The 57,124-nt window shown below is 73.1% G+C and carries 48 protein-coding genes and 1 pseudogene (1 of these 49 cut by a window edge); 24 read left to right on the forward strand and 25 right to left on the reverse strand.

The annotated features are described in order from the left end of the window. Positions 1-266, forward strand: a pseudogene (locus tag ACIA5A_RS21810) (hypothetical protein); the annotation flags it as partial. A gap of 46 nt (positions 267-312) precedes the next feature. On the opposite strand, the gene ACIA5A_RS21815 reads toward ACIA5A_RS21810, so the two are convergent. Next, the gene (locus ACIA5A_RS21815; protein ID WP_396765208.1) at positions 313-906 is read right to left on the reverse strand and encodes a class I SAM-dependent methyltransferase; all 594 of its coding nucleotides are present in this window, start codon (positions 904-906) and stop codon (positions 313-315) included. 129 nt (positions 907-1,035) lie between these two features. Between ACIA5A_RS21815 and ACIA5A_RS21820 the strand changes: the two genes are divergently transcribed. From ACIA5A_RS21820 to ACIA5A_RS21830, 3 genes are all read left to right on the forward strand, one after another. After that, a complete protein-coding gene (locus ACIA5A_RS21820; protein WP_396765211.1) occupies positions 1,036-2,211 on the forward strand; it encodes a sensor histidine kinase in 1,176 nt (391 codons plus the stop codon). Then, positions 2,208-2,900, forward strand: coding sequence for a response regulator (locus ACIA5A_RS21825; protein WP_396765213.1), 693 nt, complete (start codon positions 2,208-2,210; stop codon positions 2,898-2,900). Before ACIA5A_RS21820 ends, ACIA5A_RS21825 begins: the two co-directional genes overlap by 4 nt. An 80-nt stretch (positions 2,901-2,980) precedes the next feature. Further along, positions 2,981-3,709, forward strand: a complete 729-nt coding sequence (locus ACIA5A_RS21830; protein ID WP_396765216.1) for a DedA family protein — start codon at positions 2,981-2,983, stop codon at positions 3,707-3,709. A 57-nt stretch (positions 3,710-3,766) separates the two neighbouring features. On the opposite strand, the gene ACIA5A_RS21835 is transcribed toward ACIA5A_RS21830, so the two are convergent. Together ACIA5A_RS21835 and ACIA5A_RS21840 are read right to left on the reverse strand one after the other, a co-directional pair. Continuing rightward, positions 3,767-4,165, reverse strand: a complete 399-nt coding sequence (locus tag ACIA5A_RS21835) for a VOC family protein (RefSeq protein ID WP_396765489.1) — start codon at positions 4,163-4,165, stop codon at positions 3,767-3,769. After that, positions 4,162-4,734 (reverse strand): cob(I)yrinic acid a,c-diamide adenosyltransferase, encoded by a 573-nt coding sequence (locus ACIA5A_RS21840; protein ID WP_091069145.1) that lies wholly within the window; start codon positions 4,732-4,734, stop codon positions 4,162-4,164. Before ACIA5A_RS21840 ends, ACIA5A_RS21835 begins: the two co-directional genes overlap by 4 nt. On the opposite strand from ACIA5A_RS21840, the gene murA reads away from it, so the two are divergent. Continuing rightward, positions 4,733-6,163 (forward strand): UDP-N-acetylglucosamine 1-carboxyvinyltransferase, encoded by a 1,431-nt coding sequence (gene murA, locus ACIA5A_RS21845; RefSeq protein WP_396765220.1) that lies wholly within the window; start codon positions 4,733-4,735, stop codon positions 6,161-6,163. The genes ACIA5A_RS21840 and murA overlap by 2 nt on opposite strands. A 66-nt stretch (positions 6,164-6,229) precedes the next feature. Beyond that, positions 6,230-7,078, forward strand: a complete 849-nt coding sequence (locus ACIA5A_RS21850; RefSeq protein ID WP_396765223.1) for a 3-hydroxyacyl-CoA dehydrogenase family protein — start codon at positions 6,230-6,232, stop codon at positions 7,076-7,078. A 28-nt stretch (positions 7,079-7,106) separates the two neighbouring features. Here the strand turns inward: ACIA5A_RS21850 and ACIA5A_RS21855 are convergent, their stop codons facing one another. The 3 genes from ACIA5A_RS21855 to ACIA5A_RS21865 form a co-directional block, all read right to left on the reverse strand. Then, positions 7,107-7,916, reverse strand: coding sequence for an alpha/beta hydrolase (locus ACIA5A_RS21855; RefSeq protein WP_396765226.1), 810 nt, complete (start codon positions 7,914-7,916; stop codon positions 7,107-7,109). Between the two features lie 79 nt (positions 7,917-7,995). After that, positions 7,996-8,841, reverse strand: a complete 846-nt coding sequence (locus ACIA5A_RS21860) for an ABC transporter permease (protein WP_396765229.1) — start codon at positions 8,839-8,841, stop codon at positions 7,996-7,998. Further along, positions 8,838-9,686 carry an ABC transporter ATP-binding protein gene (locus ACIA5A_RS21865; RefSeq protein ID WP_396765232.1) on the reverse strand — a complete coding sequence of 283 codons (849 nt, stop codon included), beginning with the start codon at positions 9,684-9,686 and terminating at the stop codon, positions 8,838-8,840. Before ACIA5A_RS21865 ends, ACIA5A_RS21860 begins: the two co-directional genes overlap by 4 nt. Positions 9,687-9,837: 151 nt before the next feature. Between ACIA5A_RS21865 and ACIA5A_RS21870 the strand changes: the two genes are divergently transcribed. Together ACIA5A_RS21870 and ACIA5A_RS21875 are read left to right on the forward strand one after the other, a co-directional pair. After that, a complete protein-coding gene (locus ACIA5A_RS21870; protein ID WP_396765235.1) occupies positions 9,838-11,832 on the forward strand; it encodes a protein meaA in 1,995 nt (664 codons plus the stop codon). Positions 11,833-11,951: 119 nt separating this feature from the next. Continuing rightward, complete coding sequence (locus ACIA5A_RS21875; RefSeq protein WP_396765237.1) at positions 11,952-12,248, forward strand: DUF1540 domain-containing protein; 297 nt, start codon at positions 11,952-11,954, stop codon at positions 12,246-12,248. Between the two features lie 15 nt (positions 12,249-12,263). Here the strand turns inward: ACIA5A_RS21875 and ACIA5A_RS21880 are convergent, their stop codons facing one another. Continuing rightward, on the reverse strand, positions 12,264-12,881 hold the full coding sequence (locus ACIA5A_RS21880; RefSeq protein ID WP_396765240.1) for a DUF4126 domain-containing protein: 618 nt from the start codon (positions 12,879-12,881) through the stop codon (positions 12,264-12,266). 71 nt (positions 12,882-12,952) lie between these two features. Here ACIA5A_RS21880 and nucS point away from each other — a divergent pair, with 71 nt between their 5' ends. Then, entirely contained in the window at positions 12,953-13,612 is a 660-nt protein-coding gene (nucS, locus tag ACIA5A_RS21885) for an endonuclease NucS (RefSeq protein ID WP_396765243.1), read from the forward strand. Here nucS and ACIA5A_RS21890 read toward each other — a convergent pair. Further along, complete coding sequence (locus ACIA5A_RS21890) at positions 13,609-15,111, reverse strand: aldehyde dehydrogenase family protein (protein ID WP_396765245.1); 1,503 nt, start codon at positions 15,109-15,111, stop codon at positions 13,609-13,611. The genes nucS and ACIA5A_RS21890 overlap by 4 nt on opposite strands. A 241-nt stretch (positions 15,112-15,352) precedes the next feature. Between ACIA5A_RS21890 and ACIA5A_RS21895 the strand changes: the two genes are divergently transcribed. The 7 genes from ACIA5A_RS21895 (at position 15,353) to ACIA5A_RS21925 (ending at position 21,762) form a co-directional block, all read left to right on the forward strand. After that, positions 15,353-15,799, forward strand: coding sequence for an FHA domain-containing protein (locus ACIA5A_RS21895; protein WP_396765248.1), 447 nt, complete (start codon positions 15,353-15,355; stop codon positions 15,797-15,799). Between the two features lie 93 nt (positions 15,800-15,892). Next, the gene (locus ACIA5A_RS21900) at positions 15,893-16,957 is read left to right on the forward strand and encodes an alpha/beta fold hydrolase (protein WP_396765251.1); all 1,065 of its coding nucleotides are present in this window, start codon (positions 15,893-15,895) and stop codon (positions 16,955-16,957) included. Positions 16,958-17,080: 123 nt separating this feature from the next. Continuing rightward, positions 17,081-18,871: a 3-hydroxyacyl-CoA dehydrogenase family protein gene (locus tag ACIA5A_RS21905; protein ID WP_396765254.1), complete on the forward strand. Its 1,791-nt coding sequence runs from the start codon at positions 17,081-17,083 to the stop codon at positions 18,869-18,871. A gap of 40 nt (positions 18,872-18,911) precedes the next feature. Continuing rightward, positions 18,912-19,406, forward strand: a complete 495-nt coding sequence (locus ACIA5A_RS21910) for a SigE family RNA polymerase sigma factor (RefSeq protein WP_396765257.1) — start codon at positions 18,912-18,914, stop codon at positions 19,404-19,406. Next, a complete protein-coding gene (locus tag ACIA5A_RS21915) occupies positions 19,403-20,467 on the forward strand; it encodes a hypothetical protein (protein WP_396765260.1) in 1,065 nt (354 codons plus the stop codon). Before ACIA5A_RS21910 ends, ACIA5A_RS21915 begins: the two co-directional genes overlap by 4 nt. A gap of 92 nt (positions 20,468-20,559) precedes the next feature. Next, complete coding sequence (locus ACIA5A_RS21920; protein WP_396765263.1) at positions 20,560-20,886, forward strand: hypothetical protein; 327 nt, start codon at positions 20,560-20,562, stop codon at positions 20,884-20,886. 66 nt (positions 20,887-20,952) lie between these two features. After that, positions 20,953-21,762, forward strand: coding sequence for an alpha/beta hydrolase (locus tag ACIA5A_RS21925; RefSeq protein ID WP_396765266.1), 810 nt, complete (start codon positions 20,953-20,955; stop codon positions 21,760-21,762). A gap of 4 nt (positions 21,763-21,766) precedes the next feature. Here the strand turns inward: ACIA5A_RS21925 and ACIA5A_RS21930 are convergent, their stop codons facing one another. The 5 genes from ACIA5A_RS21930 to mce all read right to left on the reverse strand — a co-directional run bounded on the left by ACIA5A_RS21930 (position 21,767) and on the right by mce (position 29,447). Then, positions 21,767-22,867 carry an AI-2E family transporter gene (locus ACIA5A_RS21930; protein WP_396765492.1) on the reverse strand — a complete coding sequence of 367 codons (1,101 nt, stop codon included), beginning with the start codon at positions 22,865-22,867 and terminating at the stop codon, positions 21,767-21,769. A gap of 744 nt (positions 22,868-23,611) precedes the next feature. Next, positions 23,612-25,645 carry a hypothetical protein gene (locus tag ACIA5A_RS21935; protein WP_396765269.1) on the reverse strand — a complete coding sequence of 678 codons (2,034 nt, stop codon included), beginning with the start codon at positions 25,643-25,645 and terminating at the stop codon, positions 23,612-23,614. Between the two features lie 170 nt (positions 25,646-25,815). After that, the gene (locus ACIA5A_RS21940) at positions 25,816-27,066 is read right to left on the reverse strand and encodes a DivIVA domain-containing protein (RefSeq protein ID WP_396765272.1); all 1,251 of its coding nucleotides are present in this window, start codon (positions 27,064-27,066) and stop codon (positions 25,816-25,818) included. 263 nt (positions 27,067-27,329) lie between these two features. Further along, the gene (gene ccrA, locus ACIA5A_RS21945; protein WP_396765275.1) at positions 27,330-28,685 is read right to left on the reverse strand and encodes a crotonyl-CoA carboxylase/reductase; all 1,356 of its coding nucleotides are present in this window, start codon (positions 28,683-28,685) and stop codon (positions 27,330-27,332) included. Between the two features lie 297 nt (positions 28,686-28,982). After that, positions 28,983-29,447 (reverse strand): methylmalonyl-CoA epimerase, encoded by a 465-nt coding sequence (gene mce, locus ACIA5A_RS21950; protein WP_396765277.1) that lies wholly within the window; start codon positions 29,445-29,447, stop codon positions 28,983-28,985. A 62-nt stretch (positions 29,448-29,509) separates the two neighbouring features. On the opposite strand from mce, the gene ACIA5A_RS21955 reads away from it, so the two are divergent. The 6 genes from ACIA5A_RS21955 (at position 29,510) to ACIA5A_RS21980 (ending at position 36,307) form a co-directional block, all read left to right on the forward strand. Next, positions 29,510-30,709 carry an acetyl-CoA C-acetyltransferase gene (locus ACIA5A_RS21955; protein WP_396765281.1) on the forward strand — a complete coding sequence of 400 codons (1,200 nt, stop codon included), beginning with the start codon at positions 29,510-29,512 and terminating at the stop codon, positions 30,707-30,709. Further along, on the forward strand, positions 30,706-31,698 hold the full coding sequence (gene meaB / locus ACIA5A_RS21960; protein WP_396765284.1) for a methylmalonyl Co-A mutase-associated GTPase MeaB: 993 nt from the start codon (positions 30,706-30,708) through the stop codon (positions 31,696-31,698). Before ACIA5A_RS21955 ends, meaB begins: the two co-directional genes overlap by 4 nt. Positions 31,699-31,763: 65 nt before the next feature. Beyond that, positions 31,764-32,177, forward strand: a complete 414-nt coding sequence (locus ACIA5A_RS21965; protein WP_396765287.1) for an Asp23/Gls24 family envelope stress response protein — start codon at positions 31,764-31,766, stop codon at positions 32,175-32,177. Between the two features lie 93 nt (positions 32,178-32,270). After that, positions 32,271-33,959 (forward strand): methylmalonyl-CoA mutase, encoded by a 1,689-nt coding sequence (locus ACIA5A_RS21970; protein ID WP_396765289.1) that lies wholly within the window; start codon positions 32,271-32,273, stop codon positions 33,957-33,959. Positions 33,960-34,097: 138 nt separating this feature from the next. Beyond that, entirely contained in the window at positions 34,098-35,015 is a 918-nt protein-coding gene (locus ACIA5A_RS21975) for a tetratricopeptide repeat protein (protein ID WP_396765292.1), read from the forward strand. 65 nt (positions 35,016-35,080) lie between these two features. Further along, positions 35,081-36,307, forward strand: a complete 1,227-nt coding sequence (locus ACIA5A_RS21980) for an arginase family protein (RefSeq protein ID WP_396765295.1) — start codon at positions 35,081-35,083, stop codon at positions 36,305-36,307. 30 nt (positions 36,308-36,337) lie between these two features. On the opposite strand, the gene ACIA5A_RS21985 is transcribed toward ACIA5A_RS21980, so the two are convergent. The 6 genes from ACIA5A_RS21985 to ACIA5A_RS22010 all read right to left on the reverse strand — a co-directional run bounded on the left by ACIA5A_RS21985 (position 36,338) and on the right by ACIA5A_RS22010 (position 43,927). Continuing rightward, a complete protein-coding gene (locus tag ACIA5A_RS21985; RefSeq protein WP_396765297.1) occupies positions 36,338-37,108 on the reverse strand; it encodes a 2OG-Fe(II) oxygenase in 771 nt (256 codons plus the stop codon). A 2-nt stretch (positions 37,109-37,110) separates the two neighbouring features. Beyond that, the gene (locus tag ACIA5A_RS21990) at positions 37,111-37,896 is read right to left on the reverse strand and encodes a PhzF family phenazine biosynthesis protein (RefSeq protein ID WP_396765300.1); all 786 of its coding nucleotides are present in this window, start codon (positions 37,894-37,896) and stop codon (positions 37,111-37,113) included. Beyond that, on the reverse strand, positions 37,893-38,096 hold the full coding sequence (locus ACIA5A_RS21995) for a hypothetical protein (protein ID WP_396765303.1): 204 nt from the start codon (positions 38,094-38,096) through the stop codon (positions 37,893-37,895). Before ACIA5A_RS21995 ends, ACIA5A_RS21990 begins: the two co-directional genes overlap by 4 nt. Positions 38,097-38,254: 158 nt before the next feature. Continuing rightward, on the reverse strand, positions 38,255-41,224 hold the full coding sequence (locus ACIA5A_RS22000) for an alpha/beta fold hydrolase (RefSeq protein ID WP_396765305.1): 2,970 nt from the start codon (positions 41,222-41,224) through the stop codon (positions 38,255-38,257). Then, positions 41,221-41,637, reverse strand: a complete 417-nt coding sequence (locus ACIA5A_RS22005; protein WP_396765308.1) for a hypothetical protein — start codon at positions 41,635-41,637, stop codon at positions 41,221-41,223. The genes ACIA5A_RS22000 and ACIA5A_RS22005 overlap by 4 nt, the downstream gene beginning before the upstream one ends. A 328-nt stretch (positions 41,638-41,965) precedes the next feature. Further along, positions 41,966-43,927: a penicillin-binding transpeptidase domain-containing protein gene (locus ACIA5A_RS22010; protein ID WP_396765311.1), complete on the reverse strand. Its 1,962-nt coding sequence runs from the start codon at positions 43,925-43,927 to the stop codon at positions 41,966-41,968. A 288-nt stretch (positions 43,928-44,215) separates the two neighbouring features. Here ACIA5A_RS22010 and ACIA5A_RS22015 point away from each other — a divergent pair, with 288 nt between their 5' ends. Further along, complete coding sequence (locus ACIA5A_RS22015; protein ID WP_396765314.1) at positions 44,216-49,276, forward strand: NAD-glutamate dehydrogenase; 5,061 nt, start codon at positions 44,216-44,218, stop codon at positions 49,274-49,276. A gap of 55 nt (positions 49,277-49,331) precedes the next feature. On the opposite strand, the gene ACIA5A_RS22020 is transcribed toward ACIA5A_RS22015, so the two are convergent. Next, positions 49,332-50,210 (reverse strand): class F sortase, encoded by an 879-nt coding sequence (locus tag ACIA5A_RS22020; RefSeq protein WP_396765317.1) that lies wholly within the window; start codon positions 50,208-50,210, stop codon positions 49,332-49,334. Beyond that, entirely contained in the window at positions 50,197-51,288 is a 1,092-nt protein-coding gene (locus ACIA5A_RS22025; RefSeq protein WP_396765320.1) for a hypothetical protein, read from the reverse strand. The genes ACIA5A_RS22020 and ACIA5A_RS22025 overlap by 14 nt, the downstream gene beginning before the upstream one ends. Before the next feature lie 509 nt (positions 51,289-51,797). Between ACIA5A_RS22025 and ACIA5A_RS22030 the strand changes: the two genes are divergently transcribed. Next, a complete protein-coding gene (locus ACIA5A_RS22030; RefSeq protein ID WP_396765322.1) occupies positions 51,798-53,600 on the forward strand; it encodes a glycoside hydrolase family 6 protein in 1,803 nt (600 codons plus the stop codon). A gap of 108 nt (positions 53,601-53,708) precedes the next feature. Here ACIA5A_RS22030 and ACIA5A_RS22035 read toward each other — a convergent pair whose 3' ends face one another. The 4 genes from ACIA5A_RS22035 to ACIA5A_RS22050 all read right to left on the reverse strand — a co-directional run. Further along, complete coding sequence (locus ACIA5A_RS22035; protein WP_396765325.1) at positions 53,709-54,086, reverse strand: hypothetical protein; 378 nt, start codon at positions 54,084-54,086, stop codon at positions 53,709-53,711. A 66-nt stretch (positions 54,087-54,152) separates the two neighbouring features. After that, positions 54,153-54,473, reverse strand: coding sequence for a hypothetical protein (locus ACIA5A_RS22040; protein ID WP_181569988.1), 321 nt, complete (start codon positions 54,471-54,473; stop codon positions 54,153-54,155). A 16-nt stretch (positions 54,474-54,489) separates the two neighbouring features. Further along, positions 54,490-56,145, reverse strand: a complete 1,656-nt coding sequence (locus tag ACIA5A_RS22045; RefSeq protein ID WP_396765328.1) for a sodium:solute symporter family protein — start codon at positions 56,143-56,145, stop codon at positions 54,490-54,492. A 139-nt stretch (positions 56,146-56,284) separates the two neighbouring features. Continuing rightward, on the reverse strand, positions 56,285-57,124 hold the 3' portion of the coding sequence (locus ACIA5A_RS22050) for a hypothetical protein (protein WP_396765331.1). Its footprint extends 282 nt past the window's final position; the window shows 840 of its 1,122 coding nt (coding positions 283-1,122); its start codon lies off the right edge, out of view — the gene reads right to left on this strand; the stop codon is at positions 56,285-56,287.

Consider the following 57,124-nt stretch of genomic DNA (forward strand, 5'->3'; position numbering starts at 1 on the left):
ACCTCGGCCACCTCGGCGACCGCAACGACCACGACTCGCTGGGCCTGTTCCAGCAGCGCCCCTCCTCCGGCTGGGGCACCCCCGAGCAGATCACCGACCCCGAGCACTCCACCCTCGCCTTCCTCAAGGGCCTCAAGCAGGTCGACGGCTGGCAGGACATGCCGCTGACCAAGGCCGCGCAGACCGTGCAGGTGTCCGCCTACCCGGACGCGTACGCCCAGTGGGAGAAGCAGGCCACCGACCTCGTCGGCCAGCACTGGAAGTAAGACACACGCGCTGAAGGCCGGCACCCCGAACACGGGGTGCCGGCCTTCAGCGGCTCACCGGCCGGCGGCAGTGGTAGACCAGGGCCGGTGGCAGGTTGGCCCAGACCGTCCGCCCGATCGTCACCTCCTCGAACGACCCGGTCAGCAGTCGCCGGAAGCGGCGGGCGGGCCGGGTCGTCGACGCGTGCCGGTACGCGAATGTGGTGAACGCCCCGCCCGGCCGGAGCGACTTCAGCACCGCGTCGAGGACGTCGATCTGCCGCCTGCCGCCGAACGCCGCCCAGGGCAGTCCGCTCACCACGACGTCGGCGGCCGGCAGGTGCCGGTCGGCGAGCACCCGGTCGAGGGCCGCGGCGTCGGCGCGTACCACGTCCACGGTCGGGTGCCGGCGGGCCAGCGTGGCGGCGAAGCTCGGGTTGAGTTCGACCGCCAGGTGCTGCCCACGTCCGGCCAGCCGGTGCTGGATGGCCCGGGTGAAGACGCCGGTCCCGGGGCCGAGTTCCACCACCAGCGGGTGCCCGGTACGGGGCACGGCGGCGGTGATGTCCCGGGCGAGGACTGTGCCGCTGGGCAGCACCGCGCCGGTCGTGAACGGGTATCGGGCGAACTGGCCGAGGAAGGCGGGAGCGTCGCTGATCACGCCGATCGACGCTAGGCGGGCCGGGACCTGTCGGATCTCGTGCGGCGGGCCGGTGCACCAACCAGTCGGAGGAGGGGGGCCGGCCGGTGGAAGGGCCGGCTGGCCCGGTCCGCTCCGTATGGTTGCCGCATGGGGGGCGGGCGGTGGATCCGGTGGCCCGAGCTGCTGCTCGGGCTCGGCACGGCCGCACTGGGGTTGATCAGCACGCGTACCGCCGTCCCCGCCGTCCCGCACCCGGCGCGGGTGATCGTCTTCGCGGTGCTCGCCGGACTGGCCCTCGTCGGAGTCCGCCGCTGGCCGTGGCCGGTGCTGCTCGTCACGTCGACGCTGACGCTCGCCGCCGACGCGGCGGGCGTGACCGCCGGGGACATTGCCCAGATCGCCGCCGCCGTCGCGCTGGGCTACGTCGCCTACCACTCGGGCTGGCCGGGCACGGCCGTCGGGTACGTGCTCTTCCTGGCGGTGACGCTGGCCAACGTGGTCGACCCGAGAGACCCGGAGATGCTCCGTGGCGGTCTCGGCGTGCTCCGGCTGGTGACGCTGGCCGGGTTCGCCGCCGCGCCGGTGGCCTTCGGCCGCTATCTCGGCGGGGTACGCCAGGCGGCGGCCGCGGCCGAGGAGCGGGCCCGGGAGGCGGAGGAGCGGCGGGCGGCGGAGGCGCGGATGGTGCGGCTGACCGAGCGGACCGCCATCGCCCGGGACCTGCACGACATCGTCGCCCACCACGTCGCGGCGATCGCCCTGCGCGCCGGCGCGGCCCGGTACGCGGTGCAGCACACCGGGCGCCCGGAGGAGGCGGTGCTGGCGCTCGGCGAGCTGCGGGACACCGCCGGGCAGGTGCTGGACGAGTTGCGGGACCTGCTGGAGGTGCTCCGCGACCCGGACGCGGTGGAGCCGGCGGAGTCGCAGGTCGATCCGGCGCAGGTGATCCGGGACGCGGCCCGCCGGGTCCGGGAGGCCGGGCTGGCGGTGCAGGTGCGGATGCCGGAGACGTTGCATCGGGTTCCGCTGGTGGTCGGGACCACGGCGGCCCGGGTGGTGCAGGAGGCGTTGACCAACAGCCTGAAGCACGCCGGACCGGGCACGGTCGTCTCGGTCGACGTCGAGGTGGCCGGCGGCGGGCTGCTGATTGAGGTCCTGGACAGCGGCCCGGCCCGCCCGCGTACCCGGCTGCCCGCCTCCGGGCACGGCCTGCGGGGGATGCGTGAGCGGGTCGGCCTGCTCGGTGGGACGCTCGTCGCGGGCGGTACCGACGGAGGTGGCTGGCGGGTCCGGGTCCGGCTGCCGATCAGGGAGAACGAATGATCAGGGTGTTGGTGGTCGACGACCAGGCGCTCGTCCGTGCCGGGGTGGCCCTGGTGCTGAGGACGGCGGGTGGCTTCGAGGTGGTGGGCGAGGCGGGCGACGGCCACGAGGCGGTCCGGCTCGCCGAGCGGCTACGGCCGGACGTGATCCTGATGGACCTGCGGATGCCCCGGTTGGACGGCATCGAGGCGACCCGGCGCATCCTGCGGCAGCAACCGGCGGCCCGGGTGCTGGTGCTGACCACGTTCGCCGACGACGCGAACGTCTACGGGGCGCTCGGCGCCGGCGCCCAGGGCTACCTGGTGAAGGACGGCGCCCCCGAGGAGTTGGTGGACGCGGTGCGGCGGGCGGCCCGGGGCGAGCCGCTGCTCGCGCCGCCGGTGCTCGCGCGCGTGCTGCGCCGAGCGCTCACCGCGCACGACCGGGACCGGGCGACCGACCCGGCCGCCGCGGGCCTCGGCCTGCTCAGCCCTCGGGAGCGGGAGGTGCTGGCGCTTGTCGGCGCGGGGCTGTCGAACGCCGAGATCGGCGCCCGGCTGCACCTCGGGGTGACCACCGTGAAGACGCACGTCTCGGCCGCGATGGAGAAGCTGGAGCTGCGCAACCGGGTGCAGGCCGCGGTGGTGGCCCACCGGCTCGGGCTGGTCGACGACGGGTTCAACCCGGTGCCGGATCCGGGGGGACCCTAGGGCGTCGGGCGGCCACTCGGAGGACCCGGCCGGGCCACGGGCAGGACGTCACCGACCGCCCTGGGCGCGACGCTTGGAGCATGACCTTCCTGGACTCCGTGGTGGACCGGCTCGACGCGCTGCCGCCGGGCCTCGTGCTGCTGGTCGCGGCGGCGGTGCTCGCCGGCGAGGTGGGCCTGCTGGTGGGCCTGGTGCTGCCGGCCGCGACCACCATGCTGACGGTCGGGCTGCTGGCCCGGGCTGGCCGCGTCGACCTGGGCGCCGCGCTCGCGGTGACGACCGCCGCGGCGTTCGTCGGCGACCAGCTCGGCTATCTGGAGGGACGGCTGCTCGGTCCTCGGCTCCGGCGCGGCGCGCTGGGCCGGTGGGTGGGGGAGCGGCGTTGGCGGCAGGCCGAGGAACTGGTCGCCGCCCGGGGCGGGACCGCGGTGCTGCTCGGGCGCTGGACCGCGTTCGCCCGCACGCTGGTGCCCCGGGTGGCCGGCGCGGCCGGACTTCCGTACCCCAGGTTCGCGCTCGTCAACGGCGCGGCGGTGGCCGTCTGGGTGCCCGGCACGGTACTGCTGGGCTGGGCGGCCGGTGGCCTGCCGCCCGGTCTGCCGGCCGCCGCCGGGGTGGCGGTGGTGGCGGCGGTCGCCCTCGTGGCCGGGTTCCGCCGCCTCCGGGTACGCCGACGGCGTGCCGTTCGCCGGGCCTGCGCGGGTCCGGTCCCGGCCCGCCGACGGCCGGTCCGCCGTCGGGTCGGTGCGCGGCGCCCGGGGGAGGGCCGGACCGCCCCCGTCCGGCGCGGCGCGGCCGACCGCTGCTGACCGGTCGAACTGCTTCGGACGCTCGGCCGGCCCGGCCCGGCCGCAGGCGATCACCTGTCAGCCGGTCGAGGCGACCAGCTCGACCTCGTACCCCTGGGTGTCGGTGAGGTAGGCGGCGTAGCTGTCCGGGCCGCCGGCGTGCGGGTGCCGGTCGCCGAAGAGCAGCGCCCAGCCGTGCGCCGGGGCGGCGGCGGCCAGCCGGTCGACGGCGGCCGGCGGCCCGACGTGGAAGGCCAGGTGGTTGAGGCCGGGCGCGCACCGGTCGTGGGTCCGGCCGGTGAGCGCCGGCGACTCCTCCAGCACCAGGTAGGTGGGTCCGTGCCGCCAGGAGACGCCGGCCGGCCAGTCCTGGTACGGCGTCCAGCCCAGCTCGCCGAGAAGCCAGCCCCAACTACGTCTGGCCGCCGCCAGGTCGGGTACCCACACCTCCACGTGGTGCAGGCCGCCGACGGTCAGCGCTTACCGCCCGGCACCCATAGCACATCGCCGCCCGGATTGGCCGTTCTTGACAGGATGAAGAGCAGGTCGGAGAGACGGTTGAGATACTTCGCCGGGAGGGTGCTGGTCCGATCGGGGTCGTGGGTGACCAGCGCCCATGCCGCACGCTCGGCGCGCCGGGCGGTCGTCCGTGCCACGTGCAGCAGTGCCGCGCCCGCGGTGCCGCCGGGGAGGATGAAGGAGTCGAGCTTGCTCAGGCGCGCGTTGAACTCGTCGCACCAGCCCTCGAGGCGCTCGACGTACTCCTCGGTGACCCGCAGCGGCGGATATTTCGGGTCCGGCTCCACAGGCGTCGCCAGGTCCGCGCCGACGTCGAACATGTCGTTCTGCACGGATTCCAGCACGGTCCGCAGCTCGTCGGGGAGCTGCCCGAGGGCGAGCGCCACGCCGATCGAGGCGTTGCACTCGTCCACGTCCGCGTACGCGGCGATCCGCGGATCGGTCTTCGGCACCTGCTCGTTGTTGCTCAGCCTGGTCATGCCGGCGTCGCCGGCCTTGGTGTAGATGCGCGTGAGGTGGACGGCCATGACGCACAGCCTACGGATACCGGACCTGACCATCCCGGTGCGGCCGGACCGGCCGACCGCGGTGGGGCCGGGCGATGCCGGCGACCCGGCGCTCAGCGACGTCGACGTCATCCGGGTGAGCGGGAACGCCCGGCTGGCCGGCACGGTGCACGTGGTGGGCGCGAAGAACTCGGCGCTGAAGCTGATGGCCGCCGCGCTGCTCGCACCCGGCCGCAGCGTGATCACCAACGTGCCCCGGATCACCGACATCGCGATCATGGGAGAGGTGCTGCGGCGGCTCGGGTGCGGCGTACGCTTCGGGCCCGACGACCCGGTCGACCCGATGGTCGCCGGCGGCGGCCGGGAGCGGTCCCGCTCGGTCGTCGTCGACGTGCCGGAGCGGCCCGGCGCGGAGGCCGACTACGACCTGGTCCGCCGGCTGCGCGCGTCGATCTGCGTGCTCGGCCCGCTGCTGGCCCGCCGGGGCCACGTCCGGGTGGCGCACCCCGGCGGGGACGCCATCGGCTCGCGGGGCCTGGACATGCACATCGCCGGGCTGGCCCGGATGGGCGCGGAGATCTCCGGCGAGCACGGCTTCGTCATCGCCGAGGCCCCGGACGGGCTGCACGGCGCGGACATCGTGCTGGACTTCCCGAGCGTCGGCGCGACCGAGAACCTGGTGATGGCGGCCGTGCTGGCCCGGGGTGACACGACAATCGACAACGCGGCCCGGGAGCCGGAGATCGTCGACATCTGCGCCATGCTGAGCCGGATGGGCGCGCGGATCTCCGGCGCGGGCACCTCGACGCTGCACATCGCCGGCGTGCCGGAGTTGCACCCGGTCCGGCACGCCACGGTGGGGGACCGGATCGTCGCCGGCACCTGGGCGTTCGCCGCGGCGATGACCCGCGGCGACGTCACCGTGACCGGCCTCGACCCGGCTTTCCTGGAGGTCGCGCTGGACAAGCTGGTCTCGGCCGGCGGCCTGGTGGAGACCCGCGGCGACGCCTTCCGGGTACGGATGGACGACCGGCCGGCGGCCGTCGACGTGGTCACGCTGCCCTATCCGGGGTTCGCCACCGACCTGCTGCCGATGGCGATCGGGCTGGCCGCGGTCAGCGAGGGCGGCTCGCTGATCACGGAGAACATCTTCGACGGCCGGTTCATGTTCGCCAACGAGATGATGCGGCTCGGCGCGGAGATCCGCACCGACGGTCACCACGCCCTGGTGTGCGGGCGGGAGCGGCTCTCCGGCGCCCCGGTGCGGGCCACCGACATCCGGGCCGGCGCCGGCCTGATCATCGCCGGGCTCTGCGCCGACGGGGTCACCGAGGTCTCGCACGTGCACCACGTCGACCGGGGCTACCCGGACTTCGTGGCGGACCTGCGGGCGCTCGGCGTCGAGGTGGAGCGGGGCACCGCGCCGGAGGAACCCGACCTGGCCATCTGACGGCCCTTATTCCTCGTTAAGTAGGGTTCTCCCAGACGTTGGAGAACACGGGCGAGGGAGAAGCAGATGGCGGGTCGACTCGCGGTCGTCGGTGCCGGGCTGATGGGCTCGGGCATCGCCCAGGTGGCGGCGCAGGCAGGCTGGCAGGTGACGCTGCGCGACGTCGACGACGCGGCCACCAGGCGGGGCGTCGACGGCATCCGGAAGTCGCTGGCGAAGTTCGCCGAGAAGGGGAAGATCGAGGCGTCCGACGTCGAGGCGACGCTGGGCCGGATCACCCCGACCACCGAGCTGGAGGCGGCGGCGGACGCGGACATCGTGGTCGAGGCGGTCTTCGAGAAGATCGAGATCAAGCACGAGGTGTTCCGCGCGCTGGACAAGATCTGCAAGGCGGACGCGGTGCTGGCCACCAACACCTCGGCCATCCCGGTCACCCAGATCGCCACCGCCACCGAGCGCCCGGAGTCGGTGGTCGGCACCCACTTCTTCTCGCCGGTGCCGATGATGAAGCTCTGCGAGCTGGTCCGGGGTTACAAGACCAGCGACGCGACGATGGACACCGCCCGCGCGTTCGCCGAGGAGATCGGCAAGACCGTCGTGGTGGTCAACCGGGACATCGCCGGTTTCGTCACCACCCGGCTGATCTGCGCGCTGGCGATGGAGGCGGTAGCGCTCGTCGAGTCGGGCGTGATCTCCGCCGAGGACCTGGACACCGCCTGCAAGCTTGGCTTCGGGCACGCCATGGGCCCGCTGGCCACTGTCGACCTGACCGGCGTGGACGTGCTGCTCAATGCCACCCGCAACATCTACACCGACACCGCCGACGAGAAGTTCTTCCCGCCGGAGCTGCTCCAGCGCATGGCCACCGCCGGCGACCTGGGCCGCAAGACCGGGCAGGGCTTCTACTCGTACTGAGCGTGTCGACCGCCCCGCTCCGGACGACTCAGGTCCGGGGCGGGGTGAGCGCGGCGCCGAGCAGCGCAAACGCGTCCGGGATGACGGTGCCCCAGTAGCCGAAGTTGTGCCGCCCGTCGGCCCAGGCCGCGCGCACCGGGCGCTCCGGCAGCACCCGGGCCAGCGCGCGGACGTCGGGCAGGAAGTTGTCCTGCCGGCCGCACCACAGCCCGACCGGGGTTCCGCGCAGCTTGTCCACGCCGGTGAAGACCGCGTCCCCGGGGCGCACCGCGGGGGAGAAGGCCGCCGCCATCCGCAACCATCCCGGGTACGCCTCGGCGAGCAGCAGCGCCCCGAAGCCCCCCATCGACCAGCCCCAGACGGCGAGCCGGCTGCTGTCGAAGCCCCGCCGGGCGCACCAGGTGGGCAGCTCCTCGTGCACCATCCGCTGTGGGTCGTCGTCGCCGGAGCGTCGCCAGGAGAGCCGGCCGCCTGTCGCGCCGGCGAGCGCGAACGGCGGGGCGCCCCGGCGTACCGCGTCGGTGAGGAAGCGGGCCAGTCCGAACCGGCCGTAGTCGCGCGGGGTGGCCGACGCGCCGTGCAGGACCAGGCAGACGGGCAGGCCCCGGCCGTCGCCGTACCCCTCGGGCACGGCGGTCCAGAAGTCCACCTCCCGGCCGCGCGCGGCGGAGGCGATGCGGATCAGCCGCTCGTCGCCGGCCGGGGCGTCCGGCAGGGTGGGGCCCGCCCCGGGCCGGGGACCGGACAGTTGCCGGGCGGCGAGCCCGCCGACCAGCCCGATGCCGGCGATCCCGCCCCCGGCGGTCAGCAGTGCCCGCCGGCTCAACGTGCGTCCCATGCCCGGCAGTGTGCCATCTCGTGTTAAGCGGGGCCCCCTCCTATACGCCAGGCGTTAAGAGGGGGCCCCGCCTTGCGCCTCAGCCGTCGCGGCGGGTGGTCCACCGGAAGGTGGTCAGGCAGAGCACCAGGCCGATCACGCACCAGAGGCCGAGCACCAGCGCGACAGTGCCCAGCTCGAACGAGCCGCCCGGCTCCTGGGCGCCGAAGCTGTCCGGCAGGAAGACCGACCGCAGCCCCTGGCACATCCACTTGAGCGGGAAGAGCGCGGCGACCTGCTGCATCCAGGTGGGCAGGCTGGTGAAGACGAAGAACACGCCGGAGATGAACTGGAGCACCAGCGCGACCGGGGTGACCACGGCCGAGCCGCTGCGCGCGGTGCGGGCCAGCGACGAGATGGCGATGCCGCAGAGCGTGCAGGCGGTGACCCCGAGGACGGCGACCCAGCCGAACGTCAGCCACTTGGCGGCGGTCTGCGGCAGGTCCAGGTCGAACAGCGCGACCGAGACGGCGAGCAGCAGCGCGGTCTCGGCGATGCCGATGACCACCACCATGATCACCTTGCCGGCGAACCAGACCCACTTGGGCATCGGCGTGCCCCGGTAGCGCTTGAGCACGCCCCGGTCCCGCTCGATCGGGATCCAGATGCCGAGGTTCTGGAAGCTCACCGTCATCAGGCCGGTCGCGATCATGCCGGTGATGAAGTATTGCGTGTAGCTGACGCCCGGGGCGATCTCGTCGCTGAAGATCGCCGCGAAGATCAGGATCATGATGATCGGGAAGCCCATCGTGAACACGACGGACTCCCGGCTGCGCAGGAACTGGGTGATCTCCAGCCGGCCCTGGCGCAGCGCCAGCGCGCCCGCGCCGAGTCGCCAGGCCGGCGTGGCGGCGACCGGGGCCGCCGGCTTCGTCGTGGTGCTCATGAGTGTCCGATCATCCGCAGGTAGACGTCTTCCAGGGTGGGCCGGCTCACCGCGAGGCCGGGGACCTCGCCGCCGAAGCGCGCGGCCAGCTCGGCCACCAGCGCCGTCGGCGTCGCGGTCTCCGCCGACTCGGCCACCCCGTCCGGGGTACGCCAGGAGACGGTCGCCAGCGCCTCCTGCCGGTTGCCGAGCCGGTTCGGGGGCGCGACCTCCACCACCCGACCGGCCGCGATCACGCCGACCCGGTCGGCGAGCGCCTCGGCCTCGTCCAGGTAGTGGGTGGTGAGCACGATCGTGGTGCCGGCGGCGGAGAGGTCGCGGATCAGCTCCCAGAACTCGCGCCGGGCCTCCGGGTCGAAGCCGGTGGTTGGCTCGTCGAGGAAGAGCAGCTCGGGGCGGCCGACGATGCCCAGCGCCACGTCGAGGCGGCGCTTCTGCCCGCCGGAGAGCGTGTGCGTGCGCGCCTTGGCCTTGGCGCCCAGCCCGACCCGCTCGACGACCTTGGCCGGGTCGTCGGCGTCCGGGTAGAAGCCGGAGAAGTGCCGGACCACCTCGCCGACGGTCAGCTCGTCGAACTCGCCGGTGCCCTGGAGCACGATGCCGACCTTCGCGCGCCAGTCGGCGTCCGGCTTGGCCGGGTCGACGCCCAGCACCCGGACCTCGCCGGCGTCGCGGTGCCGGTAGCCCTCCAGGATCTCCACCGTGGTGGTCTTGCCCGCGCCGTTCGGGCCGAGCAGGGCGAACACCTCGCCCCGGTGGACGTCCAGGTCCACCCCGGCCACCGCGACGTTGTCGCCGTACGTCTTGCGCAGTCCCCGTACGGAGATCGCGAGCTCGTATTCCATGACGTCAAGTGTGCGATGGTCGCGGGTCCGACGGTGGCCGGGGGTGTGGTGGTGTCCCACATCAGGCACCGTTCATGCCCGTCGGTCCGCTCCATGGACCTGTGTGGTTTTCCACAGCCCTTTTTACTGAACGGTAACTTAGACTCCCGCCATGGACGACGCGATGCCGGGACGCCTGCCGGAGCGGGACCGCCCGTGGGTGATGCGCACGTACGCCGGGCACTCCTCCGCCGCGGCCTCCAACGCGCTCTACCGCCGCAACCTGGCCAAGGGCCAGACCGGGCTGTCGGTCGCGTTCGACCTGCCCACCCAGACCGGGTACGACCCGGACCACGAGCTGGCCACCGGCGAGGTGGGCCGGGTCGGCGTGCCGGTGGCGCACCTCGGCGACATGCGCGCGCTCGTCGACGGCATCCCGCTCGCCGAGATGAACACCTCGATGACCATCAACGCGCCGGCCATGTGGATGCTCGCGCTCTACGGCACCGCCGCCGCCGAGCAGGGCGCCGAGCTGAGCCGCTGCGCCGGCACCACGCAGAACGACATCATCAAGGAGTACCTGTCCCGGGGCACGTACATCTTCCCGCCGGCCGCGTCGCTGCGGCTGACCGCCGACGTCGTCGCGTACACGCTGCGGGAGATGCCGCGGTGGAACCCGGTCAACATCTGCTCCTACCACCTCCAGGAGGCCGGCGCGACGCCGGTGCAGGAGGTCGGCTTCGCGCTCGCCACCGCGGTCGCCGTGCTGGACACCGTGCGCGACTCCGGCCAGGTGCCGGCCGAGCGGATGGGCGACGTGGTCCAGCGGATCTCGTTCTTCGTCAACGCCGGGGTGCGCTTCGTCGAGGAGATCGCCAAGATGCGCGCGTTCGGCGCGCTCTGGGACGAGATCACCCGCGACCGCTACGGCGTGACCGAGCCCAGGCAGCGCCGGTTCCGCTACGGCGTGCAGGTCAACTCGCTGGGCCTGACCGAGGCGCAGCCGGAGAACAACATCCAGCGGATCGTGCTGGAGATGCTCGGCGTCACGCTGTCCCGCGACGCCCGCGCCCGGGCCGTGCAGCTCCCCGCCTGGAACGAGGCGCTCGGCCTGCCCCGGCCGTGGGACCAGCAGTGGTCGCTGCGCATGCAGCAGGTCCTGGCGTACGAGTCGGACCTGCTCGAATATCCGGACCTGTTCGACGGCTCGCACGTGATGACCGCGCTCGTCGACGACATCGTGGCCGGCGCCCGGGTCGAGCTGGACAAGGTGCTGGAGATGGGCGGCGTGGTGGCCGCCGTGGAGTCCGGCTACCTGAAGAGCGCGCTCGTCGCCTCGCTGGCCGACCGGCGCCGGCGGATGGAGTCCGGCGCGGACGTGGTGATCGGCGTCAACCGGTTCACCGAGACCGAGCCGTCCCCGCTGACCGCGGCCGGCGCCGAGGCGATCGAGCAGGTGGACCCGGCGGTCGAGGCGGCCGCCGCAGCCGGCGTACGACAGTGGCGGGCCGACCGGGACGCGGCGGCCGTGGACGCCGCGCTGGACCGGCTGCGCGCGGACGCCGCCACCACGACCAACCTGATGCCGGCGACGCTCGCCTGCGTGGCCGCCGGGGTGACCACCGGGGAGTGGGCGGGCGCGCTGCGCCGGGTCTTCGGCGAGTACCGGGCGCCGACCGGGCTGTCCGGCGCGGCCGGGGCCGGTGGCGACGCGGGCCTCGCGGCGGTCCGTGAGCGGGTCGCCGCCACCGCCCGCGAGCTGGGCAGCGGGCGGCTGCGCCTGCTGGTCGGCAAGCCGGGGCTGGACGGGCACTCCAACGGCGCCGAGCAGATCGCGGTTCGCGCCCGCGACGCCGGCTTCGAGGTGATCTACCAGGGCATCCGGCTCACCGCCGGGCAGATCGTGGCCGCCGCGGTGGAGGAGGACGTCGACCTGGTCGGGCTCTCCGTGCTCTCCGGCTCGCACCTGGCCGCCGTGCCGGCCGTGCTGGACGGGCTGCGCGCCGCCGGGCGGGGCGACCTGCCGGTGGTGGTGGGCGGCATCATCCCGCCGCGCGACGCCGAGGAGCTGCGGGCCGCCGGGGTGGCGCGGGTGTTCACGCCGAAGGACTTCGCGCTTACCGGCATCATCGACGAGTTGGTCACCGTCATCCGCGAGCGGATGTAAGGCGGGGGCCCCGCTTAACGCATTCGGTAGAGGCGGGGGCCCCGCTTAACACCGGATCCGGCCCGGTGAGGCGGTGGAAAGCCTAAAGTCGGGGCAAGACACCACGAAAGGGCGGAAAAATGACCGCGTCGTTGGAGATGCCCCGGGTCCAGGAGTGCGCCGTCCGGTCCTGCGCCTACAACCACACGAACGACTGCCACGCGTTCGCCATCACGATCGGCAGCAGCGACCACGCGCACTGCCACACCTACGTGGACATGCCGGTGCGCGGGGGCATCGAGCAGTCGATCGCCCAGGTCGGCGCGTGTTCCCGGTCCGACTGCCGGCACAACTCGGACCTGGAGTGCCACGCCCCGGCCATCACCGTCGGCCCGGACATGGACATGGCCGACTGCATGACCTACCAGAGCGTCTGAGCGGGCAGACCCCGCTCAGACGCGGAAGCCGGCCGCGCGGGCCGCGGCGCGTTCCCGGCGCCGGTCCTTGCGCCGGCGGAACAACCAGACCACGAACGCCACCAGGCCGACCGCGAACACCAGCACCAGCACCGGCAGCAGGATCGCCGCGACCGACATGAGCACGCTCGTGGCATCCTCGGCGGTGCTCGCCACCGGCGCGCCGAAACCGGCCGTGGTGGCGTTGATCACCGGCCGGGCGGCGGCCTTGAGCAGGTGCACGCCGAGCGCGATCAGCACGCCGACCACCACCGGCACCCACTGGTGGGTGGAGAAGAACGTGTCCGGGTCGCTGACCGTCACCGTCTCCGACCCGGAGCCGGCGCCGAACGCCAGACCACCCGCGGTCGGCCGGACCACGGTCTGCACCATGTCGTTGACGTGGTCGACCACCGGCACCTTGTCGGCCACCACCTCGACCACCAGCAGGACGGCGAGGATCAGCAGGACCCAGCCGTTGCCGAGCCACTGCCAACTGCTCGGCAGCTCGATCAGGTTGGTGTAGCGGGCCAGCAGGCCCATCAGCATGAGCGGGATGTAGGCGTTCAGGCCCGCCGAGGCGGCGAGACCGGATCCGGTGAGGACTTCGAGCACGATCTCAATATGGCACCGGTGCGCCAGTGGCGCTCGTCGGCGCCGGCCGGGGGCTCGGCTACCCTCGTCGGGTGCGGTTGGTCATTGCGAAGTGCTCGGTGGACTATGTCGGACGGCTCTCGGCTCACCTGCCGCCGGCCACCCGGCTGCTCATGGTCAAGGCGGACGGCTCGGTGTCGATCCACGCGGACGACCGGGCCTACAAGCCGTTGAACTGGATGAGCCCGCCGTGCCGGCTGGAGGAGGCGCCCGGCGTGTGGCGGGTGGTCAACAAGGCCGGCGAGGAGCTGCGCATCACCCTGGAGGAGATCTTCCAGGACACCTCGTACGAGCTGGGGATCGACCCCGGCCTGCGCAAGGACGGCGTCGAGGCGCACCTGCAGGAGCTGCTCGCCGCCAACCCGGGGACGCTGGGGGAGGGCTTCACCCTGGTCCGCCGCGAGTACATGACCGCGATCGGCCCGGTCGACCTGCTCTGCCGCGACGCCGACGCCGGCGCGGTAGCGGTCGAGGTGAAGCGGCGCGGCGAGATCGACGGGGTGGAACAGCTCACCCGCTACCTGGAGCTGATGAACCGCGACCCGCTGCTCGCGCCGGTCACCGGCGTCTTCGCGGCGCAGGAGATCAAGCCGCAGGCGCGGGTGCTCGCCACCGACCGCGGCATCCGCTGCGTGGTGGTCGACTACGACAAGCTGCGCGGCATCGAGCGCGACGAGCTGACGCTGTTCTAGCGCTTCCGGCCGTACATCAGCTTGGCCACCTTGACCAGGCGGGCGACGTCGGCCGGGGTGCGCTCGAACGTCATCGCCGGCAGCAGTGACCGGGCCCGCCGGCGGGTGACCGCCTTGGGGCGGCCGAACTCGCGCAGCCCGTCCTCGCCGTGGATCCGCCCGAAGCCGGACTCGCCGGTGCCGCCGAACGGCAGCGTGGACATGCCGGCGAAGGTCAGCGCCGAGTTGACCGAGGCCATCCCGGAACGCAGCCGCCGCGCGACCGCCACCGCCCGCGCCCGGCCGAAGACCGAACCCCCGAGGCCGTACGGCAGCGCGTTGGCGCGCTCGACGGCCTCGTCGACGTCGCGGACCCGGCTGACGGTGAGCGTCGGGCCGAACGTCTCCTCGCGCACGGCGGCCGAGTCCTCCGGCACGTCCACCAGCACGGTCGGGTGCACGTACGGCGGCTGGACCGCGTCCGGCCCGCCGAGCACCGCCCGGCCGCCCCGGGCCACCGCGTCGTCGATGTGCCGGCGGATGACGTCGATCTGCGACGGCATCGTGATCGGGCCGAGGTCGGCCCCGTCGGCGCCCACGGTCAGCCGGCCGGCCTTCGCCACCACCTTGTCGACGAACGCGTCGAAGACCTGGTCGACGGCGTAGACCCGCTCGATGCCGATGCAGGTCTGGCCGGCGTTGGTCAGGCCGCCCCAGACGGCCGCCTCGGCGGCGGCGTCCAGGTCGGCGTCCGAGTCGACGATCATCGCGTCCTTGCCGCCGGCCTCCAGCAGCACCGGGGTGAGCGTCTCGGCGCAGGCCGCCATCACCTTCTTGGCGGTGGCGGTCGAGCCGGTGAAGGCCACCTTCGCCACCCCGGAGCGGCACAGCGCCGCGCCGACGTCGCCCAGCCCGTGCACCGCCTGGAACACCGGCTGCTCCGGCACCACCTCGGCGAACCGGTCGACCAGCCACTGGCCCACGGCCGGGGTGTACTCACTCGGCTTGAACACCACCGCGTTGCCGGCGGCCAGCGCGTAGGCGGCGGAGCCGATCGGGGTGAAGACCGGGTAGTTCCACGGGCCGATCACGCCGACCACGCCGTACGGCTGGTATTCCAGGTGGCCGGTGAACTCGGCGAGGATGAGTCGGGAGCGGACCCGCCGGGGGCCGAGCACCCGCCGGGCGTTGCGCGCGGCCCAGTCGACGTGCTCCAGCGCGGTGAGGACCTCGACCACGGCGTCGCCGACCGGCTTGCCGCCCTCGGTGTGCATCAGGTCGGCCAGCTCCTCGATGCGCCGGGCGAGCACGCCGCGCCAGCGCTGGAGCCGGTCGCGCCGGCCGTCGAAGCCGAGCCCGGCCCACCAGTCGGCGGCGGCGCGGGCCCGCTCGGCGGCGGCGCGCACGTCGGCCTCGGTCGCGACCGGGAGCCGGCCGGCCTCCGCGCCGGTCGCCGGGCTGGTGGACACCAGGCGGCCGTCGGAGATGAGCGGGTTCCCGGGGACATGCACGGCGGTCATGGCCGCAGTCTAGACCCGAATATTACTCACCGGTAGGTGTCGCGGGGGCCGCACGCTGCCCGTACCGATCGGCATCATATCGACTTTCGTTAATGGCCGATCGCGCCCTTCCCGGCCGTCCGAACGGCGAACGCAAGATGACCGCCCGGGGTCGCGGGGGTGACCGCGCGGCGGTGGGAGCCACTACGGTGAGGTGGCAGGCTGACGCCGCGGGGCGATGTGGGGTGGAGGTCGACTGTCCATGGAGGAGCATCCTGAGCTGATGCCGTTGCTGACGGTGTCGGGCGGGGCGATGCGCGGGCTCAGTTTCCGGGTCGGGCGGGGCGTGCAGGTGATCGGCCGGGCGCCGAGCGCCGACATCGTGCTCGCCGACCCACACCTGAGCCGCCGGCACGCCAGCGTCCAGGCCACCACCGAGGGCGTGCTGCTCACCGACCTCGGCTCCACCAACGGCACCTGGCTCAACGACAGGCGGATCACCGGCAGCGTGCCGATCGCCGACGGGGACGTGGTCCGGCTCGGCCGCACCGACCTGCGCCTCTACGACCCGGGCGTGGCCCGCACCGACCCGGTCGGGATGAGCTTCGGCCAGCCGCGCCGCGACCAGCGGCCGACCCTTCCGCTGCCCGTGCCGGCGCAGCGGCAGCCGATCGAGGCCCGCGAGGCGCAGCCGGTCGACGCTGGCTGACCGGCTCGCACGGCGGCCCGCGACAGGTGCGGGCCGCCCGGCATGGGTGCCGGCCACATGGCTACCGGCCGAGCGGTGTGCCAGCATGCCCGGATGCGGAGCGCGCGGCAGACGATCCAGGCCAACGGCATCACCCAGGCGATCCGGGTGGCCGGCCCGGCCGACGGCGTGCCGGTGCTGCTGGTGCACGGCAACGTCTCGTCGTCGGCGTTCTGGGAGCCGCTGCTGCCCCGCCTCCCGGAGACGCTCCGGGTGGTCGCCCCCGACCTGCGCGGGTACGGCGAGACCGACACCGCCCCGGTCGACGCCACCCGGGGGCTCGGCGACTTCGCCGACGACGTGGCCGCCCTGCTCGACGCGCCCGGGCTGTTCGCGCCCGGCGCCCGGCCGGTGGTGGTCGGGCACTCGCTCGGCGGCGGGGTGGCCATGCGCCTGCTCGTCGACCACCCGGAGCGGGTGGCCGGGCTGCTGCTGGCGGCCCCGGTCTCGCCGTACGGCTTCGGCGGCACCCGGGACCTCGACGGCACCCCCACCACGCCCGACTTCGCCGGCACCGGGGCGGGCGGCGCGAACCCCGACTTCGTGGCCCGGCTCGCCGCCGGTGACCGGGGCGCCGACGGCCCGACCAGCCCGCGCAACGTGCTGCGTGCCGCCTACGTGGCCGATCCGGCGTCGCTCGGCGACCACGAGGACCTGCTGCTGGAGAGCATGCTGACCACCGCCACCGGGGACGACAACTACCCCGGCACCGCGGTCGGCTCGGCCCACTGGCCGGGCACCGCCGCCGGGCGGCGCGGTGTGCTCAACGCGCTGGCCCCGGCCCACTTCCGGCTCGCCGACGAGCTGGTCGCCGCGCCGGTCAAGCCGGCGGTGACCTGGGTACGCGGCGACGCCGACGTGATCGTGTCGGACACCTCGCTGTTCGACCTGGCGTACCTCGGTCAGCTCGGGATCGTGCCCGGCTGGCCCGGCGCGGACGCGTGCCCGCCGCAGCCGATGGTCGGCCAGACCCGCGCGGTGCTGGACCGGTACGCGGCGGCCGGCGGCGCCTACCGGGAGGTGACGTTGCCGGGCTGCGGGCACAGCCCGCACCTGGAGCGGCCGGCCGAGTTCGTCGCCGAGCTGCTGGCGCTCGCCGGGGTGGTCACGCCCGGCTGACGGCGGGGTGCGTGAAATATCCCACGGCGTCTCGACAACACAGCGTCACGTGGCAGACTCCGGCGCATAACCTTAGCGGCCGTTCATGTCGGCAACGGCGGAGTCAACCGAGGGAGGCCGGTCGTGGCGCGCGAGTTCACCAGGGTTGGTGTGGTGGGTCTGGGCACCATGGGTGCCGGCATCGTCGAGGTGTTCGCCCGCAACGGCGTCGACGTCACCGCGGTGGAGATCTCCGACGCCGCGCTGGAGCGGGGCCGGACCACGCTGACCGGCTCCACCGACCGCGCGGTGGCCAAGGGCAAGCTCGCCGAGGCCGACCGGGACGCGCTGCTGTCCCGGGTCGACTTCCGGGTCGGGCTGGACGCCCTGCACGACGTGGACCTGGTGATCGAGGCGGTCCCCGAGCACCTGGACCTCAAGCAGCGGATCTTCGCCGAGCTGGACCGGGTCTGCAAGCCCGAGGCCATCCTGGCCACCAACACCTCGTCGCTGAGCGTCACCGAGATTTCCGTCGCGACCACCCGGCCGAACCAGGTCATCGGCATCCACTTCTTCAACCCCGCGCCGGTGATGAAGCTGGTCGAGGTGGTCCGCACCGTGGTCACCTCCGCCGAGGTGGTGGCCGACGTGGAGGCGCTCTGCGAGCGGCTCGGCAAGGTCGACGTGACCATCAGCGACCGGGCCGGGTTCATCGCCAACGCGCTGCTCTTCGGCTACCTGAACCACGCGGTCGGCATGTTCGAGGCCCGCTACGCCACCCGCGAGGACATCGACGCCGCCATGAAGCTCGGCTGCGGCCTGCCGATGGGCCCGCTGGCGCTGATGGACCTGATCGGCCTGGACACCGCGTACGAGATCCTCGACACGATGTACCGGCGCGGCGGCCGGGACCGCCGGCACGCCCCGGCCCCGCTGCTCAAGCAGATGGTCACCGCCGGGCTGCTCGGCCGGAAGTCCGGGCGCGGCTTCTACACCTACGAGCGGCCGGGCTCGCCGAAGGTCGTGGCAGACGAGCACACGCCGGTGAGCGCGGACGGCGGGCTCGCCGACGGCGCCCGGGTGGTCGCCAAGGTCGGTGTGGTCGGCTCCGGCACCATGGCCACCGGCATCATCGAGGTCTTCGCCAAGGCCGGCTACGAGGTCATCTCGGTGACCCGGGGCGCGGAGAAGTCCGCCAAGGTGTGCGAGGCGGTGAAGACCTCGCTCAACAAGGGCGTGGTCCGGGGCAAGCTCGCCGAGACCGACCGGGACGCCGCGATGGGGCGGATCACCTGGTCCGCCACGCTGGAGCACCTCGCCGACGTCGACCTGGTGGTCGAGGCCGTGGTCGAGGAGCTGAGCGTCAAGAAGGCGCTGTTCGCCAGCCTGGACGAGATCTGCAAGCCGGGCGTGGTGCTCGCCACCACCACCTCGTCGCTGCCGGTGATCGACGTGGCGATGGCCACCCAGCGGCCCGCCGACGTGGTCGGCCTGCACTTCTTCAACCCGGCGCCGATCATGCCGCTGGTGGAGGTGGTCCGGACCATCCGCACCTCCGCCGAGACGTCGGCGACCGCCCGCGCGGTCTGCGCCGCGGTCGGCAAGACCGGCGTGGTCTGCGGCGACCGGTCCGGCTTCATCGTCAACGCGCTGCTCTTCCCGTACCTCAACGACGCGGTGAAGATGCTGGAGGCCAGCTACTCCACCGCCGACGACATCGACTACGCGATGAAGCTCGGCTGCGGCTACCCGATGGGCCCGTTCGAGCTGCTCGACGTGGTCGGCCTGGACGTCTCGCTGGCGATCCAGCGGGAGCTGTACCTCGAACTGCGCGAGCCCGGCTTCGCCCCGGCGCCGCTGCTGGAGCACCTGGTCACCGCCGGCTACCTGGGCCGCAAGACCGGCCGGGGCTTCCGCGACCACACCAACCGCTGAGCGGGTCAACAACCCGCGCCGGTGACGGCGTCGTGAGGGTGTGACCTTCGAGGAGTACGTCGGCAGCCGGGGCCCGGCCCTGTTGCGCCTGGCCCGGCTGCTGACCGGCGACGCGCACCGCGCCGAGGACCTGACCCAGGACGTGCTGGCCCGGGCGTACGTGCACTGGCGGCGGATCGCCCGCGCCGACCGGCCCGACGTCTACGTGCGCCGGATGCTCGTCAACGCCAACAACTCCTGGTGGCGGCGGCGCTCCAGCCGTGAGCTGGCGGTGGACACGTTCGCCGAGCGGCCCGAGCGGGGCGACCTGGACGGCGAGGCGGCCGACCGGGACGAGATGTGGCGGCTGATCCGCGCCCTGCCCGACCGCCAGCGCGCCGTGCTCGTGCTGCGCTACTACGAGGATCTGGACGACCACACCATCGCCCAGATCCTCGACTGCTCCCCGGTCACCGTCCGCACCCACGCGATGCGGGCGCTCACCCACCTCCGGGAGCGCTGCGGCGTCCCGACGACCAAGGGGAGCCGGCCGTGACCGACCTCGACCAGCGGATCGCCTCGGTGCTGCGGGAACGCGCCGACGGGGAGATCGACGCCCGCCGCCTGCTACGCGGTTCCCGCGCGCTCGGCCGGCGTCGGCAGGTACGCCGCCGGATGACCGCCGGGACCGCGCTCGCCCTGGTCGGCGTGCTCGGCTTCGTCGGCGTGGTGAAGGCGGACGTGGGCGGGCTGGCCGGGCGGATGCCCTGGACCGCCACCACCCCGGGGGTGTCCCCGCCGCCGGTGCCGCCGCTCGCCGACGGGGTGCCCGGGGCGGCGGCCGGGCCGACCCTGGTCGGTAGCGATCCGCAGGTGCTGCATTTCGGCGTGGACCCGGAGCGGGCTCGTTATCTGGGCTGGGGGGCGCACCAGGGGACGATCGAATCGGTCCGGTTCCGCGTCGGCGCCGGCACGCCGGTCCTGGTCGAGGTCACCGCTGCGGCCGGAGGGCTGGACGACTTCCCGGTCGAGGGGCTTCCGGTGGACGTGGTGCGGGAACCGTTGCCGTTCGACGGCAGCATCAGGCCCGTGTCGGGGAGGGCCGGGCTGCTGATGAGCTGGCAGCCGGTGCCGGGGTTGTACGCCCGCGCCAGCACGACGGACCTCGACCAGAACGCGTTGCGCCGTGCGGTGGAGGTTCTCCGCTGGGACACCGCCCGCCGCTGCGCCAGTCCGGTGCGGCCGACGGAGCTGCCGAGCGGCGCGCGGGTCGCCGGTTGCGACGTGGATGTCTCCTCGTTCCCGGGCCTGGTGACCGCGGAGCTGACCATCAACCGCGCGCGGACGCAGTACATGTGGCTGCGCTACCGCTACGCGAGCCACGTCGCCGGCGGTCGGACCGAGGGAAATCGGACGGTGGCCGGGCGACCCGCGTACCTCAGCTCGGACGGTACGAGCCTGGAACTGCTCGGCCTGCCGAGAGTGGACCTGATCGCCCAGCTGCGGTGGGCGGCTGCGGGAGCCGAACCGTCCGGGTTCACCGAGGCGGAGGCGGGGATGCTCCTGGCCGGCGCGAAGGTGGCCGCGAACCCGACCGACCCGCAGACCTGGCCCTGACTCGCCACGCACCAGACCTCGGTAGGGAACTGCCCCTCAAGGGGTGTGCCTGTGCCAAGATCGCTCGGGCTCGGGTCGTAGGCTTGGGGATCGTGAGTCCCCGTCGCAATCGGCCCCGCCGGGAAGAAGGCCCCGGCCTGGACGCCGAACGAGCCCGGCACGGCGTGCCGACCGTGCAGCAGTGGCGCGACGGCGACTGGCAGGTACGCGCGATCAGCGGCGGCGCGTCCGCCAAGACGTACCGCTGTCCCGGCTGTGACCAGGAGATCCGTCCGGGCGTGCCGCACCTGGTGGCCTGGCCGGCCGACGACCGGGGTGACCTGACCGACCGCCGGCACTGGCACAGCGGTTGCTGGCGGGCCCGGGAGCGCCGCGCCCCCAACCTCCAGCGCGGGCGCGGCGCCCCCCGCCACGGCTGAGCGATCTGGATCACCCGGTTCCCGCCCCGGCGGGCGGTGGGGCCGACGACGCGGGACACTGGCGGGGTGAGCACTGCGATCCGCGCGTCGTCGATCCTGCCCGGTCGCCGGGAGGACATCGAGCTGCACACCGCCGACGGGCTGACGCTCGTCGGCGAGCTGGCCCGGCCGCTGGACCGCGAGCCGGTCGGCACGCTCATCTGCCTGCACCCGCTGCCCACCCACGGCGGGATGATGGACAGCCACGTGTTCCGCAAGGCGGCCTGGCGGCTGCCCGCGCTGGCCGACCTGGCCGTGCTCCGGTTCAACACCCGGGGCACCAGCAGCGTCCGGGGCACCAGCGAGGGGGCGTTCGACAACGCGGTAGGCGAGCGGTTCGACGTGGCCGCCGCGATCGAGTACGCCGAGTTCCACGAGCTGCCCAACATCTGGCTGGTGGGCTGGTCGTTCGGCACCGACCTGGCGTTGAAGCACGGCTGCGACCCGGCAGTGGCCGGCGCGATCCTGCTCTCCCCGCCGCTGCGCTTCTCCGCCCCGGAGGACCTGACGGTCTGGGCCTCCTCGGGGCGGCCGCTCACCGCCCTGGTGCCGGAGTTCGACGATTACCTGCGCCCGGAGGAGGCCCGCCGGCGGTTCGCCGCGATTCCACAGGCCGAGGTGGTCGGCGTGGACGGCGCCAAGCACCTCTGGGTCGGCGACGCGGAGCGGGTGCTCGACGAGATCGTCCGGCGGGTCGCGCCCGACGTGCCGCTGCCGCTGCCGACCACCTGGGACGGCCCGATGGAGACCGGCGACGTCAGCTCGTACGCCGACCGCACGGTGGCCGCGTTCGCCGAGACCCCGGTGCCCGGCCCGGCCCAGCGCAGCGCCGACTGACGGCTCAGCGCGCGTCCTGGCGGGGCAGCACCACCTCGCGCAGGATCAACTGCAACGCGGCCACCGTGGGGATGGCGATCAACGCGCCCACCACGCCCAGCAGCGACACCCCGAGGAGCGCGGCGAGCAGCGCGGCCACCTCGTTCACCGACACCGCCCGCCGCATGATCTTCGGGTAGATCAGGTAGTTCTCCACCTGCTGGTAGACCACGAAGAACACCAGGCAGGCGATGCCCACCGGCAGGTCGGTGGCGAGGCCGACCAGGGTGACCACCACCGCGCCCAGGGTCGCGCCGATCTGCGGGATCAGGTCGGTCACCGCCACCACCACGGCCAGCGCGAACGGGTACGGCAGGCCGACCACCACCGCGAACACGAACGTGCTCGCCCCGGCCAGCACCGCGATGGCCAGCGCGCCGACCATGTACGCGCCGACCCGGGTGAGGATCTCGTCGCCGATCAGCCGCACCCGCTCCCGGCGTGAGCGCGGCACCAGCGCGTATCCGAGGTCGCGCAGCCGGTTGAAGTAGGCCAGGAAGTAGATCGTCAGCACCAGCACGGTCAGCACGCGGAAGATCGTGCCGAAGATCAGTTGTGCCCCGCCGAGGACGCCGCCGAGTGCCCGGCCGATGGTGTCCGCGTTCGCCGCCGACCGGACCCGCTCCATCACGTCGTAGCGGACCACGAGATCGTTGACCGTGGGATTGCGGCGCAGGTCCTCGACGTAGCCGGGCAACTGCTGGACGAACTGCCCGGACTGGGTCACCACCGGGGGCACCAGCGCCAGCAGCCCGCCGACGATCAGCAGCACCACGGTCAGCGTCACCACCGTCACGGCCAGCCCGTGCGGCAGCCCCCAGCCCCGCAGCCGGACCACCGCCGGGTGCAGGCCGACCGCCAGGAAGAGCGCGATCACCACCAGGACCAGGATGCCTGCCGCGTTGCGGACGCCCAGGAAGACCGCGTACGCCAGCAGCACGCCGAGCGCGCCGGTGAACCCGACCAGGAAGCTGTTGCGCCGCAGCGGTCGCCCCGGCACGCCGAAGCGTCCGGACGGCTCGAACTCACCGGGCTCGACCTCGGCCGTGACGCTCCCACCGTCGATGCTCCCGGCGTGGATGCTTCCGGCGTCGGTGTTCCCGGCGTCGGTGCTTCCGGCGTCGGTGCGGGTGCGGTCGGCGGCACTGTCGGTGCGCCCGGTGTCGCCGCCCCCGGGCGTTCCGCCGGAGCGCCCGGTGCCGGAGGGCCTCGTGCCGCTGCTTCCCGACGGGATGAGCGGACCGGACCCGGTTCGGGCGTCGCGGAGACCGCCGGGATTCGGAGGCCGGGCGGGATCGCCGTCCCTCGCTGCGGCCTCGCCCCTGGGATCGGTCGGCTCCGGCTCCGGTCGCAGTGCCTCGAACGGGTCGTCGTCCGGGGCGGCGGATCCCTCCAGCGACACCCGTGCCTCCCGCTCCCCGTTGCCCCGATCGGCGCGTCCGAGCGACTCGTGACGAGCCCCGTGTCGCCGCCGCGTCCTCTGCCCGCAGACTAGCGGCCCGGTTCTGCGTCGACCATCCCTCCGCCACTTCCCGCCGGCACACCCATAGCGTTCCACTCACGGGCCTGGTCGTGGGCGAGTGGAACACCATGGGTGTCTCGGGTGCCCGGACGCACCCGTGGCGTTCCACTCACGGGCTTGGTCGTGGGCGAGTGGAACACGATGGGTGTGTCGGGTGCGCGGACGCACCCGTGGCGTTCCACTCGAGGGTTTGCCGGAGCGTGCGTGGAACGGCGGACTCACCGGCAGGTGGAGGCACCGCGATGTCGTGTCGAGCGTTCCGTGTCGGCGGCAACGGACGCCTGGAGGTCAGTCCTTGTCGACGGTGACGGCGCTCGGCTTGGCGCTGCGCTCGTCCGTGGTGGGCTTGGTCGGGCGCTTGCCGTTCTCGCCGGTGCTGGTGATCTTCGTGGCGGTGGCGCCCCGGCCACCCTCGCCCGGCACGGCGGCCACCGTGGGCTCACCGTCGACGCCCGCGCCGGCGGCGGAATCCATCGTGGTCACCGGCTCGGCGATCGGCTTCGCCTGCCCGGCCTCCGCCGGCTCGCCTGTCGTCCGTTCGCCACCCTTCTCCGGTCCGGCACCGTTGGCCGCCACCGCGGCCGTGCCCTTCGCCGTGCCGCTGCCGGCCAGGGCACCGCTGCCCACGGGCACGCCGTCGCCTGCCGGCCGGCCGCCGTTGGCGGCGGTGGCGAGGTCACCGGGGTCGACCGGGGTGGCCGTGATGCCGGCCGAGTCGGCGTCCCGGCGCAGCGCGGTGAGCCGGCTCTCCAGGTCGTCGGACTCCTGGCGGGACTTCCAGGTTTCGGTGCGCAGGTCGGCCAGCTCCTGCTGCGCCTTGGCGATCTCCAGCATCACCCCGGCGAGCTGCTGCCGACCGGCGGCCACCTCCTGCTGGGTGGCGGCGAGGTGCTGCTGGGTGGTGGCCAGGTGCTGCTGGGTGGTGGCCGCGTACTCCTCGAACTGGCGACGCGAGGCCGCGACGTGCTCGTCGGCCTTGCGGCGCTGCTCGGTGGCGCCCGCCTCGGCCCGGCGCAGCAGCTCGGCGGCCTCCAGCTCGGCCTGCTGCCGCATGGTCAGCGCGTCTTCCTCGGCGGCCTGCCGGATGCTCGCGGCGTTCCGCTCGATCTCGTCGCGCCGGGTGGTGTACGCCTGCTCCAGCTCCGCGTGCCGGGAGGTGTGCTGCTTGTCGAGGTCGTCGCGGCGCTTGGCGAACTCCTGCTCGGCGGCGGCGCGGCGTTGGGCCAGCTCCTTCTCCGCCTTCTCCCGCTGCCCGGCCACCTCCTTCTCCACCCCGGCCCGCCAGGCGCCCAGCTCCTGCTGGGTCTGGGCGCGGGACTGCTGCACGTACGCCTCGGTCTCGGTGCGCATGCGCTGCACGTACGCCTCGACCTCGGCGCGATTGCGCTTGCCGGCGTCGACGGCCTCGGCGGTGAGCCGGTTGGCCTCGGTGCGGGCCCGGCCGCGGGTGGCCTTCGCGGCCTCGTCCGCGTCGTCCACGATCTTCTTGGCCTCGGCCAGCGCCTTGGCGTGGGTGGCCCGACCGGCCTCGGCGGCGGCGTCGGTGAGCCGCTTGGCCTCCTGCTGCCCCTTGGCGTGCACCTCCTTGGCCGCCTCGCGCAGCTGGTTGGCCTCCTGCTGGGCCTTGGCCAGCGCCTCCTTGGCCGACTCACGCAGCCGTGCGGCCTCCTGCTGGGCGCGGGAGTGGATCTCCTTGGCGGTGTCCCGTAGCTGGGTGGCCTCCTGCTGGGCCTTGGCCAGCGCGTCCTGGGCGGTCCGGCGCAGCTTCTCGGCCTCGTCCTGGGCGGCCGTACGCAGCTTGGCGGACTCGTCCTTGGCCGCCTTCAGCGTCGCCTCGGCCTCGGCCCGGCGGGCGGCGGTGTGCCGCTCCTCCTCGGCCCGGCGCGCGGCGAGCGCGATCTCGAAGTCCTTGAGCGCCTGCGCGGCCTGCTCCCGGGCCTCCTCGACGATGTGCTCGGCGGCGGCCCGGCGGGCCTCGATCTCCTCGTTCGCGGCGGCGAGGATGTCGTCGGCCTGCTCCTCGGCCATGGTGAGGATCTGCTCGATCCGGGGACCGAGGTGGCGGAACGAGGCGCGGTCGACCACACCCACCTGCTTGCGCACCTGGGCGAGGTCGCGTTGCAGCACCTCGACCTGGCCGGCCAGCTTGTGGATCTGGGTGTACGCCTGCTCCCGCTCGGTGGTCAGCGCCGCGATCTCGTGTTCCGCGCGGGCGACGTAGCGGTCGACCTGTCGTTTCTCGTATCCCCGCAGCGCGGACTCGAAGCTGGGCTCCGTGGTCACGTCCCCGCCGAGCGCGAACAGTTCCTCGCCGTGCGACATGCCCCCATCCTCACACGCATCCGGCTCTGTGGGGGCGATACGGACGCCCCTTCTGGGACCTACTTCACCCTCGTGGCGAAACGGGCCGGGGAAAGCATGACGGCGCGGAGTGGCACCGGTCACCCGGTGTCACTCCGCGCCGCGGCTCATGCCCCGTCAGCGGGTGGTGCTCAGCCGGCCGACTCGGCCGTGACCTTCTGCCCGGCGTCGGCCTTCGGCGCCTCGGCCTTGTTGCCGCCCGCCGGCACGCCCGGCACGATGCCGGCCAGGCCGGAGAGCATCTGCCCGAGCTGCGAGGTCACCGCGTCCTTCTGGCGGGTGAGGTCCTCGACCTCGCGACGGGCCGCCTGGGTGGTCAGCTCGGCCTCGGTGCGGGCCTCGTTGAGCACCCGCTGCGACTCGGCCCGGGCCTCGTTCAGCGTCTTGTCGGCCAGCGCCTTGGCCTTGTCGACGGTGTCGTTGGCGGTGCGCTCGGACTCGACCCGGCGGGCCTCGGCCCGCTGCTCGATCTCCTTCGCCCGCTCCTGGGCGGCCCGGGCCCGCTGCTCGGCCTCGTTGACCATCTTCTGGGTCTGGCTGACCTGGGCGGCGTGCCGCGCCGACTCCTCGCGCTCGGCCTTCTCGCGCCGCTCGGCGAGCTGCAGCTCCAGGGCCTGCAGGTCCTTGTCGCGCTTGTCGCGCGCGTCGGTGAGCAGCTTGGTCGCCTCGGCCCGCTTCTCCTCGGCCTCCCGGGCCGCCTTGGCCCGCTGCTGGGTGATCTCCCGCTCGGCGGTGGCGCGCAGGGTGGCGACCTCCCGCTCGACTGTCGACTTCAGCTCGGCCACCTCGTGCGCGGTGACCGTACGCAGCTGCTTGGTCTCCCGGTCGGCGTCGGCGCGCAGCGTGTCCGCCTCCCGGCGGGCCTGCACGCGCACCTCGGCGGCCTCACGCTCGGCGGCGGTGCGGACGCTGCCGGCCTCGCGCTCGGCGGTGGCCTTCATCGCGGCCGCCTCGGCGCGCGCCTTGTCGGTGATCTCCCGGGCCTCGAGGCGGGCGGCGGAGAGGATGCCCTCCGACTCGCGCTTGGCCTCGTTGCGGTGGTCGTTGGCCTGTTCCTCGGCCAGCCGGAGGATCTGCTCGACGCGGGTGCCCAGGCCGGAGAGGGTCGGCCGGCTGTTCTCCTCGAGCTGCTTGTTGGTCTCGGTGAGCTTCTGCTCGAGCGCGCCCTGGCGCTGCTCGGCCTGCCGGAGCCGGCGCTGGGCGTCGTTCATCCGCTGCTCGGCCTCGGCGCGGGCCTGCTCGGACTGGCTCAGTGCGGCGCTCAGCCGGCCGATGAAGTCGTCGACCTGGTTGGTGTTGTATCCGCGCAGGCCAACAGTGAAATCGGGCTGTGAGTTCGCGTTATCGAAGAACGCAAGAGGGGAGGACTGCTGCTGGGGCATTGGGACATACTCGCAGACGCCCCAGGGTGGTTCGCAAGAGTGGTCGGCAGCTTTCGCGTCCTCTTTACATGGTCAACTCGCCCGATCGGGGGGACCGGACCAACCGGCGATCTTGGCAGGTCCCGGGCACGACGGGCTCACGGCGGCGGTGACCGGAAAGGGCCGCGGGTCGGCACCCGCGGCCCTTTGTCCGCATGACTGTCTTCACGCCAGTCGAATGGCGTCACGGTCCGCCGGAAAGGCAATCCGGCGCCGCCGTACGGTCAGTGACCGCGGAACCTGTTGATCGCGCTTTCGTGGCGGGCGCGCAGCTCGGCGTCCCGCACGCCGAGCCCGTCCGCGGGCGCCAGGCAGCGCACGCCGACCTTGCCCTGGTGCGCGTTGCGGTGCACCTCGTACGCGGCCTGCCCGGTCTGCTCCAGCGGGTAGGTCCGCGACACGGTCGGGTGCACCTTGCCGAGCGCGACCAGCCGGTTGGCCTGCCACGCCTCGTGGTAGTTGGCGAAGTGGCTGCCGACGATGCGCTTGAGGTGCATCCACAGGTAGCGGTTGTCGTACTGGTGCAGGAAGCCACTGGTGGAGGCGCAGGTGACGATCGTGCCGCCCTTCTTGGCGACGTAGACGCTGGCGCCGAACGTCTCCCGGCCCGGGTGCTCGAACACGATGTCCGGGTCCTCGCCACCGGTCAGCTCGCGGATCCGCTCGCCGAACCGACGCCACTCGTCCTGGTCCTGGGTGTCCTCGTCCTTCCAGAACCGGAAGCCCTCGGCGGTGCGGTCGATGACCAGCTCGGCGCCCATCTTCCGGCACAGCTCGGCCTTCTCCGGCGAGGAGACCACGCAGACCGGGATCGCGCCGCCGTTCAGCGCCATCTGGGTGGCGTAGCCGCCCAGGCCGCCGGACGCGCCCCAGATCAGCACCACGTCGCCCTGCTTCATGTTCGCCCCGTGGTGCGAGACGAGCTGCCGGTACGCGGTGGAGTTGACCAGCCCGGGGCTGGCCGCCTCCTCCCAGCTCAGGTGGCGCGGCTTCGGCATGAGCTGGTTGGCCTTGACCACGCACAGCTCGGCCAGGCCGCCGAAGTTGGTCTCGAAGCCCCAGATCCGCTGCTGCGGGTCGAGCATCGTGTCGTCGTGGCCGGCGGCGTCCTCCAGCTCGACCGACAGGCAGTGCGCGACCACCTCGTCGCCGGCCTTCCACCGGGTCACGCCGGGCCCGGTCCGCAGCACCACGCCGGCCGCGTCCGAGCCGACCACGTGGTACGGCAGGTCGTGCCGGCGGGTCAGCTCGGAGAGCCGGCCGTAGCGCTGGAGGAACTTGAACGTGGGCAGCGGCTCGAAGATGCTCGTCCACACCGTGTTGTAGTTGATCGCGCTGGCCATCACCGCGACAAGCGCCTCGCCCGGCCCCAGCTCGGGGGTGGGCACCTCCTGGACGTGCAGTGCCTTGCGCGGGTCCTTGTCCCGGGTGGCCATGCCGTCGAACATGCGGGTGTCCTCGGCGCGGACCACCACGCCGCGGTAGCTCTCCGGCACCGGAAGCCCGGCCAGGCCGGCGAGTTCCCGCTCCGGCCGCGCCGAGCCCTCCGCCGCCATGATCGCTTCAAGGATGTCCTGCACGGTGACCTCCCGTTCGTCAGCACCCGCACCGGGGGCAGGGGTGCTGCCATCGTCGGCGCCGGTGCGACGGGACCGCCATGTCGGCAATCGACACATCCGGCACCGGTCGCGCTCCTGTGGGGCGGGACGTTACTGAACGGTAGCTTGGGCGGGAAGCCCTCTGTGAAAAACTGCATCGGCCGATGCGTGGAGCTGTCCGTGGGAACGCGGAACCGCGCATGGCCGCGCGGCTTCCCACGTGTTAGGAGGGGCCCCTTGTTAACAGACGGGTGTTAACAAGGGGCCCCTCCTTACACCTCAGGCGGGCTGGACCAACTCGATCAGCACGCCGCCGGCGTCCTTCGGGTGCACGAAGTTGACCCGGGAGTCGGACGTGCCCCGGCGAGGGGCGTCGTAGAGCAGCCGGACGCCACGCTCGCGCAGCGCCGCGCAGGCCACGTCGATGTCCGCCACCGTGTAGGCGACCTGCTGGATGCCCGGGCCCCGCTTGTCCAGGAACTTGCCGATCGTGGTGTCCGGCGAGAGCGGGGCGAGCAACTGCACCATGCCGCCGGAGGCGTCCGGTCCGACCGCCAGCATCGCCTCGCGTACGCCCTGCTCGTCGTTCGTCTCGGTGTGCACGCAGCGCATGCCGAAGGTGCGCTGGTAGAAGTCGATCGCGGCGTCCAGGTCCGCGACCGCGATCCCGACGTGGTCGATGCGGCGCAGACCGATGTCTGTGACAAACTCGGCAGCGGGCTCGACGGAGGAGTTCTCAGCCATGGCGCTAGTCTGACCGAACAATCGTTAAGGCGTACAGGTCGGCACCCCCCTCGGAGGCAGGCATGGCTTCGGTGATCGTCAGCGGCGCGCGGACCCCGATGGGGCGCCTGCTGGGCAACCTCAAGGACCTCCCGGCGACCAGGCTCGGCGGCATCGCGATCAAGGCGGCGCTGGAGCGCGCCGGCGTGGCACCCGACCAGGTGCAGTACGTGATCATGGGGCAGGTGCTCCAGGCCGGCGCCGGTCAGATCCCGGCCCGCCAGGCGGCCGTGGAGGCCGGCATCCCGATGTCCACCCCGGCGCTGACCATCAACAAGGTCTGCCTCTCCGGGCTGGACGCGATCGCGCTGGCCGACCAGCTCATTCGGGCCGGCGAGTTCGACGTCGTCGTCGCCGGCGGCATGGAGTCGATGACCAACGCACCGCACCTGCTGCTCGGGCAGCGTTCCGGCTACAAGTACGGCGACGTGACGGTCAAGGACCACATGGCCCTCGACGGCCTCACCGACGCCTGGGACTGCTGCTCGATGGGCGAGTCCACCGAGCGGCACGGCGCGCGGCACGGCATCACCCGCGAGGAGCAGGACACCTTCGCGGCCGCCAGCCACCAGCGTGCCGCCGCCGCCCAGAAGAACGGTCACTTCGCCGAGGAGATCACCCCGGTGATCATCCCGCAGCGCAAGGGCGACCCGCTGGTGATCAGCGAGGACGAGGGCATCCGGCCGGACACCACCGCCGAGTCGCTGGGCCGGCTGCGGCCCGCCTTCGCCAAGGACGGGACCATCACCGCCGGCAGCTCCTCGCCGATCTCCGACGGCGCCGCCGCGGTGGTCGTGATGAGCAAGGCCAAGGCGACCGAGCTGGGGCTCACCTGGCTGGCCGAGATCGGCGCGCACGGCAACGTGGCCGGACCGGACAACTCCCTGCACTCGCAGCCGTCCAACGCCATCAACCACGCCCTGAAGAAGGGCGGCCTCGGCCTGGACGACCTCGACCTCATCGAGATCAACGAGGCGTTCGCGGCGGTCGGCATCCAGTCCACCCGCGACCTCGGGATCAGCGCGGACAAGGTCAACGTCAACGGCGGCGCGATCGCACTCGGCCACCCGATCGGCATGTCCGGCGCCCGGCTGGTGCTCACGCTCGCGCTGGAGCTGAAGCGGCGCGGCGGCGGCACCGGGGCGGCCGCGCTCTGCGGCGGCGGCGGCCAGGGCGACGCGCTGATCATCCACGTGCCGACGGGCGGCGAGTCGCACGCGTGAGTGACGTGACCAACCCGGGCACCGGCCCGGTGCGCCGCAGCCGGGACGTACCCCTGCTGGTCGAGCGGGCCCGCGCGGGCGACCCCCGCGCGGTCGCCCGGCTGATCACCCTGGTCGAGTCCGGCGACGAGGTGCTGCCGCAGGTCGCGGCCGCGCTGGCGCCCTACGCCGGGCACGCCCAGGTGGTCGGCCTGACCGGTTCGCCGGGCGTGGGCAAGTCCACCACCACGAACGAGCTGGTACGCGCGCTGCGGGCGCGCGGTCACCGGGTCGGCGTGCTGGCCATCGACCCGTCCAGCCCGTTCACCGGCGGGGCGATCCTCGGCGACCGGGTCCGGATGCAGGACCACGCCACCGATCCCGGCGTCTACATCCGCTCGATGTCCAGCCGGGGCCACCTCGGCGGGCTCTCCGCCGCGACGCCCCAGGCGGTCCGCGTGCTGGAGGGCGCCGGCTGTGACGTGGTGCTGGTCGAGACCGTCGGGGTCGGGCAGGCCGAGGTGGAGGTGGCCTCGCTCGCCGACACCACGCTGGTGCTGCTCGCCCCGGGCATGGGCGACGCGATCCAGGCGGTCAAGGCCGGCATCCTGGAGATCGCCGACGTCTTCGTGGTCAACAAGGCCGACCGGGACGGCGTCGACGCCACCGTGCGCGACATCCAGGGCATGATCGCGCTCGGCGAGCGCGGGCCGGGGGAGTGGCGCCCGCAGGTGGTGCGCGCGATCGCCGCGCGGGCCGAGGGCATCGACGACATCGCGGCCGCGATCGACAAGCACCGCGACTGGCTGGAGCGCCACGACGAGCTGCGCCGCCGCCGGGAGGCGCGGGCCGCCGCCGAGATCGAGGCCATCGCGCTGGGCACCCTGCGGAACCGGATCGGCTCGCTGCGCGACGGTACGCAGCTCGCCACGCTCGCGGCCCAGGTGGCCAAGGGCGCCACCGACCCGTACGCGGCGGCCGACGAGCTGGTGGCCCAGCTCGGCTCCTGACCCGCCACCTTCCCGGGGCTTGTACGCTGCCGTGGTCGGTTCGGGCGAGGGGATGGGGATCAGGCGTGGAGCACGAGGCTACGCAGGAGCTGTCGGTGACGCCGGACGCGACGGCCGGCGGGGCCACGCACGTCGCCGACGAGGTGGTGGAGAAGATCGCGGTGGCCGCCGCGAAGTCGGTGCCCGGCGTGGCTGAGCTGGGCGGCGACGTGGCCCGCTTCTTCAACGCCGTGCTCGACCGGGTCGGACTGGACCAGGTCGGCGACGCGCGGCGCGGCTGCACGGCGCACGTCACGAACGGCGCGGCGGTGGTCAACCTGGTCATCGTGATCGACGGCGGGCACCCGGTTCCGCAGGTCACCGACGGCGTACGGGTCGCGGTCACGTCCGCCGTGGAGTCGTACGGGCTGCGCGTCGACGAGATCAACATCAAGGTCGACGACGTGGCGCTGGGTGGCCCGGTGGTCCCGTCCGCCTGATCCGGTTACCGGCCGGTACGCACATACTTAGCGATCGTTCAGGCTGGCGTTCTACACTCGGTCTTCACGAGGACCCGAGGAGGAGCTCCGCGCATGGACGCTGACGAGATCGCCGCTGGCCGAGCCCGCTGGCAGGCCCGCTACGACGCCGCCCGCAAGCGCGACGCGGACTTCACCACGCTCTCCGGCCTGTCCGTCGACCCGGTGTACGGCCCGCCGGACGGGACCGCGTACCCCGGTTTCGAGCGGATCGGCTGGCCGGGCGAGTTCCCGTACACCCGGGGTCTGCACCCGACCGGTTATCGCGGACGGGCCTGGACCATCCGGCAGTTCGCCGGGTTCGGCAACGCCCGGCAGACGAACGAGCGCTACAAGATGATCCTCGGCGCCGGTGGCGGCGGCCTCTCCGTCGCCTTCGACATGCCGACGCTGATGGGGCGCGACTCGGACGACCCGCAGTCGCTCGGCGAGGTCGGCCACTGCGGCGTGGCGGTCGACTCGGCCGCCGACATGGAGGTGCTCTTCGACGGCATCGACCTGGCCGGCGTGACCACCTCGATGACCATCTCCGGCCCGGCCGTTCCGGTGTTCTGCATGTACCTGGTCGCCGCCGAGCGGCAGGGCGCCGACCTGTCCACGCTGGACGGCACGCTCCAGACGGACATCTTCAAGGAGTACATCGCACAGAAGGAGTGGCTGTTCGACCCCGAGCCGCACCTGCGCCTGATCGGCGACCTGATGGAATACTGCGCCACCGAGATCCCGCGCTACAAGCCGCTCTCGGTCTCCGGCTACCACATCCGCGAGGCCGGCTCGACCGCCGCGCAGGAGCTGGCGTACACGCTCGCCGACGGCTTCGGCTATGTCGAGCTGGGTCTGTCGCGCGGGCTGGACGTCAACGTCTTCGCCCCCGGGCTGAGCTTCTTCTTCGACTCCCACCTCGACTTCTTCGAGGAGATCGCCAAGTTCCGCGCCGCCCGCCGGATCTGGGCCCGCTGGCTGCGCGACGTCTACGGTGCCACCAGCGAGAAGGCGCAGTGGCTGCGGTTCCACACGCAGACCGCCGGGGTGTCGCTGACCGCCCAGCAGCCGGTCAACAACGTGGTACGCACCGCGGTCGAGGCCCTCGCGGCGGTGCTCGGCGGCACCAACTCGCTGCACACCAACGCGCTGGACGAGACGCTCGCGCTGCCCACCGACGAGTCCGCCGAGATCGCCCTGCGTACCCAGCAGGTGCTGATGGAGGAGACCGGGGTGACGAACGTGGCCGACCCGCTCGGCGGCGCCTGGTACGTCGAGGCGCTCACCGACCGGATCGAGGCCGAGGCGGAGGAGATCTTCGCGCGGATCCGGCAGCTCGGCGGCGACGGCCCGCACAGGATCGGCCCGGTGACCTCCGGCATCCTGCGCGGCATCGAGGACGGCTGGTTCACCGGGCACATCGCCGAGTCGGCGTTCGCCTACCAGCAGGCGCTGGAGAAGGGCGACAAGAAGATCGTCGGCGTCAACTGCCACACCGGCACGGTCGCCAAGGAGCTGGAGATCCTGCGCATCTCGCACGAGGTGGAGCTGGAGCAGCGCCGGGTGCTGGCCGAGCGCAAGTCGGCCCGCGACGACGCCGCCGTCACCGCCGCCGTGCGCCGGATGGTGGAGGTCGGCCGGACCGGGGAGAACATGATCCCGGCGATGCTGGACGCGGTCCGCGCCGAGGCCACCCTGGGCGAGATCTGCGACGCGCTGCGCGCCGAGTGGGGCGTCTACCGCGAGCCCGCCCGCTTCTGATGCGAAGGAGGGGCCCCTTCTTAACAGACGTCTGTTAAGAAGGGGCCCCTCCTTGCACCTCTGAGCAGGGGTGAGAGTCGCAACGTCGCCGTTGCGGCTGAGCGGAGTTCGGTGCGACACGTGCGAGACTAGACAACCATGAGCGACCCACGGATCACCTCGTCGATCTTCACCCGCGGCGCGGTCGACCTCAGCGCGCTGCGCACCCCCGCACCGGCCGACACCCCTCCCGCCACACCGTCTCAGGGCGGCCCGCCCGCCGGGCTGCCGGGCAGTCCCGCCGGCTCGGCCGCGGTGATCGACGTGACCGAGGCGAACATCCAGTCCGAGGTGCTCGAACGCTCGCTCAGCACACCGGTCGTGGTCTTCTTCGGCGCCGCCGGCTACCCGGAGAGCGACCAGTTCGCCCCGGTGCTGGAGCGGCTGGCCGCCGAGGGCGCCGGCGCCTGGCTCCTGGCCCGGGTCGACGTGCAGCAGCAGCCCCGGCTCGCGCAGATGTTCCAGCTCCAGGCGCTGCCCACCACGTACGCCATCGTCGGTGGCCGGCCGGTCGACGCCTTCCCCGGCGTGCTGCCCGAGTCGGAGCTGCGCAAGTGGCTCCAGGCTGTGCTCAAGGCCGCCGGCGTCACCGTTGCCGAGCCGGAGGACCCGCGGCTCGACGCGGCCGACGACGCGCTGATGAGCGGCGACCTCGACGCCGCCGAGGCGGAATACCGGAAGATCCTGGCCGAGTCCCCGGCCGACGCGGCGGCGGAGGCGGGGCTGGCGCAGGTCGGGTTGGCCCGCCGGGTGGCCGGGGCGGACCCGCAGGGCGCGCTCGACGCCGCGGCCGCCTCCCCGGACGACGTGGACGCCCAGTTGCTGGCCGCCGACATCGAGGTGCTCAGCGGCCTGGCCGAGCAGGCCTACCAGCGGCTGGTCGGCGTGGTCCGCCGGACCGCCGGCGAGGAACGGGACAGGGCACGCCAGCACCTGATCAGCCTGTTCACCATCGCCGGCCCGGACGACCCCGCCGTGGCCGCGGCCCGACGCGCACTGGCCAGCGCCTTGTTCTGAACCCGACGTACGCCCGTGCGGGCCGGCGCGCCGCCGGCCCGCCCGACCTTCGAGGACGGGAGCCCATGATGCGCCGGATCGCCGTCCTCGACGCGCCGACGAACCTCGGGCTGCGCCCGCCCACGGTCAGCTCCGTGCCCGGCTGCGCCAAGGCGCCCGGCGCGCTGCGCGACCACGGTCTGCTGGCCCGGCTGCGGGCCCGCGACGCCGGCTGTCTCACCCCGCCGCGGTACGACCCGGGCGACTGGCGGCCCGGCGACGGCGTCTGCCACGCGCCGGAGATCTCCGCGTACTCGGCGGCGCTCGCCGACCGGATCGGCGCGATCATCGACCGCGGCGAGTTCCCGCTGGTGCTCGGCGGGGACTGCTCGGTGCTGCTCGGCTCGGCGCTAGCCATGCACCGGCTCGGTGAGGCGGTCGGCGGGCGGATCGGGCTGGTCTTCGTGGACGGCCACTCCGACTTCCGGCACCCCGGCAACGCCTCCTACGTGGGTGCGGCGGCCGGGGAGGACCTGGCGCTGGTCACCGGCCGGGGGCAGCCCGACCTGGCCGCGATCGAGGGGCGGCGGCCCTACTTCCGCGACGTCGACGTGGTGGTGCTCGGCATCCGCGCGCAGGACGAGTACCGGCTCGACCTCCAGGCCGCCGGCATCACCACCCGGCCGGTGCCGGCGCTGCGGGCCGAGGGCGCCGCCCGGACCGCGCAGTGGGCGCACGAGCAACTCGTGGACTGCGCCGGCTACTGGGTGCACATCGACGTCGACGTGCTCGACCCGGCGGTGATGCCCGCCGTCGACGCGCCCGACCCGGGCGGCATCGCCTTCGCCGAGCTGGAGATCCTGCTCGCCGGGCTGGTGGACACCCCGCACTGTCTCGGCGTCGAACTGACCGTCTTCGACCCCGACTACGACCAGGACGGCGCGTACGCGGCGGAGATCGTCAACACCGTGGTGGCGGGTCTCGCCCCGGTCGTCGCCCCGGGCGCCCTGCCGCCCCGGCTGCTGCCGTCCGGCCCGGTCACGCCGGTGCCCCGCACGGGCAACGGCCGCCCGGAGCGTGGCTCGGTGCCCGTACCCGCCGTCGCGGTCGACCCGGTCGGCCCGCCGGCGGTCGGGGACGAGGCCGTCGACGGCTCCCGTCCGGGCGGGCCGGTCCTGCCGTGGCAGCCGGCGCCCGACGCGGAGGAACCCGGTGCGGCCGTCGGCCCCGGGTTGCTCCGCCGCGTCGCGGTGCCCGACGCGGACACCGCACCGTCCGGTGAGGATCCGCCGGCCACTGACGGCCCGGCCTGAGCGGCGGCCCGGCCTGGGCGGCGCGGGTGGTCAGGCGAACAGGACGAGTGGCCGGTCGGCGTCCCGGACGCCGACGAAGCACGCGGCGGTGACCCGGGAGCCCTGTGCCACCCGGCGCACGCCGTGCACCCGTGCGGCGTCGAACATCAGCAGGTCGCCCTGGCCGGGTTCGCAGGACCAGTGCGGCTCGCCGAGCTGCTCCCGGTCCAGGCCGTAGTCGGTCCGGCGGCGGGCGTCGTAGGTGCCCTCGTCCGACCACAGCGACCAGAAGTCGACCTGGCCGCCGTTGCCGCGCGGCGGCACCTCGAGGTAGACGTTGGTGCCGATCCGGCGGCGCAGCCCGTGTGCGGCGAGCAACGGGATGGCCCGCTGGTCGATGTGCGGGTTGGCGTGCCCGCCGGCCGGCCAGCGGCGGATGACGCCGGGGAGCATCAGCCGGCCGTCGTGCCGGGCCACCGTGGCGCCGGCCGGCCACATCTCGTCCAGCCGCAGCCGCAGCTCGTCCAGGGGCGACAGTCGGCCGGCGAAGATCTCCTCGCGGACCAGGGCGAGCGTGTCGGCGGCCGTCTCCAGGTAGCGCCGTTCGTGGGCGGGGGACTCGGCCGCCTCGCCGATCGAGGTGCCGATGCTCTGGAAGTCGCCGGTCAGGGTGTAGCGCGCCCGCTCGCACGCCTTGACCACCCGGGGCAGCACCACCCGACAGGCCGGCAGCGGGTGGAAGCCGCGGACCCAGATGGCGTCCAGCGTCCCCTCGGCGAGCTGGGCCAGGGTGACCGCGTTCAGCTCCTCGGCGTGTTTCACGGTCAGACCGAGATCTCGCCGTGCCAGACGGTGACCGCCCGGCCGCCGAGCCGCATCCGGTCGCCGCGCCGGGACAGCCGCAGCGTGCCGCCGCGTGGGGAGTGCTGCTCGGCGACCAGGTCGTCGCGGCCCAGGCGCTCGGCCCACCAGCTGCCGATGGTGCAGTGGGCGGAACCGGTGACCGGGTCCTCCGGGACGCCGACCGCGGGATAGAAGCACCGGCTGACGATCCGGTCCCGGGCCGTGTCGTGGGCGGTGAGGATGACCCCGCGGACCGGGATGGCGGCGAGCGCGGCCAGGTCCGGCCGGGCGGAGCGTACGTCGTCCGGGCCGCCGACCTCGACGAGCAGGTCGGACACCCCGCGGGTGACCGCGACGACTGTCGTGTCGGGGCCGAGGGCCCGGCGGAGCTCGTCCGGCGGGTCGACCGGGGCGGGCGGGTCGGCCGGGAAGTCCATCTCGATCCACCCCTCCGGGGAGACCGAGCAGGTCAGGTCGCCGCTGCGGGTGCGGAACCGGCTGTGCCCGCCGAGCACGTGCGCGGTGGCGAGCGTCGCGTGGCCGCACAGGTCGACCTCGACCGTCGGGGTGAACCAGCGCAGGTGCCACCAACCGTTCTCGGCCGGCAGCGCGAACGCGGTTTCCGAATGCCGCATCTCGCTCGCCACGGACTGCATCCACGCGTCGTCGCGCTTCTCGTCGAGAATGACGACGCCCGCCGGATTACCGCGGAACGGTTGGTCGGTGAACGCGTCGACGACGAAGAGCCGGCTGCCGTCGGCGCTCATGCCCGCTCGGCCGCCGTGTGCGCGCTCACCACCGCCGGGGTCCGGCCGCTGAAGTAGAGCTGGGGATCGACCTCCAACGCGACCTCATAGGCCTTGGCCATGTCGCGGGCGATCTGCCGCAGCGCCTCGGCCGGGGACGACGGCGGTCGCCCCTGGTGGGTGCCGACCGGTTCCGGCACGGGCTGGTCGTCGACCGACATTCGGGCCCCCCTGCGTCGAGCCTGTCCCTAGAGATTGGTACGCCGCGGCCGTGAGGACAACCGCCATTCGGAGGATGTCACGAATTCGACCGACGCCATTGCGTGCGGGTGTGACGGGAATCCGTCTAACCGAGCAGACGTCATGTTCTCCAGTCCGTCTACGCGGCCCCTATCGGTTCGCCCGGGCCGGGCTGGCGGGGCGCCGCGTACGGGGCCAGGCGCGCGAGCGTCTCGCGGGTGGCGACGGTGTCCGGATGCTGCTCGCCGATCGCCCGTTCCCGGTCGGTGAGCAGGTCGGTGAGGACCGCACGGGCCGCGGCGACGTCGTTTCCCTCGATCAGGACCTGGGCGAGCGTCCAGCGCAGCAGCAGCACCTCCGGCCGGACCGCGTCGTCCGGCCGGACACCGGCGAGCGCGGTCCGGAGCTGCCCCCGCGCCTCGTCGATCCGGCCGAGGTCGAACAGGGACCGGGCGAGACTGTGCCGCACCAGGAGCGTCTCCGGTTCCTCCGGCGCCCAGTGCCGGAGCCGGATCGCGAGGATCTCCCGCAGCATCGTCTCGGCCTCCGCGGCCCGGCCCTGCAGGAGCACGGACCGGGCCAGCGTGTGCCGGATGATCATAGTGTCGGAGTGCTCCGGGCCGCGGACCTTGTCCTCGGCCGTCACGATCGACCTCAGTTCCTCCTCCGCCTCGCCCCACCGGTTCAACGCCATGATGGCGCGGGCGAGTTTGTGCCGGCTGGCGAGCGTGTCGGCGTGCTGACCGGTCAGCATCGCCCGCCGGCCCTCGATCACCTCGCGGAGCAGCGTCTCGGCCTCGGCGGGTCGTTGCTGCTCCAGCGCGGCCCGGGCCAGCTCGTGCCGCAACGCGAGGATCTCCAGGTCGGCCGGGCCCATCCCGTACGCCGGGCAGTTCTCGATCACCGGGACGAGCATCTCCTCGGCGGAGCGGGCCAGGCCGGTGGCCAGGAGGTACCGCGCGGTCAGCCGGACCAGTTCGAGCACGGCCAGCACGGTCAGCCGCTCGTACCGGATGCCGTTGCCCCGCAGGTGGTCCCGCGCCAGGCCGATGACGTGCGGGGCGAGCAGGTACCAGCCGTCCCAGTCGGCGGCGGCGTCCGGGTTGAGGTCCCGGACCGCGGCGGTGAGCAGTTGCGCGCAGAGCGCCTGGTATTCGGTGGCCTGCCGGCGCAGCTCCCGGTCGTCCCGCATGATGCCGTGCACCAGGGGGTGCAGCGAGAGGACGTGCTGGAAGTCCTCGATTCGCACGTCGGGCAGTTCGTCCGGGGTGAGCAGGGACAGGTCGGCGAGTCCTTCGAGGACGGTCAGCTGCTGCTGGGCGGTGAACTCGGAGAAGATCGGCGACCGTTTCAGGACCTCCTGGTCCAGCAGCCGGTGGTAGGGGACCGGGCCGACGCTCAGGCAGGCGAGCACCCGCAGCAGGTTGCCGGCCTGGGTGAGACCGCGCCGGGCGAGCAGTTCCAGCGAGATGTCGAAGACCCGCGCGGTGACCCCGAGGCCGGTCAGCTCGTCGAGCTTCGGCGCGCCCGGCGGCAGTTCGAGGCGTTGCTGGAGGGTGACCCGGTAGCTCTCGAAGTCGCGGAGCACCTGCCGGCCCTGGTAGATCTGGGTGGTGTGGACCGACTTCAGGTAGTCGCCCACCGCGCGCAGCGACAGCGGCAGTCCGCCGAGGGCGGCCGACAGGGCGCGGGCCTGCTCGGCGCTGCCGGCCGCGCCGCCGGCCCGGTCCAGCAGCACCAACGCACCCTCCGCGTCGGTGAGCGGTCGTACGGTGTGCCGGCGGGACCAGGCCGGCCAGGTGTTCCGGTCGCCGTCACGGCTGGTGACGATGACGAGGTTCGCCGGGTCCTGGGGCGGGCGTAGCCAGCCGCGACCGTCGGTGAGGTCGTCGTCGACCGGGTCCAGCAGCCGCGGGTCGTCGGCGTTGTCGATGACCAGCACCCAGTGCTCGGCCTTGTCCAGGAAGCGCCAGACCAGATCGGTGGCGCTCGCGTCGCCCGACCAGGCCCGTTCGACCAGGCCGCTCGGGGCGCCGAGGCGGCTGGCCACCTCGCGCATGGTCGAGCTGAGGCGCTGGGCCGAGACCCACCAGACCTGCCAGCCGGCGTTGCTCCGGCGGCGGGCGATCTCCAGCGCCAGGTAGCTCTTCCCGGAGCCGGGCAGTCCGTGCAGGACGTGCACCGACGCGGTCTCGCCGGCGGTGTCCCGGTCGCCGGAGACGATCTCCTCGATCAGCTCCTCCCGCCCGTAGAGCGGGGCGTCCAGGCGGCCGAACGGCGGCTTGATCGAGATGCGTCCGGCCCGGTCCGGCCGGTCGGTCGGCGGGTCCCCGGCGTCGGACCGGACCGGCGTGGCGGGCGTGGCGGTGTCGACCGGCGCCGGTTCGTCGGCGCCGGGCGGGTCGTCGGCCGCCGCGGCGGCCCGGATCTCCTGGCGCAGCGCCAGGTAGCGGGAATCGTCGCGGGTGGTCGGGCGGATCACCGAGAAGTGGTCGCCCTCCACCACCTCGCTCGCGGTGAATGATCCTTTCGCGATGTAGGGCGGGACGATGTTGTCGGACATTCCGGCGTACGTGGAGATCGGCAGCGGCCACTCGTGCGGCCCGGCCTGCCGCGCCTGGAGGACGCCGCGTTGGAGGGCGGCATAGGTCTCGGCGATCTCCTTCGTCAGCGCGCGCAATTCCCGTTCCTGGGGATTGCGGCAGCGAAACGTCATCCGCCGCAGGGAACCGAGGAACTGCGAACCGGAATTGGGGCAGGCGTACATCGCGACCCGCCGGATCCTCGCCAGCTCGTGGCCGCCGCCGCGGGCCAGCGTCCGCACCAGGTACCGCTGGATCGCCAGGCCGCCCTGGCTGTGCGAGACCAGCACGATCCGCGTCGCGGCGCGCACCTCGTGGGCCAGGTAGGTGCCGAGGCGGTCGGCGATGTCGTCCATCTCCGGGATGCGGCGGTCGGGTCGCACCCGGACGACCGTCGAGTCGTACTCGAAGAAGTGGACCCGCACCGAGGGCAGGTCGGGGTCGTCGGCCAGCAGCCGCGCCATCTGCGCCCAGGCACGACGGGAGGAGAAGAGCCCGTGCACGAAGACCACGTCGACGGCGCTCACCGCGGTTCCTCCCGGGGACTCGGCACCGGTGCGGGGGACGGCGTACGCGGGGTGCGGGGCGGATCCGGCTCGGACGCGGTGGCGGCCACGACGTCCACCACCACCCGGGTGCACAGGGTGGCCAACGCCAGGAGCACGCAGACCGTCACCGCAACGCGCAGCACCGGACCGGCCGGCAGCACCTCGGCCAGCGCCAGCACGGACAGCGCCGTGCCGATCACGATGGTCGTCACGATGAAAAGGGAATAGGCCCGCACCCGGGGTCTGGTCCAGAAGAGAACGCCGCCCGGGTCGTCGCGCCGGAGCCGACGGTTCTGCTCGCCGAGCCGCTCCAGGAAACGCGACTCCCAGATCAGGGCGAGCAGGAGAACCGGAAGCACCTGGGCCGCCGTCGCGTAAAGGTCAGGGACCATCGTCGCCCTTTCCGCTGCTGTCACCGGCCGTATCATCCAGTGGCCAGACATTGGTAAGGATCGCACGAATGGGCAAACCCGTCGGGCGTCCGGGTCGGGAGAGAACGCGGATTAGTCGGCGGTCGATTACACGTACCGTGGTGATTTGCCGGCGCAATTACCGCCGGTTTCTGCGGAGAGTGACCGGCGGCCGCGACGGGCCGGCGCAGTCCCGCCGGTGGGACCGGGTGACCGCCCGAGCCCCGGCCCGTGCCGGTGACGTTCCGTCAGGTTTCGAGCGGGCGGCCCGCCCCTCGATCCGGCCACCGTGCGTGACGGGCCGGCGGACTCAGCGCGCGAGGCCGCGCAGGAACCGCTCGGCGATCGGCACCGCGCTGGCCGTGCTGGAGCCGCCCTGCTCGACGAAGACGGCGAAGGCCACGTCGCCCTGCCAACCCACGAACCAGGCGTGGGTGTGCGCCGGGTTGTCGTCGTATTCGGCGGTGCCGGTCTTGCCGTGCACCGGGTCGCCGGGCACGTCCGCCAGCGCGGCCCCGGTGCCGCCGGTGACGACCTGGCGCATCAGGGTCTTCAGCGCCGCCACCGACTCCGGCCTGAGCGCCGGGCCGGCCGGGGCGGGCTTGGCCGGCGCCGGGTCGAGCAACAGCGTGGGCTGCTCGAACCGGCCCCGGGCGACAGCAGCGGTGGCGCCGGCCATGGCCAGCGGGCTGACCACTGTGGTGCCCTGGCCGATCGCGGCCGCCGCCTGCTCGGTGAGCCCGCCGTTCGCGGAGACCTTGCCGGTGAACGCGTCCACCCCCAGATCCCAGCCGGCCTCCAGCCCGAGCGCGCGGCCGGCCTGGGCGAGGCCGTCCGGGCCGAGTCGCGGCGCCAAGGAGGTGAAGGCCGTGTTGCAGGACTTGGCGAAGTCGGTGGCGAACGGCACCGCACCCAGCTCGAAGTTGTCCGAGTTCTTGAAGATCCGGCCGTCGACCTGGGCGGTCTTCGGACAGGCCACCGTGGTCTGCGGGGTCACCGCGCCCGCGTCCAGCAGACGCAGCGCGCTGACCATCTTGAACGTCGAGCCCGGCGGCACCTGGGCGGTGAAGGCGAGGTTCTCGCCGGCCGCGCCGGGGCCGTTCGCGGCCGCCAGCACCGCGCCGTCGCCGACCCGCACGGCGACCAGGGCGGACCGTCGCTTCTCGCCCCGCAACGCCGCGTCGGCGGCGTTCTGGGTGGCCACGTCGAGCGTGGTCCGCACCGGCTGCCCGGCCTTCGGGTCGCTGCGGAACAGCTCGGTGCCGGTCGGCTCGGAGGTGCCCTCGGCGGCGGGGCGTTCGGTGACCACGGTGACGCCGGGGGTGCCGCGCAACCGCTCGTCGTAGCGGCCCTGGAGGCCGCCGTGACCGACCAGGTCGCCGCGGGCGTAGCGGTCCGGGTGGGCCTGGAGGTCGTCGGCCTGGGCCGGGTCGACCGAGCCGAGCAGCGCCCGGGCGAACTCCCGGGTGGGGGCGAGCAGGAGCTTGTCGGACGTGAACCGGGTGCCCGGCAGGTCGTAGATGCGCGGCTTGATCTGCCGGTAGGCCTCGTCGCGCAGCGTCACCACCTCGACGACCGCGTCCCGGTCCGCCGCCTTCAGGCGTTTCGGCAGGTCGCCGAGGTCGACCGGCGGGTCGAGCGCCGGCCGGATCGCCTTGAACGCGGCGTCGAGCCGGCGCACCAGACCCGGCGCGTCGGTGACCTCGGCCGGCGCCACCTGCACCCGGACCACCGGGCGCGGCGCGACGATCGGGTTGCCGGCGGCGTCGAGCACCGCGGCCCGGGGCGCCACCTCCCGACGCAGCGCGAGGTGGTCGTCGGCCTCCAGCTTCTCGTGCACCAGGCTCGGCTCCCAGATCACCTGCCACTCGTCGCCCCCGCCCTTGAGGCGGACCGGGTTGTCGTAGGCCCAGCGGGCACCGCCGGGCAGCGGCCAGGTCACCCGGAACCGGGCGGTGGCGATGTCGCCGGTGGTCGTGATCTCGCCGGTGCGTTCCAGCGTCGGCGGGGTGGCGGCCAGCTCGCCGGAGAGCGCCCGGAGCCGCTCGGTCACCTCGCCGGCCGGCACCCGCCCGCCGGTCGGCTCGACGAAGCCGACCGCCTGCAGGTCGCCCGAGCGCCAGCCGCTGAGGAAGGCGTCGACGGTGCGCTCCGGCCCGTCCTCGCCCGAGCACCCGGTCAGCGCGCCGGCGGCCAGCAGGGCGGCGGCCAGCGCCGCGGTCAACCGGCGGCGGGATTGGCGACGGGGGTGGACGGGGTACGACACGGGCATGAAGGGGTCCCTCCGGTGCGTAGCTGACCTGCACGCTAGTACGGCACGCGGCTCCCCACGGCCCCGCCACCGCCCGCGGCGGGCGGAGAAGGGGCGTGTGGCAGTGTGATGAACATCGCCAGTCGGGGTACTCCGCGACCGGCCGACCACGCACCCGCAACAGGTGAAAGGGCACAGTCCCGATCCGGACGTCCGGCCAGTGGTCCGCCGACCGAGGGGCACAACGGCAGGGCCTAGGCTGGGCGGCAGAGTGACCCACAACGCGGTGGGTCGAGGGGAGTGGCACCGATGGACCGGCGTCCGGCGATCAAACCGGGACCCGATCTCCAGGCTGACACCAGCCGGGACGATGACAGCTTCGATTCGGCGACCGACGGGGACGGTTTCGGCCGTCTCGACACAGGAGTGACCGGCCTGACCGGTTCCAGCATCGACACCCTCTACGACCTGGGTCTGCCCGCGCAGGCGCTGGCCGACGACGTCGAGGACGCCGAGCTGGACGAGCCCGTACCCAACGCGGAGCGACTGGTCGCGCAGGCGGTCGCGCTCGCCGGCGACGACCACGACGCGGCCACGCTGGTGGACCGGTTCTGGCGGTTCGCGCCGGACGAGGAACTGATCGGCTTCACCGCCGAGGAGATGCTGGAGGCGGCCCGGGCACACCGGGACCTGGCCCAGCAACGGGTGCCGGGGGAGCTGAAGCTCCGGATCCACGAGCCGGACGCGGAGCAGCACCACACCGTCGTCGAGATCGTCACCGACGACATGCCGTTCCTGGTCGACTCGGTCACCGCGCTGCTGAACTCCCGGCACCTCGACGTGCACCTGCTGGTGCACCCGCTGGTGGTGGTCCGGCGTGAGCCGCTGGGCCGGCTCACCGAGGTCTCCGCCGACGTGGAGCCGGACGACGCGATCGCCGGCGACCTGGTCGAGAGCTGGATGCGGATCGAGATCGACCCGGTCCGCGACCCGGCCGAGCGGGAGACGGTGCGCCGCGAGTTGCAGCGGGTGCTGACCGACGTGCGCGAGGCCGTGGAGGACTGGCCCAAGATGCGGCAGCGGGCGCTGGCGCTCGCCGACGAGCTGGCCGCCGCGCGCACCTCGGACAGCCGCCCGCCGGTGCCGGAGAAGGACATCACCGACTCGGTGGAGCTGCTGCGCTGGCTCGCGCACGACCACTTCACGTTCCTCGGCTACCGGGAGTACCGGCTGGTCGACACGGACGGGGTGGACGGCGGGCAGGCGCTGGAGGCGGTCCTCGGCACCGGGCTGGGCATCCTGCGGTCCGACTCGCCGGAGGCGCGGTCGCTCAACTCGATGACGCCCGAGGCGCACGAGCGGGTGCTGGAGAAGCGCCTGCTCATCATCACCAAGGCCAACTCCCGGGCCACCGTGCACCGGTCGGCCTACCTCGACTACATCGGCTTCAAGATCTTCAACGAGGCCGGCCAGGTGGTCGGGGAGCGTCGCTTCCTGGGCCTGTTCTCCACCGCCGCCTACCGGACCAGCGTGCAGGAGCTGCCGGTGGTCCGCCGCAAGGTCGCCGAGGTGCTGGACCGCTCCGGCCTGAGCCTGCGCAGCCACTCCGGCAAGGACCTGCTGCAGATCCTGGAGACCTACCCGCGCGACGAGCTGTTCCAGATCAAGACCGACGACCTCTACCACGCGGTGATCGGCGTGCTGCGCATGGCCGGCCGCCGGCAGCTCCGGGTCTTCCTGCGCCGGGACGCGTACGGGCGGTTCATCTCCTGCCTGATCTACCTGCCCCGGGACCGGTTCACCACGCAGAACCGGCTGCGCATGCAGGACATCCTGCTGCGCGAGCTGAACGGCGTCGGGGTCGACTACACCACCCGGGTCACCGAGTCGATGCTGGCCCGGGTGCACTTCATCGTCCGCACCGACCCGAACAACCCGCCCGGCGAGATCGACGCCGACCTGCTGGCCGAGGAGCTGGCCGACGCGACCCGGCTCTGGGACGACGACTACCGGCTGGTGCTGGAGCGCAAGCTCGGCGACGAGCAGGCCAAGCACCTGTTCGGCCGCTACGCCGACGCGTTCCCGGAGGGCTACAAGGACGGGCACACGCCGTACGAGGCGATGAAGGACCTGGCCAAGCTGGAGCTGCTGGAGGAGCCCGGCCAGCTCGAGATGCACCTGTTCCGCAAGCAGTTGGCCCCGCGCGCCTACTCGGGCCGGGCGAACGACGCCGACGAGTCGATGGACGTGCGGTTCAAGGTCTACCGCTACGGCGAGCCGATGATGCTCTCGGCCGTGCTGCCGGTGCTGCACTCGCTCGGCGTGAAGGTGGTCGACGAGCACCCGTACGAGGTGGAGCGCGTCGACGGCCGGATCTGGCTCTACGACTTCGGCCTGGAGCTGCCCGAGCGGCACCAGGACCTGGCCGAGGTGCGGCCGCACGTGGAGAACGCGTTCGCCGCCGCCTGGCGGGGCGAGGCCGAGGTGGACGGCTTCAACGAGCTGGTGCTGCGCACCGGGCTCACCTGGCGACAGGTGGTGGTGCTGCGGGCGTACGCGAAGTACCTGCGGCAGGCCGGCACCGTGTTCTCCCAGGAGTACATGGAGCAGACGTTCATCGCGTACCCGCGCATCGCCGGGCTGCTGGTGCAGCTCTTCGAGACCCGGTTCGCGCCCGGCGCGACCACGCTCGACGAGCGCCGGCAGCGCAGCGGCGAGCTGGTCGACGCGATCGGCGAGTCGCTGGACGAGGTCGCCAGCCTCGACCAGGACCGCATCCTGCGGGCCTACCTGACGCTGATCCAGGCCACGCTGCGCACCAGCTTCTACCAGAAGCCGGTGGGCGGGCGGCCCAAGCCGTACGTGGCGTTCAAGCTGGACCCGCAGGCGATCCCGGACCTGCCGGCGCCGCGGCCCAAGTTCGAGATCTTCGTCTACTCGCCCCGGTTCGAGGGCGTGCACCTGCGGTTCGGGCCGGTGGCCCGGGGCGGCCTGCGCTGGTCCGACCGGCGCGAGGACTTCCGCACCGAGGTGCTGGGCCTGGTCAAGGCGCAGATGGTGAAGAACGCGGTGATCGTGCCGGTCGGCGCCAAGGGCGGCTTCGTGCTCAAGCAGAAGCCGGGCGACCGGGACGAGGCGGTGGTCTGCTACAAGGAGTTCATCTCCGCGCTGCTCGACGTCACCGACAACATCGTCAGCGGCGAGATCGTGCCGCCCGACGACGTGGTCCGGCACGACGCCGACGACCCCTACCTGGTGGTGGCGGCGGACAAGGGCACCGCGACGTTCTCCGACATCGCCAACGAGATCTCCACCGCCCACAACTTCTGGCTGGGCGACGCCTTCGCCTCCGGCGGCTCGGCCGGCTACGACCACAAGAAGATGGGCATCACCGCCCGCGGCGCCTGGGAGTCGGTGAAGCGGCACTTCCGGGAGCTGGGGCACGACACCCAGACCGAGGACTTCACCGTGGTCGGCGTCGGCGACATGTCCGGCGACGTGTTCGGCAACGGGATGCTGCTGTCGAAGCACATCCGGCTGCTGGCCGCGTTCGACCACCGGCACATCTTCCTGGACCCGGACCCGGACGCGGCCCGCTCCTGGGACGAGCGCAAGCGGCTGTTCGACATGCCCCGGTCGTCGTGGGAGGACTACGACCCGGAGCTGATCTCGGCCGGCGGCGGCATCTTCCCGCGTACCGCGAAATCGGTGCCGATCACGCCGCAGGTGCGCGCGGTGCTCGACCTCGACGACGACGTCACGCAGCTCAGTCCGCAGGAGCTGATGAAGGCGATCGTCACCGCGCCGGTGGACCTGTTCTGGAACGGCGGCATCGGCACCTACGTCAAGGCGTCGACGCAGACCAACGCCGAGGTCGGGGACAAGTCCAACGACGCCATCCGGGTGGACGGCAAGGGCCTGCGGTGCCGGGTGGTCGGCGAGGGCGGCAACCTGGGCTTCACCCAGCAGGGCCGGATCGAGTACGCCGCGACCGGCGGCCGCATCTACACCGACTTCATCGACAACGCGGCCGGGGTGGACTGCTCGGACCACGAGGTGAACATCAAGATCCTGCTCAACACGGCGGTCGCCGACGGGGAGCTGGACCGGCCCGAGCGCGACGAGCTGCTGGCCCAGATGACCGACGAGGTCGCCGAGCTGGTGCTGCGGGACAACTACGACCAGGCCCGGGCGCTCAACAACGCCCAGGCGCAGGCCGCGTCGCTGCTCCCGGTGCACCGCCGGATGATCAGCGAGCTGGAGCGGTCCGGCGCGCTGGACCGGGCGCTGGAGGCGCTGCCGCCGGACGAGGAGCTGGCGGTCCGCACCGAGAGCGGGCTGACCGCGCCGGAGTTCGCGGTGCTGCTCGCGTACGTGAAGATCGTGCTGGAACGGGAGATCGTCAGCGAGGGGCTGGCGGACGAGGAGTGGACGACCGACGTCCTGGTCAACTACTTCCCGACCCCGTTGCGGCAGCGCTTCGCCGAGCGGATGGGGCGGCACCGACTGCGCCGGGACATCGTCACCACGGTGCTGGTCAACGAGGCGATCAACCGGGGCGGCATCTCGTTCGTGTTCCGGGTGGTCGAGGAGACGGCCGCCTCGGCGGCGGACGTGCTGCGGGCGTACGTGGTGGTCCGTGAGGTGTTCGAGCTGGGCGACCTGTGGAACGCGGTCGGGGCGCTGGACAACAAGGTCTCGCCCGAGCTGCAGACCGCCGTCTACCTGGACACCCGGCGGCTGCTGGACCGCGCGGTGCGCTGGCTGGTCACCAACAGGCGTTCGCCGATCGACGTGCCGGCGGAGATCGCCCGGCTGCGGGACGGCGTGGCCCGGCTCATGCCGGACCTGGAGCACCTGTTCTGGGGCACCGAGCGGGAGGCGATCGCGGCGCACATCGAGTCGCTCGTCGGCAAGGGGCTGCCGCGTGAGCTGGCCGTGCAGGCGACCCGCCTGATGTACAGCTTCGGCCTGCTCGACATCGTCGAGACGGCGCAGACGACCGGGCGGGAGGTGAGCGAGGTGGCCTCGGTCTACTTCGTGCTCTCCGACCGGTTCCGGGTGGACGCGCTGCTGTCGAAGATCTCCCTGCTGCCGCGGGAGGACCGCTGGCAGACGCTGGCCCGGATGGCGCTGCGCTACGACCTGTACGCCGCGCTGGCCGCGCTCACCGCGGAGGTGCTGGGGTCCACCTCGGACAGCCTCCCGCCGGCGGAGCGGGTGCAGGAGTGGGAGCAGGCGAACGCCACCTCGATCCACCGGGCGCACCGGGCGATGGGGGAGTTCGACGAGTCCCGTGCCGACCTCTCCGCGTTGTCGGTGCTGCTGCGGCAGATCCGTACGCTGGTCCGGACCTCGGCGGCGGCCTGACGGTTGTCGCGCGCGCGTGGCCCGGTGGTCGGACGATCGACCGCCGGGCCACGGGTCACGCGGTCATCCGCGCGTAGACCACGATGTTGTTCAGGTAGCTGCCGGCGGTCCGGTCGAACACCCCGCCGCAGGTGACCACGCGCAGGCCGGGTACGCCTGACGGCCCGTAGACCTGCTCCGCCGGGAACGCGGTCTTCGGGTACGACCGGACCTCGTCCACGGTGAACGTGGCGGTCGAGCCGTCCTGCCGGGTGACGGTGATGACGTCGCCCCGCACCAGCGCGCCGAGGTTGAAGAAGACCGCCGGGCCGAGCTTGGCGGAGTCGACGTGCCCGACCACCACCGCGTTGCCGACCTCGCCGGGGCTGGCGCCGGGCGAGTACCAGCCCGCCTTCATGGCCTGGTCCAGTGGCGGCACCTGCACCGTGCCGTCCGGGTTGGTGCCGAGCGTCATGATCTCGGCGCGTACCCCGATCCGGGGGATCGTGATGGTGGTGGGCGCCGACCGGGGCAGCCCGGCCGGCACGCCCGCCGGCGCGGTCCCGGCCGGTGCCGGCGGCACGACGCCGGGCGGCGTGCCCGGCACGGTCGACGTCCCCGGTGGGGCGGGGGCGGGGGTGCCGGTGGCGCCCGCCGGCGGGATCCACGCGCCGTCCGGCGGCACCGCCGGCGCGCCGGCGGCGGTGGGCGACGGGAGGTCCCACGGCGTGGCGGACCCGGCCCCGGCGTCCGGGTCGGTGGTCTCCGCCGCGTTCTCCGGAGCGGCCTGCGCGATCGGCTGCGGCGGGGTGGGCGGCTCGACGGTGCGCACGGACGCGCCGACCAGGCCGGAGCCCACCATGGCGAGCAGGACGACGAGCGCCGCGCCGGCGGCACGCCACGGTCTCCCGCGACGGCCGCCGGCCCGGTTCGTCGTCCGGTCAGGCCAGGTCACCGGCCCGCCGCCGGCGCAGCAGCACCAGCCCACCCAGCGCGGCGGCACCGATCATGCCGGCGCCCCCGGTGGCGAGACCGCGGTCCAGGCCGGTGGTGGCCGTCCCGCCGTCACCGCCGTCGACCCCACCGTGCGGGAGGACCACCAGCTCGCCCTCGCCGCAGGAGCCCCGCAGCTCGTACCGCCCCGGGTGGACGTCCTCGGAGACCCGGGCCTCGCCGTAGTAGACGAAGTCCTTCCCGTGCTCCCAGCCGGCCTCGTCACCGGAGCCGTGCTCGTCGCCGCCCTGCCAGGCGTCGCCGCCCTGCCACTCGGCGCCGTGCTCGTCCTTGCCGTCCTTGCCGTGCTCGTCCTTGGCCTCGGGACCCCTGCCGTGCTCGTCCTTGGCCTCGGGGGCCTTGCCGTGCCCGTCCTTGTCGTCCGGGCCGTGCCCGTCCTTGCCGTCCTTGCCGTGTTCGTCGTCGGCCCAGTTCGCGGCGTCCCAGCCCGGCTCGGCGGCCTGGCTGTACTCCTCCGGGACCTGACCGGGGGCGTCGGCGGCCGCGCCGGCGCCCGTGCCGCCCGGCTGCGGCGCGTCGGCCGGAGGCTGCGGCATCCCCGCCTCGCCCGGTCCGTGCCCGTCCTTGCCCTGGTCGCCCTTGCCCTCGGGGGCCTTGCCGCCCTCGGGGCCCTTGCCGTGCTCGTCCTTGCCCTGGTCGTCCTTGCCGTCCGGGCCCTTGCCGTGGTCGTCGCCGTGGGCGTCCTTGCCGTCGGGGCCCTGGTCGGCGTCCTGCCCCCAGTCACCACCACGGTCGGTCCAGTCGGCGCCGTCGGCCCAGTCACCGTGCTCGCCGTCGCGGGCCGGGTGCAGGTCGACCTTGCCGGTGACCTTCGACCAGACGTAGGCGTGCTCCTGCGGCTCGGAGCAGATCTGGAGCAGTTCGACGGTGTCGCCCGCCTTGACCACGTGCGGCTTGGCGATGACCTTGCCCTCGTCGTCGTGCCCGCCCGCGTAGGCCATCCCTGGGGTGAACACGAGAAGGCCCGCACCGCCGAGGGCGGCACCCGCGACGACCTTCCCGAGCATCTTCTTAGCCATGAGCAGCGTCACTCCATCCCTGTTCGTCCTGAGCCCGACGTCAGTCGAGCTACCGCCGACGTTAGACCTATTCGCGAGCTATTCGGGGAAAGATTCGTTTTTAGGAGTTTGCCGATGATGTGGCTTTCGCGCGTGCGGAGCGCCGCCGCGCCCCGTCTGTGCCCCCGGCGATCGCGGTGCGCCGGGTGGGGCCACGATGCGAGGTAGGGTCGGCGTGAGGCACATCGAGCCATTGCCATGGAAGCGCTCCCATGCAAGAATCGCTGCACGCGGTTCGGGGAGCCACACCGCGAGCTCAGGCGTCGAGGGCAACCGGTACCCACCGGACGACGTCCGCTCCAACGGCCGGTCCTGCGGACCGGTCGGCACCACCACCCCCTGCACGCCCGTCCGGGTCGGGCGTCCCCCGAAGCAACCCGTGGCGCGCACGGTCGATCCCGCAGGGCGACCGCCGCCGCCATTCCGCCGGGTCGTACGCGGATCCGGTCTCGCCCAAGGAGATCAGTGGCATGAATCTGTGGAGAAGGCTGTCCGGCCGGAGCCGGACGCTCGCGCTCACCGGCGCCGGCGTCCTCGTGGCCGGCGGGCTGGTGACCCTTCCGGTCACCGCGGCGCAGGCCGCGACGCAGTGCAGCGTGGACTACACCACCAACGACTGGGCCGGCGGCTTCACCGCCACCGTGGTCATCAAGAACCTCGGTGACCCGGTCAGCTCGTGGAACCTCGGCTTCACCTTCGGGAACAGCAGCCAGCGCGTGCAGCAGGGCTGGTCGGCGAAGTGGACCCAGAGCGGCCAGAACGTCACCGCGCAGAACGAGTCCTACAACGGCTCGCTGGGCACCGGCGCCAGCACCAGCATCGGGTTCAACGGCGCCTGGAGCGGCAGCAACCCGAAGCCGACCCAGTTCACCCTCAACGGCACGGTCTGCAACGGCGGCACGCCGCCCACCAGCACCCCGCCGACCAGCACGCCGCCGACGAGCACCCCGCCGACGAGCACGCCCCCCACCAGCACCCCGCCCACCAGCACGCCGCCGACCAGCACCCCGCCGGGGCAGAAGGTCGACAACCCGTACGCCGGGGTCAAGGGCTACGTGAACCCGGAGTGGAAGGCCAAGGCCGAGTCGGTGGCCGGCGGCAACCGGGTGTCGAACAACCCGACCGCGGTCTGGCTGGACCGGATCGCCGCCATCAACGGCACCACGGGCAGCAGCTCCAACGGCTCGATGGGCGTCCGTGACCACCTGGACGCCGCGCTCGCCCAGGGCGCCGGCTACATCCAGTTCGTGATCTACAACCTGCCCGGCCGGGACTGTGCCGCGCTCGCCTCCAACGGTGAGCTGGGCCCGGACGAGCTGCCGCGCTACAAGTCCGAGTACATCGACCCGATCGCCGCGATCCAGGCCGACGCGAAGTACAAGAACCTGCGGATCGTCAACATCATCGAGATCGACTCGCTGCCCAACCTGACCACCAACACCTCGGGTCAGCCGGGCGGCACCGCGATGTGCGACACGGTCAAGGCCAACGGGGCGTACGTCAACGGCGTGGGCTACGCCCTCGCCAAGCTCGGCGCGATCGGCAACGTCTACAACTACATCGACGCCGCGCACCACGGCTGGATCGGCTGGGACAGCAACTTCGGCCCGGTCGCCGACCAGCTCAAGGCCGCCGCCGTCGCCTCCGGCAGCACCGTGCGCAACGTGCACGGCTTCATCGTCAACACGGCGAACTACTCCGCGCTCAAGGAGCCGTACATCAAGATCACCGACTCGGTGAACGGCCAGACCGTGCGGCAGGCCAAGTGGATCGACTGGAACCAGTACGTCGACGAGCTGTCCTTCGCCCAGGCGTTCCGACAGAAGCTGGTCTCGATCGGCTTCGACAGCAACATCGGCATGCTGATCGACACCTCCCGCAACGGTTGGGGCGGCTCGGCGCGTCCGACCGGTCCCGGCCCGCTGACCTCGGTCGACGCCTACGTCAACGGTGGTCGGGTGGACCGTCGGATCCACGCCGGCAACTGGTGCAACCAGGCCGGCGCGGGCCTCGGCGAGCGGCCGAAGGCCAACCCGGAGCCGGGCATCGACGCCTACGTCTGGGTGAAGCCCCCGGGTGAGTCGGACGGCTCCAGCAAGGAGATCCCGAACAACGAGGGCAAGGGCTTCGACCGGATGTGCGACCCGACGTACACCGGCAACGCCCGCAACGGGAACAGCCTGTCCGGCGCCCTGCCGGACGCGCCGATCTCCGGCGCGTGGTTCGCGGCTCAGTTCGCGCAGCTGATGCAGAACGCCTACCCGGCGCTCTGAGTCGCGGTCGGACCACCCGCCGCGGCGGGAGTGAGGCACCGCCGCGCGGGTTTCCCCGGGCCCCTGGTCGACGCCCACGTCGACCAGGGGCCCCCGCCCGTCCCCGGGTCAGGGCACCGTCTTCTCGATCGCCGCGCGGCCCAGCTCGGCCAGGTCCCGACGGGCCCGCTCCAGGTTCTCCGGGGTCACGTCCTGACCACGGGCCCGCACCAGGTCCTCCGGCTCCCAGGGCTGCTCGGCGCCGGTACGGATGTTGTCGCCGCCCGCGCCGGTGCCGGTGCCGGTCGCGCCGGTGCCGGCCGCGTACGGGTCGCCGAGGAGGTCCGGCGACCCGGTGTCGGCCACCGCGCCGTCCGGCTCGGCGAACGTGGGGTTGTCCGGGTCGGCGCCGCCGGCACGTAGCTGCGACACCGTGCTGTCGTCGTCCACCGCCGCGGCCACCTCGGGGGTCTCCTCCAGCGGTCGTCCGGGGTCACGATCGGTCATGCTGCTGCCTCCTGTCCCCATGCCTGATCCCCCCGGCGTACCCCCTGCCGGGCCGGCCATGCCGGGTCAGGACTCGTCGGACCGCGCCACCGGCGCCTCCGTCGGCCGCAGCCGCTGCCAGAGCAGCATGAGCAGCCCGAAGACCAGCATCACCGCGCCCGCCCACAGGTTGATCCGGACGCCCTGCGCCTTGTCGATCTCGGCGGACGAGTCGAAGAGCCCCATCAGCCCGACGATCAGCCCGTACGCGACGAACAGCCCGCCGATCACCCGCCTGATGTCGAACAGCCGGGCCGCGGCCGAACTCGCCTCCCGGGCGTCCTCGGTCTCGTCGACCAGCGGGTCGTGCGCCTCGCCGTCCTGGTAGCGGTCCGCGTTGTCTGCCATGACCTGGGTCCCTTCCTCAGAAGACCGGGATGTAGAAGAGGGCGGCGAGCACCACCGCGACCACGCCGAGCAGCACCGGCGAGCGGTACCAGGCGGCGTCGCCGGCCAGCGAGTCGTCCTTCAGGGTGGTGTCGCTGAGGCCGTACACCAGGCCGGTCAGCTCGCTGTCGGTCTTCGGCCGGGTCAGCGGCGTGATGACCGCGGCCACCACCGCGACGGTGACGAAGGCCAGGCCGGCGCCCCAGAAGCTCTCCTCCAGGTCGGAGTTGAAGCTGATCACGCCGGTCTTGTAGAGCAGGTAGGTGGCGATCGCCACCACGGTGCCGGAGAGCAGCGACCAGAAGCCGGCCAGCGCGCTCATCCGCCGCCAGAACATGCCGATGATGAACGTGCCGAAGAGCGGCGCGTTGAAGACCGAGAAGAGCGCCTGGATGTAGTTCATGATGTTGCTGAAGCCGGCCGCGATGAACGCGGTGCCGATGCCCACCACCACGGCGACCACGGTGGCGATCCGGCCGATCCGCACGTAGTACTCGTCCGGCCGGTCCCGCCGGAAGTAGGCCTGCCAGATGTCGTACGTGAAGACGGTGTTGAAGCCGCTGACGTTCGCCGCCATGCCGGCCATGAACGAGGCGACCAGGCCGGTGACCGCGATGCCGAGCACGCCGTTGGGCAGCAGGTCCCGCATGAGCAGCGGGATGGCGTTGTTGTAGACCAGGTCGCCCTTCTCGGCGCCCAACCCCTTGACCGTGATCAGGGCGATCAGACCGGGGATCACGGTCACCACCGGGATGAGCAGCTTCGGGTACGCCCCGATGATCGGCGTACGCCGGGCGGCGCTCATGTTCCGCGCGGAGAGCGCGCGCTGCACCTCCGCGAAGTTGGTGGTCCAGTAGCCGAACGAGAGCACGAACCCGAGGCCGAAGACGATGCCCAGCCAGTGCGCGCCCAGCGGGTTGTCGGTGCTGCCGGTGCCCTGCCAGGCGTGCAGGCCGGCCTCGCCGAGCTTGGACTCCCGCACCGCGTCCATCAGCCCGCTCACGCCGCCGACCTTGACCAGGCCGATCACCGTGATCGGCACCAGGCCGGCGATGATCACGAAGAACTGGAGCACCTCGTTGTAGATCGCGCCGGAGAGGCCGCCGACGGTGATGTACGCCAGCACGATCGCCGCCCCGACCACGATCGCCACCCAGAGCGGCCAGCCCAGCAGCGCCTGCATGATCAGCGCCAGCGCGTAGAGGTTCACGCCGGCGATCAGCACCTGGGCGACCGCGAAGCTGATCGCGTTCAGCAGGTGGGTGGGGCGGTTGAAGCGCAGCCGCAGGTATTCGGGAACGCTGCGGACCTTCGAGCCGTAGTAGAACGGCATCATCACGATGCCGAGGAAGACCATCGCCGGCACCGCGCCGATCCAGTAGTAGTGCACTGTCATGATGCCGTACTGGGCGCCGTTGGCGGCCATGCCGATGATCTCCAGCGCGCCCAGGTTGGCCGAGACGAACGCCAGGCCGGTGACCCAGGCGGGCAGCGAACGGCCGGAGAGGAAGAAGTCGACGCTGGTCTTGATGGCGCGGCGGGCGGCGAAACCGACCCCGAGCACCGTGACGAAGTAGAGCGCCAGGATCAGGTAGTCCAGGGCGTTCATGTTCAACCGTAGGCCGCTGCCCATGCCTGTGCTCCCCTCGGGTGGGTGCGTGCTGCGCCGGCAGTTACCCCGATCGCGACGTTTCATGCCTGCTGTTCTTTCTGGCCGCGCACGACGGAGCCCCGGCCGGATCTCCGGCCGGGGCTCCGTGCGATTCGGGTGCTCAGCGCCCCAGCACGCGGTCCAGGAAGTCGCGGTAACCGCGCACGGCCACCCGGAGCTGCTCGGTGTCGGACGAGCCGGACTCCTGCCAGGTGCCGAGCTTGCTGCGCTGCTCCCGCAGCGCCGTGGACAGCGCCTCGATGGCCTCCTCGACCAGCGACTCCGCCTCGCCGACGGCGGCCTTCGGGTCGTCCACGAAGCGCAGCTGCACGTCGCGCCAGCGGTCCCGGAAGCCCTGTGCGGCGTCCGGGGCGAACAGCGTCGCCGCGTCGTCCGGCACCGCCCCGGGCGTGGGCCGGTCCGCGCCGGCCAGCGCCGCGCCGCCGGCCACCGTGCCGGCCGCCGCGGTGGCGGTCGCCGGGTCGACGGTGTCGTGGTGCCGCCCGGTGGCGTCGGCGTCCGTGGTGACGGGTTCGGCGTCCGGGTCGACCAGGCCCGGCTCGGTGCTGCCGTAGCCGGCCGCCCCGGCGGCGACCGCGTCGTCCCGGTCCCGGTCCGGCACGCCGTCGAGGTCCGCGTCGGTGCCGTCCCGGTCCGCGTCCTCGGCGAGGGTGTCGTCGCGGTCCGCGTGCGCCACGGTGCCGTCCCGGTCGGCGTCCTCGGCGAGGGTGTCGTCGCGGTCCGCGTCGGGGTGTCCGGCCGCCCAGCGGTCCCGGTCGTGCAGCCGGTCACCGGCGGTCGGGTCGGCCCGCTCGTCGTCCAGCGGCTCGGTCCGGCCCGGCGCGCCGTCGCCCGGGACGGCGGTGTCCTCGCCGCGCGCGTCCCGCTCGTCCTCCGGACGGCCGCCGGCCATCGCCGAGGCGGCCACCGCGTCGCCCACCGTCGCCGCGCCGAACGCCGT

The sequence above is a fragment of the Micromonospora sp. NPDC051300 genome (genome assembly GCF_044455315.1).
GTDB lineage: Bacteria > Actinomycetota > Actinomycetes > Mycobacteriales > Micromonosporaceae > Micromonospora > Micromonospora robiginosa.

What these genes read in the sequence shown, in the direction of transcription:
- ACIA5A_RS21875 (WP_396765237.1), top strand. Translation starts at nt 11,952, where the DNA reads ATGACCGCGTCGTTGGAGATGCCCCGGGTCCAGGAGTGCGCCGTCCGG.
- ACIA5A_RS22045 (WP_396765328.1), bottom strand. Translation starts at nt 56,145, where the DNA reads ATGGGCAGCGGCCTACGGTTGAACATGAACGCCCTGGACTACCTGATC.
- ACIA5A_RS22040 (WP_181569988.1), bottom strand. Translation starts at nt 54,473, where the DNA reads ATGGCAGACAACGCGGACCGCTACCAGGACGGCGAGGCGCACGACCCG.
- ACIA5A_RS21890 (WP_396765245.1), bottom strand. Translation starts at nt 15,111, where the DNA reads ATGACCGCCGTGCATGTCCCCGGGAACCCGCTCATCTCCGACGGCCGC.
- ACIA5A_RS21825 (WP_396765213.1), top strand. Translation starts at nt 2,208, where the DNA reads ATGATCAGGGTGTTGGTGGTCGACGACCAGGCGCTCGTCCGTGCCGGG.
- mce (WP_396765277.1), bottom strand. Translation starts at nt 29,447, where the DNA reads ATGGCTGAGAACTCCTCCGTCGAGCCCGCTGCCGAGTTTGTCACAGAC.
- ACIA5A_RS21855 (WP_396765226.1), bottom strand. Translation starts at nt 7,916, where the DNA reads ATGGGACGCACGTTGAGCCGGCGGGCACTGCTGACCGCCGGGGGCGGG.
- ACIA5A_RS21830 (WP_396765216.1), top strand. Translation starts at nt 2,981, where the DNA reads ATGACCTTCCTGGACTCCGTGGTGGACCGGCTCGACGCGCTGCCGCCG.
- ACIA5A_RS21900 (WP_396765251.1), top strand. Translation starts at nt 15,893, where the DNA reads ATGCGGAGCGCGCGGCAGACGATCCAGGCCAACGGCATCACCCAGGCG.
- ACIA5A_RS21990 (WP_396765300.1), bottom strand. Translation starts at nt 37,896, where the DNA reads ATGAGCGCCGACGGCAGCCGGCTCTTCGTCGTCGACGCGTTCACCGAC.
- ACIA5A_RS21935 (WP_396765269.1), bottom strand. Translation starts at nt 25,645, where the DNA reads ATGTCGCACGGCGAGGAACTGTTCGCGCTCGGCGGGGACGTGACCACG.
- ACIA5A_RS22035 (WP_396765325.1), bottom strand. Translation starts at nt 54,086, where the DNA reads ATGACCGATCGTGACCCCGGACGACCGCTGGAGGAGACCCCCGAGGTG.
- ACIA5A_RS21860 (WP_396765229.1), bottom strand. Translation starts at nt 8,841, where the DNA reads ATGAGCACCACGACGAAGCCGGCGGCCCCGGTCGCCGCCACGCCGGCC.
- ACIA5A_RS22010 (WP_396765311.1), bottom strand. Translation starts at nt 43,927, where the DNA reads ATGCCCGTGTCGTACCCCGTCCACCCCCGTCGCCAATCCCGCCGCCGG.
- ACIA5A_RS22030 (WP_396765322.1), top strand. Translation starts at nt 51,798, where the DNA reads ATGAATCTGTGGAGAAGGCTGTCCGGCCGGAGCCGGACGCTCGCGCTC.
- ACIA5A_RS21895 (WP_396765248.1), top strand. Translation starts at nt 15,353, where the DNA reads ATGGAGGAGCATCCTGAGCTGATGCCGTTGCTGACGGTGTCGGGCGGG.
- ACIA5A_RS21820 (WP_396765211.1), top strand. Translation starts at nt 1,036, where the DNA reads ATGGGGGGCGGGCGGTGGATCCGGTGGCCCGAGCTGCTGCTCGGGCTC.
- murA (WP_396765220.1), top strand. Translation starts at nt 4,733, where the DNA reads ATGACGCACAGCCTACGGATACCGGACCTGACCATCCCGGTGCGGCCG.
- ACIA5A_RS21995 (WP_396765303.1), bottom strand. Translation starts at nt 38,096, where the DNA reads ATGTCGGTCGACGACCAGCCCGTGCCGGAACCGGTCGGCACCCACCAG.
- ACIA5A_RS22015 (WP_396765314.1), top strand. Translation starts at nt 44,216, where the DNA reads ATGGACCGGCGTCCGGCGATCAAACCGGGACCCGATCTCCAGGCTGAC.
- ACIA5A_RS21840 (WP_091069145.1), bottom strand. Translation starts at nt 4,734, where the DNA reads ATGGCCGTCCACCTCACGCGCATCTACACCAAGGCCGGCGACGCCGGC.
- ACIA5A_RS21980 (WP_396765295.1), top strand. Translation starts at nt 35,081, where the DNA reads ATGATGCGCCGGATCGCCGTCCTCGACGCGCCGACGAACCTCGGGCTG.
- ACIA5A_RS22025 (WP_396765320.1), bottom strand. Translation starts at nt 51,288, where the DNA reads ATGGCTAAGAAGATGCTCGGGAAGGTCGTCGCGGGTGCCGCCCTCGGC.
- ACIA5A_RS21850 (WP_396765223.1), top strand. Translation starts at nt 6,230, where the DNA reads ATGGCGGGTCGACTCGCGGTCGTCGGTGCCGGGCTGATGGGCTCGGGC.
- ACIA5A_RS21970 (WP_396765289.1), top strand. Translation starts at nt 32,271, where the DNA reads ATGGACGCTGACGAGATCGCCGCTGGCCGAGCCCGCTGGCAGGCCCGC.
- ACIA5A_RS21865 (WP_396765232.1), bottom strand. Translation starts at nt 9,686, where the DNA reads ATGGAATACGAGCTCGCGATCTCCGTACGGGGACTGCGCAAGACGTAC.
- ACIA5A_RS21870 (WP_396765235.1), top strand. Translation starts at nt 9,838, where the DNA reads ATGGACGACGCGATGCCGGGACGCCTGCCGGAGCGGGACCGCCCGTGG.
- ACIA5A_RS22005 (WP_396765308.1), bottom strand. Translation starts at nt 41,637, where the DNA reads ATGGTCCCTGACCTTTACGCGACGGCGGCCCAGGTGCTTCCGGTTCTC.
- ACIA5A_RS21975 (WP_396765292.1), top strand. Translation starts at nt 34,098, where the DNA reads ATGAGCGACCCACGGATCACCTCGTCGATCTTCACCCGCGGCGCGGTC.
- ACIA5A_RS21955 (WP_396765281.1), top strand. Translation starts at nt 29,510, where the DNA reads ATGGCTTCGGTGATCGTCAGCGGCGCGCGGACCCCGATGGGGCGCCTG.
- ACIA5A_RS21940 (WP_396765272.1), bottom strand. Translation starts at nt 27,066, where the DNA reads ATGCCCCAGCAGCAGTCCTCCCCTCTTGCGTTCTTCGATAACGCGAAC.